At 72.8% G+C, this 57671-nt stretch carries 47 protein-coding genes, 1 tRNA gene and 1 pseudogene (1 of these 49 only partly in view); 20 read left to right on the top strand and 29 right to left on the bottom strand.

Going from position 1 to position 57671, the window contains the following annotated elements; translation table 11 throughout:
* Positions 1-3 precede the first annotated feature (3 nt).
* Together ABD954_RS20680 and ABD954_RS20675 are read right to left on the bottom strand one after the other, a co-directional pair.
* Complete coding sequence (locus ABD954_RS20680; protein ID WP_345487649.1) at positions 4-990, bottom strand: nucleoside triphosphate pyrophosphohydrolase; 987 nt, start codon at positions 988-990, stop codon at positions 4-6.
* Positions 991-1010: 20 nt separating this feature from the next.
* Positions 1011-1652 (bottom strand): SurA N-terminal domain-containing protein, encoded by a 642-nt coding sequence (locus tag ABD954_RS20675; RefSeq protein ID WP_345487648.1) that lies wholly within the window; start codon positions 1650-1652, stop codon positions 1011-1013.
* 617 nt (positions 1653-2269) lie between these two features.
* On the opposite strand from ABD954_RS20675, the pseudogene ABD954_RS20670 reads away from it, so the two are divergent.
* Positions 2270-2691, top strand: a pseudogene (locus ABD954_RS20670) (transposase); the annotation flags it as partial.
* A 17-nt stretch (positions 2692-2708) separates the two neighbouring features.
* Here ABD954_RS20670 and ABD954_RS20665 read toward each other — a convergent pair.
* The 3 genes from ABD954_RS20665 to ABD954_RS20655 all read right to left on the bottom strand — a co-directional run bounded on the left by ABD954_RS20665 (position 2709) and on the right by ABD954_RS20655 (position 4656).
* Positions 2709-3107, bottom strand: a complete 399-nt coding sequence (locus ABD954_RS20665) for a hypothetical protein (RefSeq protein WP_345487646.1) — start codon at positions 3105-3107, stop codon at positions 2709-2711.
* Positions 3108-3229: 122 nt separating this feature from the next.
* Entirely contained in the window at positions 3230-3703 is a 474-nt protein-coding gene (locus tag ABD954_RS20660) for a GtrA family protein (protein WP_345487644.1), read from the bottom strand.
* A complete protein-coding gene (locus tag ABD954_RS20655) occupies positions 3700-4656 on the bottom strand; it encodes a glycosyltransferase family 2 protein (RefSeq protein WP_345487642.1) in 957 nt (318 codons plus the stop codon). Before ABD954_RS20655 ends, ABD954_RS20660 begins: the two co-directional genes overlap by 4 nt.
* A gap of 140 nt (positions 4657-4796) precedes the next feature.
* Here ABD954_RS20655 and ABD954_RS20650 point away from each other — a divergent pair, with 140 nt between their 5' ends.
* A complete protein-coding gene (locus tag ABD954_RS20650) occupies positions 4797-7283 on the top strand; it encodes a YfhO family protein (RefSeq protein WP_345487640.1) in 2487 nt (828 codons plus the stop codon).
* A 192-nt stretch (positions 7284-7475) separates the two neighbouring features.
* Complete coding sequence (locus ABD954_RS20645) at positions 7476-7946, top strand: carboxymuconolactone decarboxylase family protein (RefSeq protein WP_345487638.1); 471 nt, start codon at positions 7476-7478, stop codon at positions 7944-7946.
* Between the two features lie 181 nt (positions 7947-8127).
* On the opposite strand, the gene ABD954_RS20640 is transcribed toward ABD954_RS20645, so the two are convergent.
* The 4 genes from ABD954_RS20640 to ABD954_RS20625 all read right to left on the bottom strand — a co-directional run bounded on the left by ABD954_RS20640 (position 8128) and on the right by ABD954_RS20625 (position 13053).
* On the bottom strand, positions 8128-8535 hold the full coding sequence (locus tag ABD954_RS20640) for an LppU/SCO3897 family protein (protein ID WP_345487636.1): 408 nt from the start codon (positions 8533-8535) through the stop codon (positions 8128-8130).
* A 155-nt stretch (positions 8536-8690) separates the two neighbouring features.
* Positions 8691-10235, bottom strand: coding sequence for a serine/threonine-protein kinase (locus tag ABD954_RS20635; RefSeq protein WP_345487634.1), 1545 nt, complete (start codon positions 10233-10235; stop codon positions 8691-8693).
* Positions 10232-10852, bottom strand: coding sequence for a hypothetical protein (locus ABD954_RS20630; RefSeq protein WP_345487632.1), 621 nt, complete (start codon positions 10850-10852; stop codon positions 10232-10234). Before ABD954_RS20630 ends, ABD954_RS20635 begins: the two co-directional genes overlap by 4 nt.
* Before the next feature lie 83 nt (positions 10853-10935).
* A complete protein-coding gene (locus ABD954_RS20625) occupies positions 10936-13053 on the bottom strand; it encodes an N-6 DNA methylase (protein ID WP_345487630.1) in 2118 nt (705 codons plus the stop codon).
* 261 nt (positions 13054-13314) lie between these two features.
* Here ABD954_RS20625 and ABD954_RS20620 point away from each other — a divergent pair, with 261 nt between their 5' ends.
* Positions 13315-14073: a hypothetical protein gene (locus tag ABD954_RS20620; RefSeq protein ID WP_345487628.1), complete on the top strand. Its 759-nt coding sequence runs from the start codon at positions 13315-13317 to the stop codon at positions 14071-14073.
* A gap of 253 nt (positions 14074-14326) precedes the next feature.
* Here the strand turns inward: ABD954_RS20620 and ABD954_RS20615 are convergent, their stop codons facing one another.
* From ABD954_RS20615 to ABD954_RS20605, 3 genes are all read right to left on the bottom strand, one after another.
* Positions 14327-15076 carry an N-acetyltransferase gene (locus tag ABD954_RS20615; protein WP_345487626.1) on the bottom strand — a complete coding sequence of 250 codons (750 nt, stop codon included), beginning with the start codon at positions 15074-15076 and terminating at the stop codon, positions 14327-14329.
* A gap of 59 nt (positions 15077-15135) precedes the next feature.
* Positions 15136-15807, bottom strand: a complete 672-nt coding sequence (locus ABD954_RS20610; protein WP_345487625.1) for an HNH endonuclease family protein — start codon at positions 15805-15807, stop codon at positions 15136-15138.
* 105 nt (positions 15808-15912) lie between these two features.
* Positions 15913-16815 carry an SCO6745 family protein gene (locus ABD954_RS20605; protein ID WP_345492335.1) on the bottom strand — a complete coding sequence of 301 codons (903 nt, stop codon included), beginning with the start codon at positions 16813-16815 and terminating at the stop codon, positions 15913-15915.
* Between the two features lie 98 nt (positions 16816-16913).
* On the opposite strand from ABD954_RS20605, the gene ABD954_RS20600 reads away from it, so the two are divergent.
* The gene (locus ABD954_RS20600; RefSeq protein ID WP_345487624.1) at positions 16914-17561 is read left to right on the top strand and encodes a TetR/AcrR family transcriptional regulator; all 648 of its coding nucleotides are present in this window, start codon (positions 16914-16916) and stop codon (positions 17559-17561) included.
* Positions 17558-18835 carry an SGNH/GDSL hydrolase family protein gene (locus ABD954_RS20595; RefSeq protein ID WP_345487623.1) on the top strand — a complete coding sequence of 426 codons (1278 nt, stop codon included), beginning with the start codon at positions 17558-17560 and terminating at the stop codon, positions 18833-18835. Before ABD954_RS20600 ends, ABD954_RS20595 begins: the two co-directional genes overlap by 4 nt.
* A gap of 79 nt (positions 18836-18914) precedes the next feature.
* On the opposite strand, the gene mfd is transcribed toward ABD954_RS20595, so the two are convergent.
* The 3 genes from mfd to ABD954_RS20580 all read right to left on the bottom strand — a co-directional run bounded on the left by mfd (position 18915) and on the right by ABD954_RS20580 (position 26069).
* Positions 18915-22445, bottom strand: coding sequence for a transcription-repair coupling factor (gene mfd, locus ABD954_RS20590; protein WP_345487622.1), 3531 nt, complete (start codon positions 22443-22445; stop codon positions 18915-18917).
* A 265-nt stretch (positions 22446-22710) separates the two neighbouring features.
* The gene (locus ABD954_RS20585) at positions 22711-25284 is read right to left on the bottom strand and encodes an ABC transporter permease (protein ID WP_345487621.1); all 2574 of its coding nucleotides are present in this window, start codon (positions 25282-25284) and stop codon (positions 22711-22713) included.
* Positions 25281-26069, bottom strand: coding sequence for an ABC transporter ATP-binding protein (locus ABD954_RS20580; protein WP_345487620.1), 789 nt, complete (start codon positions 26067-26069; stop codon positions 25281-25283). Before ABD954_RS20580 ends, ABD954_RS20585 begins: the two co-directional genes overlap by 4 nt.
* 298 nt (positions 26070-26367) lie before the next feature.
* Between ABD954_RS20580 and ABD954_RS20575 the strand changes: the two genes are divergently transcribed.
* Positions 26368-28206, top strand: coding sequence for an MFS transporter (locus ABD954_RS20575; protein WP_382745530.1), 1839 nt, complete (start codon positions 26368-26370; stop codon positions 28204-28206).
* On the opposite strand, the gene ABD954_RS20570 is transcribed toward ABD954_RS20575, so the two are convergent.
* The 4 genes from ABD954_RS20570 to ABD954_RS20555 all read right to left on the bottom strand — a co-directional run bounded on the left by ABD954_RS20570 (position 28142) and on the right by ABD954_RS20555 (position 34750).
* Complete coding sequence (locus ABD954_RS20570) at positions 28142-29017, bottom strand: MmyB family transcriptional regulator (RefSeq protein ID WP_345487619.1); 876 nt, start codon at positions 29015-29017, stop codon at positions 28142-28144. The two genes, ABD954_RS20575 and ABD954_RS20570, sit on opposite strands and share 65 nt — an antisense overlap.
* A 530-nt stretch (positions 29018-29547) precedes the next feature.
* Positions 29548-30528: a coiled-coil domain-containing protein gene (locus ABD954_RS20565; protein WP_345487618.1), complete on the bottom strand. Its 981-nt coding sequence runs from the start codon at positions 30526-30528 to the stop codon at positions 29548-29550.
* Between the two features lie 141 nt (positions 30529-30669).
* The gene (locus ABD954_RS20560; RefSeq protein ID WP_345487616.1) at positions 30670-33741 is read right to left on the bottom strand and encodes an SUKH-4 family immunity protein; all 3072 of its coding nucleotides are present in this window, start codon (positions 33739-33741) and stop codon (positions 30670-30672) included.
* A gap of 7 nt (positions 33742-33748) precedes the next feature.
* Positions 33749-34750: an SMI1/KNR4 family protein gene (locus tag ABD954_RS20555; protein WP_345487614.1), complete on the bottom strand. Its 1002-nt coding sequence runs from the start codon at positions 34748-34750 to the stop codon at positions 33749-33751.
* A 292-nt stretch (positions 34751-35042) separates the two neighbouring features.
* Between ABD954_RS20555 and ABD954_RS20550 the strand changes: the two genes are divergently transcribed.
* Both ABD954_RS20550 and ABD954_RS20545 read left to right on the top strand, forming a co-directional pair.
* Entirely contained in the window at positions 35043-35564 is a 522-nt protein-coding gene (locus ABD954_RS20550; protein ID WP_345487612.1) for a YwqJ-related putative deaminase, read from the top strand.
* Between the two features lie 11 nt (positions 35565-35575).
* Positions 35576-36076, top strand: a complete 501-nt coding sequence (locus ABD954_RS20545) for an SUKH-3 domain-containing protein (RefSeq protein ID WP_345487610.1) — start codon at positions 35576-35578, stop codon at positions 36074-36076.
* A gap of 43 nt (positions 36077-36119) precedes the next feature.
* Here the strand turns inward: ABD954_RS20545 and ABD954_RS20540 are convergent, their stop codons facing one another.
* Entirely contained in the window at positions 36120-37526 is a 1407-nt protein-coding gene (locus ABD954_RS20540; RefSeq protein ID WP_345487608.1) for a sensor histidine kinase, read from the bottom strand.
* A 130-nt stretch (positions 37527-37656) separates the two neighbouring features.
* On the opposite strand from ABD954_RS20540, the gene ABD954_RS20535 reads away from it, so the two are divergent.
* From ABD954_RS20535 to ABD954_RS20500, 8 genes are all read left to right on the top strand, one after another.
* Positions 37657-38529, top strand: coding sequence for a hypothetical protein (locus tag ABD954_RS20535; RefSeq protein ID WP_345487606.1), 873 nt, complete (start codon positions 37657-37659; stop codon positions 38527-38529).
* 6 nt (positions 38530-38535) lie between these two features.
* A tRNA-Gln gene (locus ABD954_RS20530) sits at positions 38536-38606 on the top strand.
* 115 nt (positions 38607-38721) lie between these two features.
* The gene (gene glmU / locus ABD954_RS20525) at positions 38722-40170 is read left to right on the top strand and encodes a bifunctional UDP-N-acetylglucosamine diphosphorylase/glucosamine-1-phosphate N-acetyltransferase GlmU (protein WP_345487604.1); all 1449 of its coding nucleotides are present in this window, start codon (positions 38722-38724) and stop codon (positions 40168-40170) included.
* 122 nt (positions 40171-40292) lie between these two features.
* Entirely contained in the window at positions 40293-41267 is a 975-nt protein-coding gene (locus ABD954_RS20520) for a ribose-phosphate diphosphokinase (protein WP_345487602.1), read from the top strand.
* A gap of 308 nt (positions 41268-41575) precedes the next feature.
* The gene (locus ABD954_RS20515) at positions 41576-42166 is read left to right on the top strand and encodes a 50S ribosomal protein L25/general stress protein Ctc (protein WP_345487600.1); all 591 of its coding nucleotides are present in this window, start codon (positions 41576-41578) and stop codon (positions 42164-42166) included.
* Between the two features lie 94 nt (positions 42167-42260).
* Positions 42261-42857: an aminoacyl-tRNA hydrolase gene (gene pth, locus ABD954_RS20510; RefSeq protein ID WP_345487598.1), complete on the top strand. Its 597-nt coding sequence runs from the start codon at positions 42261-42263 to the stop codon at positions 42855-42857.
* A 33-nt stretch (positions 42858-42890) separates the two neighbouring features.
* The gene (locus ABD954_RS20505) at positions 42891-43334 is read left to right on the top strand and encodes a hypothetical protein (protein WP_345487597.1); all 444 of its coding nucleotides are present in this window, start codon (positions 42891-42893) and stop codon (positions 43332-43334) included.
* Positions 43335-43512: 178 nt separating this feature from the next.
* Complete coding sequence (locus ABD954_RS20500) at positions 43513-44217, top strand: PT domain-containing protein (protein ID WP_345487595.1); 705 nt, start codon at positions 43513-43515, stop codon at positions 44215-44217.
* 69 nt (positions 44218-44286) lie between these two features.
* On the opposite strand, the gene ppc is transcribed toward ABD954_RS20500, so the two are convergent.
* Positions 44287-47016, bottom strand: coding sequence for a phosphoenolpyruvate carboxylase (ppc, locus tag ABD954_RS20495; RefSeq protein WP_345487593.1), 2730 nt, complete (start codon positions 47014-47016; stop codon positions 44287-44289).
* A 226-nt stretch (positions 47017-47242) separates the two neighbouring features.
* Between ppc and ABD954_RS20490 the strand changes: the two genes are divergently transcribed.
* Positions 47243-48223, top strand: coding sequence for an acyl-CoA desaturase (locus ABD954_RS20490; RefSeq protein ID WP_345487591.1), 981 nt, complete (start codon positions 47243-47245; stop codon positions 48221-48223).
* On the top strand, positions 48220-48903 hold the full coding sequence (locus tag ABD954_RS20485) for a TetR/AcrR family transcriptional regulator (RefSeq protein WP_345487589.1): 684 nt from the start codon (positions 48220-48222) through the stop codon (positions 48901-48903). The genes ABD954_RS20490 and ABD954_RS20485 overlap by 4 nt, the downstream gene beginning before the upstream one ends.
* A gap of 52 nt (positions 48904-48955) precedes the next feature.
* On the opposite strand, the gene ABD954_RS20480 is transcribed toward ABD954_RS20485, so the two are convergent.
* Positions 48956-49789 carry a trans-aconitate 2-methyltransferase gene (locus tag ABD954_RS20480; RefSeq protein WP_345487587.1) on the bottom strand — a complete coding sequence of 278 codons (834 nt, stop codon included), beginning with the start codon at positions 49787-49789 and terminating at the stop codon, positions 48956-48958.
* Positions 49790-49952: 163 nt separating this feature from the next.
* Here ABD954_RS20480 and ABD954_RS20475 point away from each other — a divergent pair, with 163 nt between their 5' ends.
* On the top strand, positions 49953-50450 hold the full coding sequence (locus ABD954_RS20475) for a MarR family winged helix-turn-helix transcriptional regulator (protein ID WP_345487585.1): 498 nt from the start codon (positions 49953-49955) through the stop codon (positions 50448-50450).
* Here the strand turns inward: ABD954_RS20475 and ABD954_RS20470 are convergent.
* The 7 genes from ABD954_RS20470 to ABD954_RS20440 all read right to left on the bottom strand — a co-directional run.
* Positions 50409-51128, bottom strand: a complete 720-nt coding sequence (locus ABD954_RS20470; protein WP_345487583.1) for a response regulator — start codon at positions 51126-51128, stop codon at positions 50409-50411. The two genes, ABD954_RS20475 and ABD954_RS20470, sit on opposite strands and share 42 nt — an antisense overlap.
* A gap of 367 nt (positions 51129-51495) precedes the next feature.
* A complete protein-coding gene (gene galK, locus ABD954_RS20465; RefSeq protein ID WP_345487581.1) occupies positions 51496-52731 on the bottom strand; it encodes a galactokinase in 1236 nt (411 codons plus the stop codon).
* A complete protein-coding gene (galE, locus tag ABD954_RS20460; protein ID WP_345487579.1) occupies positions 52728-53696 on the bottom strand; it encodes a UDP-glucose 4-epimerase GalE in 969 nt (322 codons plus the stop codon). The genes galK and galE overlap by 4 nt, the downstream gene beginning before the upstream one ends.
* Complete coding sequence (gene galT, locus ABD954_RS20455; RefSeq protein WP_345487577.1) at positions 53693-54733, bottom strand: galactose-1-phosphate uridylyltransferase; 1041 nt, start codon at positions 54731-54733, stop codon at positions 53693-53695. The genes galE and galT overlap by 4 nt, the downstream gene beginning before the upstream one ends.
* 115 nt (positions 54734-54848) lie before the next feature.
* Positions 54849-55523, bottom strand: a complete 675-nt coding sequence (locus ABD954_RS20450; protein WP_345487575.1) for a response regulator transcription factor — start codon at positions 55521-55523, stop codon at positions 54849-54851.
* A gap of 151 nt (positions 55524-55674) precedes the next feature.
* Complete coding sequence (locus ABD954_RS20445) at positions 55675-57489, bottom strand: outer membrane protein assembly factor BamB family protein (RefSeq protein ID WP_345487573.1); 1815 nt, start codon at positions 57487-57489, stop codon at positions 55675-55677.
* 49 nt (positions 57490-57538) lie between these two features.
* A protein-coding gene (locus ABD954_RS20440; RefSeq protein WP_345487571.1) for an outer membrane protein assembly factor BamB family protein crosses the window boundary here: on the bottom strand, positions 57539-57671 show its 3' portion. It continues 1691 nt past the right edge of the window; only the last 133 of its 1824 coding nucleotides appear in the window; the start codon falls outside the window, past its right edge; its stop codon occupies positions 57539-57541.

Raw genomic sequence — 57671 nt, 5'->3', positions numbered from 1 at the left:
GCGTCAGTCCCGGTCGGCCGGGTCGACGCCCTCCGCCGCGCGGATGGCGTCCCGGTAGGTCCGGCCGGCCGCCCGCAGGGCCGCCTCCGGGTCGACCCCGGCGGCCTCCGCTCGTACGGCGAGGGCGAGGAGCTCGTCACCGATGCCGTCCCCGGCGGGCGGCGGCACGTCGAGCCCGGCGGTCCGTACGCGGCTCGCCAGCTTGGCCGCGAGCGCGAGGCCGGGCTGGCCGAGGGGGACCCCGTCGGTCACCGACTCCCGCTGCTTCTCGACGGCCTTGGTGCGCAGCCAGTGCGCCTTGACGTCCTCCGGCGTCTCGGCCGTCGCGTCGCCGAAGACGTGCGGGTGCCGGTGGATCAGCTTCTCCACGATGGTGGCGGCCACGTCGTCGACGGAGAACGGCTCCTCGGCGTCCTCCTCGGCGATCCGCGCGTGGAAGACGACCTGGAGCAGGACGTCGCCGAGCTCCTCGCGCAGCGCCTCCCGGTCGCCGTCCTCGATGGCCTCGACGAGCTCGTACGCCTCCTCGATGCCGTACTTGGCGAGCCCCTCGTGGGTCTGCCGCGAGGACCAGGGGCACTCGCGCCGGATCCGGTCCATGACCTGGACGAGATCGAGGAGGCGGGCGCCGGGCAGGTCGTACGAGCCGGGCAGCAGCTCCAGGTCGGGCATGGCGACCCGGCCGGAGCCGGCCAGCCGCGCGAGCCCGTCGGTCAGCGCCCGGTCGCCCTCGCCCGAGGGCAGCACGACGACCGTCCGGCCGCCGGCGCACGCCTCGACGAGCTCCTCGGCGGAGGGCCGCAGCAGCTCGACGGCGACGCCCGCCTCCCGCAGATACGGCAGCTGGGGGTGGTCGCCGTCGGGGCAAAGGACCCGGTCGGCGCCGTGCAGCGCCTGCCAGGCGGGCCAGGACAGCAGCCCGGGCGCGACCCGGTGGCTGGCGGTGAGCAGGACGACGCGGCCGGTCTCGACGGGGGCTTCGGTGTTCACCCCTCGACCTTACGTCGGGCTCAGGCGACGGCCTCGGGGGCCTTGCTGATCTGCCGGACCCACGGCGCCGTGTACGCGGCGAGCTGGATCTTCTCGTCGTCCCAGGTGCCGTACCGCGGGTTCACGTCGATCCGCAGCTCCTTGGAGGCCCGGCTGAAGGCGTCGGTGAGCTTCTTCTGGCCCTCGGGGGTGTCGGTGACGCCCAGCTTCGCCGCGATCTTGTTCATGAGGACGGCCCGGCGGGCGACGTCGTCGATCTGGTCCGGGGCGACGCCCTGCTGCTGGAGCAGCACGGCCTTCATCTGCTCCTCGCCGCCGCTCTGGCGGGCGAAGTCGCCGCGGGTGCGCTGGATCTCGCCGCGGCTCGCGGTGACCCCGTTGTCCTCGGCGACCTTCGCGACCACCCGGTCGAAGATCATCCCGTGCAGCTTCTGCCTGCTGAGGTCCCCGGTCTCCCGGAGCAGCTGCGCGCCCTGCGGCGAGGCCTTCTGGGCGGCCCGGACGTCCTTCACCTCGGCCTGGAGGCTGGACACCTCGATCCGCTGCCCGCCGACGACGGCCGCCGCGCCCGGGTGGGCGTCACTGCCGCAGGCGGTGAGCAGCGGGGCCGCGGCGAGCAGCGTCGCGGCGGCGGAGACGGAGAGCGCAGTGCGGCGGTGCAAAGGAGCCTCCCGGCGTGGGTCGTGCGTCAGTGGGACGACCGTGCGGTGATCGATGTTAGGCAGTCGCCGTGGCCCGGGCCACTACTTGGAAGCGACTGTCTCAGTTGAATCGGTCAACGACTCGCGCATTCGGGTGGTGTCGGGTCCCAGCATGATCGTCCGGAGGCCGTGACCCGACGGCCTCACCCCCCCTCGCTCGACCACACCTCGAACACCGGCCCTCCCTCTGCGAAACCGGCCGGAAAGCAGGGGGCGGCGATCCCGCCCGACAGGAGGCCGAGAACGGCAGCGACCGGCCCCTCCGGGACGACGAGAAAGTCGAGCTGCCCGGCTTCGATCAGCGCGGCAGGCCAGTCGTCCGTGGGGCCGACGGGTACCCAGAAAGCCAATCCGCGTTGTCCGTACTCCCCCACTGCACTAGGTCAGCGAGTGAGACACCGAATTCCCGGGCCAGATGGCGGCCCACCGGAGCAGTCACCCCGGCCAGGATCTCGGACGCCTCTCGCGTGCGCGCCTCGATGTTCGGCCGGATGCCAGGCTCGGAGTTCTCGTAGATCCAGAGGAAGTCGTTGAAACAGCCGGGCCCGTACTTCTCCAGCATCGCCGCGTGCTCACGCGGAATGGATCACCGCAGGAAAGGCACCGGGAACACGTTGGCCGCACTGAAATCGATTCGCGCCGCCCGGCCCGACGGCGCCCCGATCTACGTGATCATGGACAATCTGTCGGCCCACAAGGGCGCCGACATCCGCCGCTGGGCGCGGAAGAACAAGGTCGTGCTGTGCTTCACCCCGACCTACGCCTCCTGGGCGAACCCGATCGAGGCCCACTTCGGACCACTGCGGCAGTTCACCATCGCCAACTCGAACTACCCCAACCACACCGTGCAGACCCGGGCTCTGCACGCCTACTTGCGCTGACGCAACGCCAACGCCCGCCACCGCGATGTCCTGGCTGCCCAGCGCAGGGAACGCGCCCGCATCCGCGCAGCGAGAAGGGCATCCGCTGGGGCGGACGCCCGCTCACGATGGCGGTCTGACCAGCTGTTCCGGCAGCTCAGACGCTCAGCGCCGCGTGTAGCGCACGGAATGCTTCTTGAAGTTCCGACGTGGCGATCGGATCGACCTCCATCTGCAAATGACACACGCTGTCATCACCGTTGGGAGTCAGGCGCACGAAAAAGGCGAACTTGTCCCCGACGGGCTCCGCCTTCAACGTCAGCGGATTGTTCCGACCGGGAGTCACCGCCGCCGAAAAGCGTCCACCCGATGGCGCCCGCAGGTGAGAAAGCATGCGGGCTGCGAAGTCCACGACCTCCGCAGCGCTGAGATCCGCGGTGAAGTCAGCGGTCAGCCACGAGCACCAATCTGCGGTGATCCGCCAGCTGTTGCCATCAGCCCGAGCCAGTTCCAGCCACACGTCATCGCTGGCGAGGCGTACCCGCGGTTCTTCCATCGTCGCCCTCCGACATTCGTGCCTGGGCTCAAGATCTTACGAGGTGGATCTACCTCGTCGGGCTTCATCGCACGCCATCCACCCTCCTCCGAACAACCCGGCGAACCTTCCCGGCCAGAGCACTAGCGCGTGCGCTCGTTGACGGAGGCTTCGACGGCCGTCGGCTCGTGGGGGTGGTCCACCGGCTGTCCCCGCGAGCCGTCGCGCCGCGTGTCCCGGTCGGGTCCCAGCATGATCGTCCGGGAGACCAGGAAGGTGACCGGGATCGCGGCCGCCGCCGCGAGCAGCGGGGCGTAGCGGGTGTCGACGCCCAGGAGGTCCACCAGGACGTAGACGCCGGCCGTCGTGATCACGAAGTTCGCCGCGTTGGTGAGGGGGAAGAGGAGGAACTTCCGCCAGGTGGGGCGAGTGCGGTAGGTGACGTACGAGGTGAGGAAGAAGGAGCCGACCATCGACAGCGCGAAGGCGGCGACGTGCGCGGCGATGTACGGCAGCCAGTGGCCGAGGAGCAGGTAGAGGCCGTAGTAGGTGCCGGTGTTGACGGCGCCGACCAGGCCGAAGCGCACCACCTGCCAGGTCACGGCGGTCCGGGTCATCGGCGGACGAGCTCCTCGTGGCTGGTGGCGGTGACGCGGGCGTTGGTCGCCTTCACCAGGTAGTGCGGGCGGCGCTTCACCTCGTAGTAGATGCGGCCGACGTACTCGCCGACCAGTCCCAGCATCACCATCTGGACGCCGGCGAGTGCCGTGACCGTCACGAGCAGGGTGACGTAGCCGGGCGTCTCGACGCCGTTCACCAGGGCGACGCCGACGATCCAGGCGGCGTACGCGAAAGCGACGGCGACCAGGATCATTCCGAGGTAGACGGCGGCCCGCAGCGGTTTGTTGTTGAAGGAGAGGAGGCCGTCGAGGCCGTAGTTGAGGAGCTTTCCGAAGGTCCACTTGGAACGGCCCTGTTCACGCACCGCATTCTCGTACTCGAACGTCGTCGTCCGGAATCCGACCCAGGCGAAGAGCCCCTTGGAGAAGCGGTTGTATTCGGTCAGTTCGAGGATCGAGTCGACCGTGCGGCGGGAAAGGAGCCGGAAGTCGCCGACGCCGTCGACGAGCTCGACGTCCACCAGCCGGTTGATCGCCCAGTAGTAGGCGCGGGCGGTCAGGGTGCGGGTGACCCGGTCGCCGGTGCGGGTGCGGCGGGCGATGACCTGGTCGTATCCCTCGGCGTGCAGGGCCACCATGCGGTGCACCAGCTCCGGCGGGTGCTGGAGGTCGGCGTCCATGATGACGACGGCGTCGCCGGCCGCGTGCCGCAGGCCCGCCAGCATGGCGGCCTCCTTGCCGAAGTTGCGGCTGAAGGAGACATAGCGCGCCCGGGGGTCGCCGGCGGCGATCCCCTCCAGGAGCGGCAGCGTACGGTCACGGCTTCCGTCGTCCACGTAGACGATCTCGAATTCTCCGTCGAAACGGGAGAGTTCCTTCGTCACATGGTCGTGAAAGCGACCGATGATCTCTTCTTCGTTGAAGCACGGGACCACGATCGAGAGCAGCACGCACGCCACCACAGCCGGTGCGGATGTCGCCGCCGGATTCCGTCGGTGACGGTCAGGCGACCATTGCGTGAACTGCCCGGCGCGGGGGCCGATTTCGGCATTATCGCTGTCATATTCGTTCCACGATGAAGATCCCGAACATGCGTGCCGCAGGCCGCGCGCCGGCCCTTGCCGCGCTGCTGCTCACCGCCGTCGCCGTGTGCGCGGGTGACGCCGTCGCTCGCACCTTCCCGTTCGGCCCGCACCGGCGCAGCGTCAACGACCTGGGCAACCAGTTCCTGCCGTTCCACGCCCGGCTGTGGGACCTGCTGCACGGGCGGGCGGACGGCGGGCTGCTCCTGAACTGGCAGTCCGGCTGGGGCACCAGCTTCCTGCCGGACCTCGGCACGTATCTGACCAGCCCGTTCGCCCCGCTCGTCGCCCTCTTCCCGCGCGCCGACCTGGCGTACGCGCTGTACGGGATCACCGTCCTGAAGACGGCGGCCGCCGCGGCGGCGATGGCCTGGGCGCTGCTGCGGACGCGGCCGGGCGTGTGGTGGGGCGCGGGGCTGCTCGGCGCCGCCTACGGGCTGTGCGGCTGGGCCCTGCTGGAGGCCGTCTACAACCCGATGTGGATGGACGGCCTGATCGCCTTCCCGCTGCTGTGCCTGGTGGGTGTGTGGGTGCGGGAGGGACGGCGGCCGCTGCTCGGGCCGCTGGTCGTCGTCGTGTGCTGGCTGGCCAACTTCTACACCGCGTACATGGCGACGCTGGGCGCCGCGCTGGTCCTCCTGGTGTCGGTGCCGCACCGGCGGATGCTCGTCCCGGTCCTCGTCCGGGGCACGGTGACCGTGCTGCTCGGCGTCGGGCTCGCGGCGCCCGTCCTGGTCCCGGTCTTCCTCGGGACGCGGCACGCCCACCCCGGCGTGGTGCGGGAGTTCGTGGCGGCCGGGGCGCCGGACCTGGCGGCGCGCCTGATGCCCGTCACGTACGGCTTCTCCACCCCGGCGCTGTTCGTGTGGACGGCCGTTCCCGTGCTGGCCGCCTCCCTGCTCTTCCGCCCCGGGATCCGCCGGGAGCAGTGGCGGTGGCCGGCCCTGGCCCTGGCCGTCGCGCTGTCCCTCCAGTGGGGGCCGACGCATCTGGTGTGGCACGTCTTCGCCACGCCCAACGGCAGCCCGTACCGCCAGACCTTCGTCCTGTCCGGCGTCCTCGTCCTGGCCGCGTGGGCGGCGCTCGCCGACGGCCTGCCGGACCGGCGGGCACTGCTCGGCGGGGCGGGCACGGTCGGTGTCCTCGGCCTCGGGGCGCTGGGCAGCGGGCAGGCGACGGTGTGGGGCGGGGCGCTGTTCGCGGCGGGCATCGCGGTCCTCTTCGTGCGGCGGGGGCGGCTCGCCGTGCTGCTCCTGGCGGGGGTCCTGGTGGCCCAGGCGGCGGCGACGACGGCGTACGGCGACCGGGAACGGCTCCGCCGCCTCGACGACTACCCCGCCTGGAGCGCCGCCGACGGCCGCCTGGCCGACGCCCTCGCCCGGGCGGACGGCTGGCCCGCGTACCGCACCGACTCCGGCCGTCCCCACACCACCGCCAACGAGCCGATGGCCCTGGGCGGCCAGGGCGGCGCCTACTACAGCAGCCTCACGCCCGACGTCCTCACCCGCACCATGGCCGCCCTCGGCGCCGGCTGGACCTCGCGGGGGCGCAACCTCCAGAGCCTGGACAACCCCGTCACCGACGCCCTGTTCGCGGTGGGCGCGCGCCGACGGGACGACGCCGTGGTGCGTACGGGTCCGGCGCTGCCCCTGGTGACGGTACGGCCGGCCGGGGCGGGCCCCGTGTACGGCCCGTCGCCGTTCCGCAACCAGGAACTCCTGCTGGGCGCCCGGGTCTACGAGCCGCCGGGCCCGACCGGCGCCTGCCGCGTCGGCACCGAAACGTTCCTCTGGGCCCCCGACGTCACCGGCACCGCCCGCCTGGGTCCCGTGACGGTCCGGCTCCGCGGCGAGCTCCCCAAGTGGCGGGCCGCGCTGGTGTCCCTGGGCGTCCAGCGGGTGCCGGGGCTGCGCCCCGAGCTCCCCGGGGCGGCCACGGGAACCGCGGGGACCGCCGGGGGCGTCGAGGTCGCCTGCCTGGACCACGGGCGCCTGCGGACGGCCGTGGCCGCGCTCCGGGCGACGGCCCCGGGCCCCAGCGCGATCCGGGTGACGTCCACGGGGGTCCGGGCCCGCCTGCGCCCGGGCACCACCGGCACACTCGTCCTGGCCGCGCCCCGGATCGCCGGCTGGACGTGCGACGGCCGCCCGGCGTCCTCGTACGGCGGCCTGGTGGCGGCCCCGGTGCGGCCCGGCGCCCGGGAGGTGAGCTGCGTCTTCCGTCCGCCCGGCCTGCGCGCGGGTCTGGTGACCGGCGGGTCCGCGCTGCTGCTCCTGGCGGTGTGGGCGGGCCTGACGGTCCGGCGCCGCTCCCGGGGCGGGGACGGCGGCGGTGCCGGTGAGGACGCTGCCGGGGAGCACCGTCCGCGGCTGCCCCACGCCTCCGGCCGGACGTCCCGCGACGCCCCCGCCGCCTCCGGACCCGCCGGGTCCGCCGGGTCCGCCGGGTCCGCCGTGGCGGCCGTGGCGGCCGTGGCGGCCGTGCCCGGCATCTGAGGTGGCCGGACGGCCTCGCCGGGGGCGATGCCGTCCACGAGGCGGACGTACGCGGCGTTCGCCTCGTCGTCGAGGGTCACGCGCACGACCCGCCAGAGGCGTGGCGCGCGTCACACCCTGGACGGTCACACTCCCCCGGCGGGCTCCGTCGTAGCTGTGTAGCGAACACCGAGCACGACGAAGGAGCCCCTCATGGAAGCCCGACTCAACCTCTTCGGCAGCCCGACCGGCAACAAGGTCGTCAAGCACTTCGCCGCCGCGGGCAAGGCCGTCGCGGACACGGGACTGCCCTACGCGGTCCAGGAGCTCGTGAAGATCCGCGCGAGCCAGATCAACGGCTGCGGCTTCTGCCTCGACATGCACACCAAGGACGCGGAGGCGGCCGGCGAGACCTCGCTGCGGCTGCACATGGTCGCGGCCTGGCGCGAGACCAGGCTCTTCACCGACGCCGAGCGCGCCGCCCTCGCGCTGGCCGAGCAGGGCACCCGCATCGCCGACGGGACCGGTGTCCCGGAGGAGGTGTGGGAGGAGGCCGCCAAGCACTACGACGAGGAGCAGCTGGTCGGCCTCGTCGCGCTGATCGCCCTGATCAACGCGTACAACCGCGTGAACGTCGTCCTCCAGCAGCCCGCGGGGGACTACCGGGTGGGCATGTTCGGCTGAACCGGCGCCCCGCAGCCGGACGGGACGCGCGGCGTACGCGTGCGGGGCTGGACATGCGGAAGGGGCCAGGGCATGCCGGAGGGGCCGGACATGCGGGAGGGGCCGGACATGCGGGAGGGGCCGGACATGCGGGAGGGGCCGGCCCGCCCGGGCCGGCCCCTCCTCCGCGTACGGCTGTCGCCTACTTCGCCGCGACCTCTTCGAGGCAGAGCACGAACTGGTCGTAGTCCAGCTGCTGCGCGAGCGCCGCGTACTTGTTGCGGTCGCACTTCTGGAGGTCGTAGGTGCCCTCGTGCACCTGGGCGACCTTGAACAGGTCGGCCTTGCCCGAGGAGCAGTCCTGGGTGTCGACCTTCGGCTTGTCGTCGGGGCCGGTCACGGTCACGCACTCGCCGACCTCGGCGTGGACGGGGGCGGTGCCCGTGAGCTCCGGCAGGCCGATGCGCCAGAAGAGGATGACCGCGATGGCCACGACAATGCCACCGACCGCCTTCAGCACGCCGCCCTTCTTCTTCTCCGGGGCGGGAGCCTGCTCGGGGGTGCCCGGGGCGGGAGCGGCGAACGGGTCGGACGGCTGGGGCGTGGTCATGGAGGGATCCTTGGGCGACGTGGACATGATCGAACGCGCACATTACACAGCGCGAAACGACCAATTCGGACCTCTACCGTCCGTTTCCGGATCAGATGCGGAGTCGTGATTCTGCCGGTCCGTCAGCTCCGCCCCGGCTCCCTGGGTCACGGCCCTCAGCCGTGCGCGCCGCCCATCTGCCGTCGGCGGTCGAGCGCCCGGCGCAGATCGGCGGCCAGCGGGTGGTACGGCCCGTGGAAGCGCTCCACGTCGTACAGGAGGGCGCCGAGGCCGGAGAGGGCCGCCGCGTGGTCTCCGATCGCGAGTTGCAGCAGACCGATCCGGTGCCGGATGTCGAAGGCGCGGGACCGCTGCGCGGGATCCGTCTGCGCGCCGTGCTCGTGGTACGGCAGGAGCGCGCGGTACTCGGCGAGCGCGGCCGACGGGTCGCCGAGCTGTTCCAGGCACACGGCCGCGTCGTAACGGAAGCGGAGGGTCTGCGGGTCGGCCGGGCCGGCCTCCGCCGCGTGGTCCTCGGCGAGGCGGCGCAGCTCCGGGAGCGCCCGGCGGTACTGGCCGTCGTCCATGAGCGTCGCCGCGTACTGCTTGCGCAGGATGCGGACGACCGGCGAGTGCTCGCCGTGCTCGGCGGCGGCGGCCGGGAGGATGCCGCCGAGGATGTCCACGGCCTGGGTGAGGGAGCCCTCGCCGAGCAGCCGCTTCACCTCGTCCACGGCCGCCGCCACGTCGGGCTTCGCCGGAGCCGGCGCCACGGCCGGGACCGGGGGCGCAGCGGCCTGCACCGCGTGGTCGGGCCAGGGGGCGTGCGGGCGCCGGAAGGGGCGGGTCGGATCGAGCGGGCCCGACGACCCGGCCGCGCCGCGCGGCGGCAGGAGCGGCAGCAGCTGCTCGTACACCTCCTGCGCGCCGGAGGGGCGGGCCTGCGGGTCCTTGGCGAGCAGGCGCAGCACGAGCGCTTCCAGGGCCTCGGGCACCTCGGGGCGCAGCCGGCGCACCGGGACGGGCGGCTCGTACAGGTGGCGGTGCAGCACGCCGAGCGCGGTGGAGCCGGCGAACGGCACGTTGCCGCTGAGGAGTTCGTGGAGCAGCACCCCGAGCGCGTACAGGTCCGTGTACGGGCCGACGGCGCCGCCCATGGCCTGCTCGGGCGCCATGTAGGCGGGGCTGCCGATGGGCGAGCCGGTGTGGGTGAGGCGGGTGTTGTCGGTGTCGAGGACGGACGCGACCCCGAGGTCGAGCACGATCACCGTGCCGTCGGGGCGGACCATCACGTTCCGCGGCTTGAGGTCCCGGTGAACGATCGGCACCGCGTGCACGGCGGCGAGCACCGCGCACAGCTGGGCCGCGACGGACACCGCCCAGGGCCAGGGGTAGGGGTCGTGCTCGGCGAGGTGGTCGGCGAGGTCGGCGCCTTCCACGTGCTGCATGACCAGGTACAGGTCGTCGCCGTCGCTGCCCGCGTCGTGGACGGTGACGAGGCCGGGGTGGCCGACCTGTGCGGTGACCCGGCACTCCCGCACGAAGCGGCGCCGCAGCTCGTCGGCGGCCGTGGCGGGGCCGCTGATGGCGGCCGGGCTGAGCAGCTTGACCGCGACCCGCCGGTCGAGCCGGCCGTCGTACGCCGTCCAGACCTGGCCCATGCCGCCCTGGCCGATCAGGGCGGACAGCTCGTAACGCCCTCCGACGACCCGGCCGTTCACTTCCCCTCGTCCTTACGGAGCAGCCGGCTCAGCTCGTCGAGCTCGGCCCGGACCTCGTCGATGCGGGGGCCGGGTCCGCCGGCCGCCGGCGGTCCCGGGGGCGGGGCCGCGGCGGGCGTCGCGGGCGGCACGAGGGGCACGGCCGGGGCGGAGTGGGCGGGGGGCACCGGCTGGGCCGGGGCGGGGGTGACGGGCGGGTAGCCGTAGCCGTGCTGCTGCGGCACCGTCGCCGCGTACGGGTGGTACGGCGGAGGGACCTGGCCCGGCGCTGCGGCCGACCGGGCGCGGGCGTGGCGGATGTCCGCCACCAGGAAGTACGCGGTGAACGCCACCGCGTTGAGCAGCACCATTCCCACGACCAGGTCTCCCTGGAGGGAGGTGTCGTTCTCGTCCTCCGGTATGAGCACGAAGGCCGCGATGACGACGGCCACCGACACCGCGAGCAGGACCCAGTCCCTGGCCCTTCGGGTCAGCAGGCCGATGCGCAGCGCCGTCACCCACGTGAGCATGCCGAGGCTGAGGAGCGGCAGCACCGCGAAGAGCACCCGCAGCACGATGACGGAGGCCGGAACACCGCGCTGCGGTGGCACGGGCTGCGGGTAGCCGTGGCCGTACATGGCTGCTCCTGGTCACCTGGAGGGCTCTGCTGTCGGGGACGAGCGTATACACCGGCCCCGACATCGGTCGCGGGGTTCCGCGTTCAGGGCGCGACCGAGCCGTCCGCGAGGCCGTCGTACATGCCCTGCACCAGCTGCTCGCCGAGCCGTCCCGCGAGCCGCAGCGCCTCCTCGAACTCCGCGAGCGCCCGGAACCGCTCCCCGTAGCGCCGCTGCTCGCCGAGCGGCAGGCGGGGCAGCTGGAGGCGGCGGACGTCGAGCCGGGTGGCGGTGGAGGCGTACGAACTGGCCTGGCGGTTGTTGGCGGTGGCGCGCAGGAAGCCGGCCAGGAACCAGGGGTCGAGGGCCGCGGGGTCGGGGCGCAGGAGGTGGACGTTGCGGCCGAGGGCGGCGCCGGCCGTGGCGTCGTCGACGACCCGGGCGACCGAGCCGCCGCCCAGGACGGGGACGACCACGTCGCCGGCGGCGAGCAGCACGGGTTCCTCGGCGGGGCCCCCGGCCGGGGCCTCGGGAAGCGCGCCGGAGGGGGCGTGGCCGGCGAGGACGTCGGTGTCGGTGAGGACGGGGACGGGGACCGCGACGCCGGCCGGGGTGGCGCCGGTGCCGCCGGCGCGCAGCGTGAGGGCGCCCGCGCGGGCGAGTTCGCCGACAGTGGTGGCGGGCCAGCGCAGGGCTCCGGAACCGCTGTCCGCGGCGGGCGGCGGGGTCAGCTCGCGGGTGCGGCGCAGGGTCTCGGTGAGCCGTTCGCGGACGCCGGTGAGCTGTGCCGCTCCTTCGGCGGCGGCGGGCGGCGGGAGGTGGCGGGCGGGGGCCAGGTCGACGTCGTCGTCGAGGAGTTCGATGACCGGGACGGCGCGGCTCCCGCCGGGTGTCGCGGTGAGGGTGCCGGTCCGGTCGAAGGACCGCCAGGCGGCCAGGACGGCGCTCTCGACGGACGTCCAGTCCAGGCGGTCGCGGCCACCGGTGGCCGTGCCCGTCGCCGTGCCGGCGGCGGTCTCGTGCGCGGTGTCGACGAAGAGCAGTTCGGCGGCGGGGCGTTCGCCGGGGACGGGCCTGCGCAGCACCCAGAGGTGGAGCGGGATGCCGTACGGGGGCGCGGCGCCGGCGGGCAGGGCGACGACGGCCCGCAGGGCGCCGCGGCGCAGCAGGTCGGCCCGGATGCGGCGGCCCGAGCGGCGGGAGGCGGCGGCGGGCGGCATGAGGATCACGGCGGTGCCGCCGGGGCGCAGCCGGGCCAAAGCGTGCTGGACCCAGGCCAGCTCGGACTCGGTACGGGCCGGGAAGCCGTACTCCCAGCGGGAGTCGTAGGCCAGTTCGTCGTGTCCCCAGTTGCGCTCGTTGAACGGCGGGTGGCACAGCACGGCGTCGGCGCCGAGGGCCGGGAAGGCGTCCGCCCGCAGGGTGTCGCCGGACAGGACCCGGACGTCGACGGCGGTGTCGGTGGAGAGCGCGAGGCGCAGGGCGGTCAGCGCGGCCAGGTCGGGGTCGGCGTCCTGGCCGTAGAGGGCGGTGGGGGCCGGGGCGGTGCCGCCGGGGGCGGGCGCCGCGGCGGTGGCGGTGAGCAGGGCTCCGGTGCCGCAGGCGGGGTCGAGGACCGTGGCCGCCGGGCCGGCGAGCGCCGCCATGAGGGCGGCGGGGCCGGGCGGGGTGAGCGTGTACTGGCGGGGGTTGGCGTCCAGGTGGCGGCCGAGGAGGAAGTCGAAGACCTCGCGCGGGGTGGCGCCGGCCGCCATGTCGGCCACGCCGCGCAGGAGCGGGACGGACGGGGCGAGGGCGCGGGCCGTGGGGGTGTGGACGCTTCGCTCGGCGCCGAAGCGCTCGGTCAGCGTCTCCTCCAGGGGCACCGGAAGCAGCTCCGCGAGGCGCGCGTCGGGCGCGGCGGCCAGCGTGGGCCAGGCCGCGGCCCGGTCGCGTACGAGGAGGAGGGCGCAGCCCGCGTGGACGAGGGCGGTGACGGCACCCGCGGGGTGTCCGGCGATCTGCTGCCAGACGCGTTCGGCGAGCGGGACCTCGGCCAGTTTGCCCTGGGCGCGCAGCCACGCCTCGACGTCGGCGAGGGCGAAGGACGGACTGGTCTCGGTGCCGCCGACGGGTTTGGGGAAGTCGGCGTGGCGGCGGCGCCAGTTGCTCACGGCGGCCCTGCCGACCCCCGCGAGGCGGGCGATGCCCGCGGCGGTCACCTCAGCTGCGCTCTCCGGCACGTGCCGCTCCCCTCGTCCCGCCTGACATGTGACGCCGATCTTACTGCTGACGCCGTTGACACCACTTCACAGTGTGAGCCGGACCGTTCCCTGTGAACCGTGTTGACTCGGTTCACAGGCTCTGCTGTTATTGATCCGTCGCGCCAGCCGCCGTCATGGGGGCGAAGCTCGGCCGGCCTCAGCCGTTCCCTGCCGTTCCCTGCCGTTCCCTGCCGCTCCCCTGCTTGCCCGTACCACCCTCATCCCCCTCGGAGATCCGTCATGCCTGCCATCGTCCGCCCCCGCCGCACCGCCCTCGCCGCCGCCCTCTGCGCCGTCGTCGCGCTCGGCGCGACCGCCTGCGGCCCCTTCTCCGGCGACGACCCGAAGGCCACCGGGCCCTTCGGCGACCTGACCGGGCCCCGGATCGTCGACAAGGCGGTGGCGGAGACGAAGACCGCCACGTCACTGACCATGGACATCTCCCTCAAGACCACCGAGGGCCCGCTGAAGGCGTACGTGTCGACCGACCTCCAGGGGAAGTGCGCCGGAACCATGACCGTCGACACGACGGGCACGGCCGAACTGCTCCGGCCCGCCGACAAGGCCGTCTACCTCCGCTTCGACGAGGCCTTCCTGAAGGAGCAGGCCAAGGGAGAGCCGGAGGAGGTCCAGCAGGCCCTGCTCAAGGAGCTCAAGGACCGCTGGGTGAAGACCGACGCCGAGGACCCGGACGCCAAGGACATGCTCGAACTCTGCGACCTCAAGGCGCTCCTCGCCGACTTCGAGCAGACCACCGCCGGCACGGTCCGCGGCGAGGAGACCACGGTCGGCGGACGCAAGGCGCTGACGCTGACGCAGACCCTCAAGGACGAGAAGACCACCTTCTACGTGGCCACGGAGGGCAAGCCGCACCTGCTGAAGGTCGTGACGACCGGCGGCGAGGAGCCGGGCACGATCACGTTCTCGGACTACGACAAGCCGGTGGTGGCGCAGACGCCGCAGAAGAAGGACATCGTGGACGAGAAGAGCCTCGGCTGACGGTCCGGCCCTTCGGGACCGCGTGAGACGTGAAAGGCGTGAAGGCCTCCGGAGGGGGGTGGCCTTCACGCCTTTCGCACGTCCGGCCGCCGGCACGGCCGGACGTGCTTCGACAGGTGCAGCGGGTGCGACGGTTCACACCCGCTGTGAAGTGGGTTCGGCGGTTCGCAGCCGCTGTGAAGCGGGTGCGGCCGTTCCCAGCCGCTGCCCGTGGATGCGGTGGTTCACAGCCACTGCGCGTGGATGCGGTGGTTCACAGGCGGTGGCGCACCCAGACGTTCGGTTCGACGTAGACCGCGTAGCCCCGCGACGCCTCGCAGTGCACCGGCACCAGGGCGCCCTCGACGTCGACCGGGCCGTCGGCGTCGAAGGGCAGGCCCGTCCAGCGGCGCCACTGCTCCACGGAGCCGCCGATCGTCATCGACGCCGGGGCGACCTTCTCCACGGTGCCGCCCGCGCGAACGTGGACGCGCAGCCACGGGTCGTGCGGCAGGCCGTCCGACTCCCGCGTGCGGAAGGCGTACTCGTGGATGGCGGACGCTGCCTCCAGGTGCTTGCCGTTGGGCCGCACCGGGGCGACGACGTCGGAGAAGCCGAGCCGGCGGGCGTTGTCGCGCATGGCCGCCAGCATGCGGTGCGAGACGCCCTGCCCGAGCGCGCTCGTGTCCACGGTGATCTCGATCGCGCTGACGGTGTCCGGCGTGCGGCCGTGCCGCAGGTCGGAGAACGCCCAGAGCAGGACCTGGTCCCAGCCGGTGTCGGGCAGTTCGCCGCGCCCCTTCGCCCCCAGCTCGAAGGGGACGCTGAACCCCCGCGCCACGAACGGCCCGTCGACCCCGTCGGTGGCGACGAGGACGTACTCGGGGAAGTCGGTCACGATCCTGCCCATGTGGGACCAGCCGACCGGGTCGTACATCATGAACTCCGGCCAGAGGTGCTTCATGTCCCACAGGGGCCCCTGGAGGTGGGGGCGTTCGGCGAGAGTCGTGATGTGCAGGTCCATGGGCGGGAGGCTAGTCGCGGACCACGAGGCGGGCGAAACGATTTTTCACCGGCGTGCGGCTACGGCAGCCGCTGGCCCGGGCAGCTCCCGAGCACCCGCTTCATCGCGTCCCGCTCGGCCGCGGTCACCCAGACCCCGTACTTCTTCTTCACGGCGACCTGCCGGGCCACGTACGGGCAGCGGTAGGCCCGGTTCGGCGGCAGCCAGGTCGCGGCGTCACCGTCGGACTTGCGGCGGTTGGCCGTCGCGTCCACGGCGAGCAGGTTGAGCGGGTCGTTGGCGAACCGCAGCCGGGTGCCGGCGTCCCACTTCTGCGCGCCCTTCTGCCAGGCGTCGGACAGCGCGACGACGTGGTCGATGTCCACCTTGCTGCGGCCGCGGACGTAGTCGACGGACCCGCCGGTGTACGGGTCGGCGGTCAGGGTGCCGGTGGCCACCTTGCAGTGACCGCCGTCCTTGTAACGGACGCCGGTCAGATCGCGCCGGAGTACGTCGTCCCGGGTGCCGCAGCCGTTGCGGTCGACGTCCGTCCACGCCCGCCCGAACTTCTCCCGGTCGTAACCGGTCTTCGGCGCCCTGCCCTTGACCGTCAGCGTGTCGACGGCGGCGAGGGCGGTTCCGGCGCCGCCCTTGGCGGAGGGTGCGTCGTCACCGGGCGAGCAGGCGGCACCGGCGAGCAGGGCGAGGACGGCGAAGGCCGTGGCGGTGAGGGGCTTCTGATGCGTCGGCACCCCTCGATCCTAGGCCGGTGGCCGCCGGGGCGCTGCTGTCGGGCGGGGCGGGCGGGAACACGGGAACGGGAGGCGGGATACGGGAGGCGGACACCGGATCCGCCGTCAGATCCTGCCGATACCCAGCGTGTTCTCCGACGGCAGGAGTCCGGATCCGACGGCCGCCAGCCACGGCCCGCCCAGCAGCTCCGCCAGCCGCCCGGTCGCCTCCGGCCCCAGCGCGGCCCACGGACCGGCGGCGAGTGCGTCCGTGCGGCGTTCGACCTCGGCGCGCAGGGCGCGTCCGGCGTCGGTGGCGGTGCCGTCGGGGTGGACCAGGCCGCGGGCGGCGAGCCGGTCGCGGGCGGCGCTCCACTGCTCCCCGCTCCAGCCGCGGCCGGCGAAGGTCTCCTCGGCGGCGGCGCCGACCGCGGCGAAGGAGACGAGGGACTCGACGGGGTCGAGCCCGGCCGCCATCAGGGCGGCGAGGTGGCCGTCGCCGCGGTGTTCGCGCAGGAGCGTGGCGGCCTGCCACAGGGCGAGGTGGGGGACGTCGGACCAGGGGAGTTCGGCGTGGGCGGCGGCCAGGGGGCGGCCGGCGGTCCCGGCCGCCTCGGCGGCGCGGCGGGCGAGGACGGCGGCCTCGGCGAGGGCGGGGCCCTCGAGGACGTCGGCGCCGAGGTGCACCCGGTAGGTCCGGTCGACGGCGCGGAGCCGGGCGGCGAGGACGTCGGCGGGGGCGGCGGTCCGCCAGACGGCGGGGACGTGGCGGGCGACCTTGTCCGGGCTGAAGGAGTAGAAGGCCGAGGCCACCCGTTCGGCGCCGACGGGCCCGAGGGCGGCGGCGCGCCAGGCGAAGTAGGAGGGCCAGCGTTCCTCGACGTCGTAGCCCAGGGCGGCGGCCTCCTCGAACGCCTCGGGGGCGTAGTAGTGCAGCGCGTGCAGGGGTTCGAGCAGGTGCCACAGCCGGCGCACCTGGCCCGGCTCGACGCTGTCGGCACCGGAGCCGTACGCGTTCTCCGCGGTCATCACGTCCACGTCCTCCCTCACACCCTCATCTTGTCACTGGCTAGATTGCCTCCGCGGGCTCAACTTGTCAATGACTAGATCCGGCGTAGGCTGCCGCCATGACCAGTCGGCGCACCTATCACCACGGCGACCTGCGGCAGTCCGTCCTCACCGCCGCCCTCGACGTCATCGCCACCGACGGGCCGGGCGCGCTCAGCCTGCGCGACCTCGCGCGCCGCGCGGGCGTCTCGCACGCCGCCCCCGCCCACCACTTCAAGGACCGCACCGGCCTGCTCACCGCGATCGCCGCACAGGGCTACGACCTGCTCGCCGACGCCCTCGCCGACGCCCCTGACCTGCGGGAACGAGGAGTGCGGTACGTACGGTTCGCCCTCGCCCACCCGGCGCACTTCCAGGTGATGTTCCAGCCCGGCCTGTACCGCGCCGACGACCCCGGGCTGCTCGCCGCCAAGGAGCGGGCCTCCGCCGAACTCCGCGCCGGCATCACGAGCCTCACCGACGCCGACGGCCCCGCCACCGCCACCGGCCCCGCCACCGTCACCGGTCCCGCCACCGCCACCGGCCCCGCCCCGGACCCGCGCACCGCCCCGGACCCGCGCACCGCGGGCATCGCCGCCTGGTCCCTCGCCCACGGCTTCGCGACCCTGCTGCTCACCCACAACGTGGCCGGAGCGGTCGGCGACCACGACCCCGGCGACTACTTCCGCTCGCTCGCCGACCTGATGTTCCGGACGGGCCCCGCATGACCGCCCCGGCCCCCGGCCCCGCCTCCGCCGTCGCTCCCGCCGCCCGTCGCGCGCTGCGACGGGCGGCCACCGCCCTCCTCGCCGCCGCCCTGGTCACCGCCTGCGCCTCCTGCACCGGCGGCCCGGCCCCGGCCCGTAGCGACGACGGGCCCTGGCGCGGCGCCTGGGCCGCGTCGCCGCAGCCGCCGTCCGCCGGCAACTGGTCCGTACGGGGCTTCGCCGACCACACCCTGCGCCAGGCCGTCCGGCTCACCGCGGGCGGCACCGGGGTGCGGATCGAGCTGTCCAACCGGTACGGCACCACGCCGCTGCGAATCGCCGGGGCCACGGTGGCCCGCCCCGCGCAGGGCGGCGCCGTGCGGCCGGGCTCGGTCCGTGCCCTCACCTTCCGCAGCCGCCCGGCGGCGACGATCCCGCCCGGCGGCACCCTGCTCAGCGACGGGCTGCCGATGACCGTGCGGCCCTTCGAGTCGCTGACCGTGACGCTCCGCCCGGCCGGTCCGACCGGCCCCGCCACCGTCCACCAGGACGCCGCCGCCACCGGCTACCGGGCGGCGGGCGACCACCGCGACGACGTGTCCGGCGGCGCGTTCACCGAGACCGGCACGTCCTGGTACTACCTGACCGGCGTCGAGGTCACCGGCGGCCCCGACGCCCACCGCCGCGACGGCGTGGTCGCCTTCGGCGACTCCCTCACCGACGGCCACGGCTCCCGCACCGACGCCGACCACCGCTACCCCGACCTGCTCGCCGAACGGCTCGCCGCCCTCGGCCGCCCCCGAGCCGTCCTCAACCACGGCATCAGCGGCAACAAGGTCGTCCGGCCCGGCGGCGCCACGGGCGAGAAGGCCCTGGACCGGTTCCAGCCGGACGTCCTCGCCGAACGCGGCATCGGCACGGTCCTCGTCCTGGAAGGCGTCAACGACATCGGCGGCCGTCTCCACGCCGACGTCGGCGTCGAGGAGCTGATCGCCGGCCATCGCGCACTCGTCCGCCAGGCCCGTGCCCGCGGCCTGAGGACGGTCGGCGCGACGCTCCTCCCGTTCAAGGGGTCCGCCTACGACACCCCGGAGAACGAGGCCCAACGGGACGCCTTCAACACCTGGATGCGCACCTCGGGCACGTACGACGCCGTCGTCGACCTCGACCGGGCCCTCGCGGATCCGGCCGACCCCGACCGCCTGCTGCCCGCCTACGACTCCGGCGACCACCTCCACCCCGGCGACGCCGGCTACCGCGCGATGGCCGAGGCCGTCGACCCCGGCGCGCTCTGACCCGCGCCCCCCTCGCCCGCCCTCGCCCGCTCCTCGCCCGCTCCTCGCCCGGCGGACCGGGCGAGGAGCGGGCGCCGGCTCACGACCCGAGGATCTCCGCCAGGAACTCGCCCGTCCACGCGAGCAGTTCCCGCCCGACCACCGGCTTCCCGCCGATCTTCCCGGTCGTCGGCCGCGGCACCAGGATCTGGTGGACGGCCGGCTTGATGACCGTGCGCGGGTGGAGCCGCTTCAGGCGCAGCTCCTGCGACTCGCGCAACTCCACCGGCGCGAAGCGGATGTTGGGACCCTGAAGGACGATCTCTCCGACGCCGCAGGCCCGCGCCAGCATGCGCAGCCCGGCCACCAGGAGCAGGTTCTCCACGGGCTCCGGCAGCTTGCCGTAGCGGTCGGTGAGCTCCTCCCGTACGGCCTTGATGTCCTCCTCGGTGTTGGCCGAGGCGATGGCCCGGTAGGCCTGGAGGCGCAGCCGCTCGCCCGGCGCGTAGTCGTGCGGGACGTGCGCGTCGACCGGCAGCTCGATCTTGACCTCCAGCGGCGGCTCCTCCTCCACCCCGCCCTCCAGGGAGGCCCGGTAGTCGGCGACGGCCTCGCCGACCATGCGCACGTACAGGTCGAAGCCGACGCCCGCGATGTGACCGGACTGCTCGCCGCCGAGCAGATTGCCCGCGCCGCGGATCTCCAGGTCCTTCATCGCCACGTACATGCCCGCGCCCATCTCGGTGTGCTGGGCGATGGTCGCGAGCCGTTCGTGCGCGGTCTCCGTCAGCGGCTTCTCCGGCGGGTAGAGGAAGTACGCGTAGCCCCGCTCGCGTCCTCGGCCCACCCGGCCGCGCAGCTGGTGGAGCTGCGACAGGCCGAAGTTGTCGCCGCGCTCGACGATGAGGGTGTTGGCGTTGGAGATGTCGATGCCGGACTCGACGATCGTCGTCGACACCAGCACGTCGAACTTCTTCTCCCAGAAGTCGACGACGACCTGCTCCAGGGCCTGTTCCGACATCTGGCCGTGGGCGGTGGCGATCCGCGCCTCGGGCACGATCTCCCGCAGCCGGGCCGCGGCCCGGTCGATGGACTCGACCCGGTTGTGGATGTAGAAGACCTGGCCCTCGCGCAGCAGTTCGCGGCGGATGGCGGCGCCGATCTGCTTCTCCTCGTACGGGCCGACGAAGGTGAGCACCGGGTGCCGCTCCTCCGGCGGGGTGGTGATCGTCGACATCTCGCGGATGCCGGTGACCGCCATCTCCAGGGTGCGCGGGATCGGGGTCGCCGACATCGTCAGGACGTCCACGTTGGCGCGGAGCTTCTTCAGCTGCTCCTTGTGCTCGACGCCGAAGCGCTGCTCCTCGTCGACGATGACCAGGCCCAGGTCCTTGAACCTGGTCTCGGAGGAGAACAGGCGGTGGGTGCCGATGACGACGTCCACGGAGCCGTCCTTCAGGCCCTCCAGCGTCGCCTTCGCCTCGGTGTCGGTCTGGAAGCGGGACAGGGCGCGGACGTTCACCGGGAACTGGCTGTAGCGCTCGGAGAAGGTGCCGAAGTGCTGCTGCACGAGCAGCGTGGTGGGGACGAGGACGGCGACCTGCTTGCCGTCCTGGACGGCCTTGAAGGCGGCCCGCACGGCGATCTCCGTCTTGCCGTAGCCGACGTCGCCGCAGATCAGGCGGTCCATGGGGACGGTCTTCTCCATGTCCTCCTTGACCTCGGCGATGGTGGACAGCTGGTCGGGCGTCTCCGCGTACGGGAAGGCGTCCTCCAGCTCCCGCTGCCAGGGGGTGTCGGGGCCGAAGGCGTGCCCAGGGGCGGCCATCCGCGCCGAGTACAGCTTGATGAGGTCGGCGGCGATCTCCTTGACCGCCTTCTTCGCGCGCGCCTTGGTCTTCGTCCAGTCGGCGCCGCCGAGCCGGTGCAGGGTCGGGGCCTCGCCGCCGACGTACTTGGTGACCTGCTCCAGCTGGTCGGTCGGGATGTAGAGGCGGTCGCCGGGCTGGCCGCGCTTGGCGGGGGCGTACTCGACGAGGAGGTACTCGCGGGTGGCGCCCTGGACGGTCCGCTGGACCATCTCGATGTAGCGGCCGACGCCGTGCTGCTCGTGGACGATGTAGTCGCCGGCCTCCAGGGTCAGCGGGTCGATCGTCTTGCGCCGCTTGGCGGGCATCCGCTGCCCGTCCTTGCCGGCCGCCTTCTGCCCGGACAGGTCGGTCTCGGTGAGGACGGCGAGCCTGAGGGCCGGGTCGACGAAGCCGTGGTCGATGGAGCCGCAGGCCACGTGGACGACGGACGGCGAGATGTCGCTCAGGTCGGCGTCGAGGCGGGCGGCGATGCCCTCGCCGCCGAGGACCTCCACCGTGCGGGAGGCCGGGCCGTGCGCCTCCGTCACGTACACCGTGCGCCAGCCGTCGGCGAGCCAGCCCTTGGTGTCGGCGAGCGCGCGGGCGGTGTCGCCGCGGTACGACTCGGGGGCGTGCATGCCGAGCTTGACGGTGTCGGCGTCGAGGGTCTCGTCGGCCGCGAACGGCGACACCGTCCACCACATCATGCCGAGCTCGCGCGCCCGGTCGCGTACGTCCGCGATCCCCCACAGGGAGGCGGCGCCGACGTCGATGGGGGCCTCGCCGCCGCCGGCGGTGGCGGCCCAGGACGCCTGGAGGAACTCCTGGGAGGTCGCCACCAGGTCGGCGGCCCGGGTGCGGACCCGCTCGGGGTCGCAGACGACGGCCATGGAGCCCTGGGGCAGGACGTCGAGGAGCAGTTCCATCTCGTCGACGAGGACGGGTGCGAGGGACTCCATGCCCTCGACGGCGATGCCCTCGGCGATCTTGTCGAGGAGTTCGCCGAGCTCGGGGTGGCGCTCGGCCAGCGCCCGGGCGCGGGCCCGCACGTCGTCGGTGAGCAGCAGTTCGCGGCAGGGCGGCGCCCACAGGCCGTGCTCGGCGACTTCCAGGGAGCGCTGGTCGGCGACCTTGAAGTAGCGGATCTCCTCGACGTCGTCGCCCCAGAACTCGACGCGGAGCGGGTGTTCCTCGGTGGGCGGGAAGACGTCCAGGATGCCGCCGCGGACGGCGAACTCGCCGCGCTTCTCCACGAGCTCCACGCGGGAGTACGCGGCGGCCGCGAGGCCCGCGACGACCTCCTCCAGGTCCGCCGTCTGGCCGCTCCTGAGCGCGACGGGCTCCAGGTCGCCGAGGCCCTTGACCTGCGGCTGGAGGACGGAGCGGATGGGTGCGACGACCACGGAGACGGGGCCGGCGGCGGGGTCGTCGTCGCGCGGGTGGGCGAGGCGGCGCAGGACGGCGAGGCGGCGGCCGACGGTGTCGGAGCGGGGCGAGAGCCGTTCGTGCGGCAGGGTCTCCCAGGAGGGGTACTCGGCGACCGTGTCCGGGTCGAGGAGGGAGCGCAGGGCGGCGGCCAGGTCCTCGGCCTCGCGGCCGGTGGCGGTGACCGCGAGCACCGGGCGCCCGGCGTCGCGGGCCAGCGCGGCGACGGCGAAGGGGCGGGCGGCGGGCGGGCCGACCAGGTCGACGTGCGTGCGGTTGCCGTCGCGGGCGGCCGCCACCGCTTCGGCGAGGGCCGCGTCTTCGACGACGACGTCAAGCAGACCGTGCAGGCTCATGGGTGTTCCATCCCGGCAGTGGGCAACGCGAACCGCCCGACACGTCTCACGGGCCGGGGTCTCCACCCTACGACGCCCCGCCGACACCCGCCGCCGCACGCGACCGGGGCGCCCCGCTCGTGCGGGGCGCCCCGGGGGGCCACCGGCCCGTCGCCTCGGTCCGCCGGGGCGGTCCGTCGCGCAGGTCCGTCGGGGCGGTCCGTCGGGCGTCAGTCCGTCGCGTCGGTACGTCGCGCGTCAGTCTGTCGTGTCAGTCCGTCGCGCGTCAGTCCGTCGCGATCGCGTTGAGGACGTTCATCCGGCCCGCCCGGAAGGCCGGGATCAGGGCGGCGAAGAGGCCCACGAAGGCCGACCCGACGAAGACACCGATGATCGTCGGCCAGGGGATCTCCAGGACACCCAGGCCCTCCAGGGCCAGGAGCCGCTGGGCGGCGGTGCCCCAGCCCATGCCCAGGCCGAGGCCGAGGAGGGCGCCGAAGAGGGCGATGACCACCGACTCCAGGCGGATCATGCGGCGCAGCTGGCGGCGCGAGAGGCCGATGGCCCGCATGAGGCCGATCTCCCGGGTGCGCTCGACGACCGACAGGGCGAGGGTGTTCACGACCCCGAGCACGGCGACGACGATCGCGAGGGCGAGCAGCCCGTACACGATGTTGAGCAGCTGGCCGACCTGGTCCTTCAGGGTCTCCTTGTAGTCGGCCTGGTCGGCGACCTTGTACTGCGGGTAGGGCTTGAGGGCGTCCTTGAGTGCCTGGTAGGCGGCCGCCTCCTGGCCGTCCTTCGCCGTACCGAAGACGATCATGCTGCGGGGCATGCGGTCGTCGGGCACATGGCGGGCGACCGTCGTGATGTTGGTGTACATCACGCCCTTGTCGATGTTGTTGTCGTCGGAGGTGATCGCGGCGACCCGCAGCACGGCGGGCCTGCCGCCCTGGAAGGCGACGGTGAGCCGGTCGCCGACCTCGACGCCGTGCTCGGCGGCGTAGGCGCTGCCGACGGACATGGCGCCCGGCCCGTAGGCGTCGGCAAGCTTCCCGGCGGTGGTGTCGCGGCGCACGTCCTCGGCGTACGTGGGGTCGGCGGCGACCAGGCCGGTCTTCTTCGCCTTGCCGCGCGGGTCGGTGACGGTGGCCTCGACCCACTTGTACTCGGTGACGTGGTCCAGGCCGGGGGCCTTTTCGAGGGCTGCCTGGGCCTGCGGCACGATCGGCTGGCCGTTGGCGGACTGGACGATGAAGTCGGCGCCGACGGACCGGTCGAGTTCCTCGGTGGCCGAGGCGACCATGGAGGAGCCGACGACCGACAGGCAGGCGACGAGCGCGAGGCCGATCATCAGGGCGGCGCCGGTGGCTCCGGTACGGCGCGGGTTGCGCAGCGCGTTGCGTTCGGCCATGCGGCCGACGGGGCCGAAGACCCGCAGCACGACGGCGCCGAGGACGCGGACGACCCCGCCCGCGAGGAGCGGGCCGATGACGACGAAGCCGAGGAGGGACAGCACGACGCCGAGGCCGAGCCAGAGGGAGCCCGCACCGGCCTCCTCGGCCTGCGTGGCGGTCCACAGCGCGGCGGCGCCGGCGGCGGTCAGGAGCAGGCCGACGGCGGCGCGCACCTTGCCGGCCCGGCCGTCGGCGGGGGTGCCGGCGTCGCGCAGGGCGGCCATCGGGGACACCTTCCCGGCCCGGCGGGCGGGCACGAAGGCGGCGAGGACGGTGACGACGACGCCGAGGGCGAGGCCGACGACGGGGGTGGTCCAGCGGACGGTGAGGTCCTGGGTGGACAGCTCCATGCCCATGGACGTCATGATCTCCATCAGGCCGACGGCGAGGCCGACGCCGGCCGCGACGCCGGCGAGGGAGCCGACGACGCCGAGGAGCAGGGCCTCGACGAGCACGGAACGGTTGACCTGGCTGCGGCTCGATCCGATGGCCCGCATGAGGCCGATCTCGCGGGTGCGCTGGGCGACCAGCATGGAGAAGGTGTTGACGATGAGGAAGATGCCGACGAGGAAGGCGATGCCGGCGAAGCCGAGCATGGCGTACTTCATGACGTCGAGGAAGCCGGCGACGTCCTCGCGGCCGGCGTCGGTGGCCTCGGCGGCGGTCTGGAGCTTGTAGCCGGAGCCGAGCTTCGCGGCGATGTCCGCCTTCAGCTCCTCGTCGCTGACGCCGGGCGCGGCGTCGACGCTGACCTGGGTGAACAGCCCTTCCTTGCCGAGCAGTTCGCGCTGGGCGGTGGCGGTGTCGTACCAGACGACGGTGGCGCCGGGGTTGGTCACCTTGAAGGCGGCGATGCCGGAGATCCGGGCGGTGAAGTCGCCGGTGACGGCGATGGTGCGCAGCTCGTCACCGATCTTCAGGTGGTGCTTGTCGGCGGTGGCCTCGTCGACGAGGACGTCGGTGGGGCCGCGCGGCTCGTGGCCGGAGGCGATCTCCACCGACCGCAGCTCGTTGGGCGACCAGTTCCCGGCGATGGTCGGGGCGCCGGAGGTCGGGCCGATGTTCTCGTCGCGCGAGTCGACGACGGTGACGGACATCGACACGACGCCGCCCTGGACGGCGCGGACGCCCGCGACGCTCCTGACCTGGTCGGCCACGGAGGCGGGCAGGGCGGCCGGGCGGCCGTTCTGCGGTATCTCGTCGTTCGCGGCGGCGTCCTTCGGGCTGACGGTGACGTCGGACGCGGTGGTGGCGAAGAGCTTGTCGAAGGTGGTGTTCATGGTGTCGCTGAACACCAGGGTGCCGCAGACGAAGGCGACGGAGAGCAGGACGGCGACGGCGGACAGCGCCATGCGGCCCTTGTGCGCGAGGAAGCTGCGCAGGGAGGTCTTCAGGACGGTCATGACGTACGCCCCCGGGCGTCGAAGTCCTTCATGCGGTCGAGGACCTGCTCGGCGGTCGGCGCCTGCATCTCGTCGACGATCCGGCCGTCGGCGAGGTAGAGGACGCGGTCGGCGTAGGAGGCGGCGACGGGGTCGTGGGTGACCATGACGATGGTCTGGCCGAGCTCGTCGACGGACTGCCGCAGGAAGCCGAGGACTTCGGCGCCGGCGCGCGAGTCGAGGTTTCCGGTCGGCTCGTCACCGAAGATGATCTCGGGCCGGGCGGCGAGGGCCCGGGCCACGGCGACGCGCTGCTGCTGGCCGCCGGACAGCTGGTTGGGCCGGTGCTTGAGGCGCTCGCCGAGGCCGACGGTGTCGACGACCCGGCGCAGCCACTCCTGGTCGGGCTTGCGGCCGGCGATGTCCATGGGCAGCGTGATGTTCTCCAGGGCGTTCAGGGTGGGCAGCAGGTTGAACGCCTGGAAGATGAAGCCGACGCGGTCGCGACGGAGCCGGGTCAGCTTCTTGTCCTTCAGACCGGTGATCTCGGTGTCACCGAGGAAGATCTGACCGCCGCTGACGGTGTCGAGACCGGCGAGGCAGTGCATGAGGGTGGACTTGCCCGAGCCCGAGGGCCCCATGATGGCCGTGAACCGGCCCCGGGCGATGTCCACGTCGACGTGGTCGAGCGCGACGACCCGGGTCTCCCCGGAGCCGTAGGCCTTGACGACCTGCCGCGCCCGCGCGGCGACGGCCGTCCGCTCTCCCGTATCCCCGTGCTTGGGGACGCTCACAGCCGAAGTCACGGTATGTCTCCTATGTATGCCTAGAGGTGGGCGCGGTCGAGGCCCGCGGTCGAGTCTGGCCGGGGGCGGGGGCCGTGGCACTGGGGCCCGGCGCACTCTTCGCCCTGGGGTTGTCCGTAAGAACAAGCTAAGGACAGCGGGTGTCCCGGCTCGTCCTCCGCCGGGACGAACGACCCCTGGGTCGAAGGGGGGAGGCTCCCCTAGGGGTTCCTCCTCCCCCGGTCCGAGTGAGAGGCTGCCCCGGGCACACTTAGATGTACGAAGCATCCGACGGGGTCGGAGAGAGGGGCGGGGCCGGATGGCCGAGGCGACCACGGGCAGGGCGGCACCGCCGGAGGCGGGCGCCACACGGCGCGGGCCGGTCGTCGCCGCGCTGATGCTGGGGATGGCGCTCGCCGCGCTCGACGGCACGATCGTCGCCACGGCCGTCCCGCAGATCGTCGGCGATCTCGGTGGCCTGTCGGTCTTCTCCTGGCTGTTCTCCGGCTATCTGCTCGCCGTGACGGTGACGCTGCCGGTGTACGGGAAGCTCAGCGACACCTTCGGCCGCAAACCGGTCCTGATCGCCGGCATCGTGCTCTTCCTGGCCGGCTCGCTGCTGTGCGCGTGCGCCTGGAACATGGGCTCGCTGATCGCCTTCCGCGTGGTCCAGGGTCTGGGCGGCGGCGCCCTCCAGGGCACGGTCCAGACCCTCGCCGCCGACCTCTACCCGCTGAAGGAACGCCCCCGCATCCAGGCCCGGCTCTCCTCCGTCTGGGCCACCTCCGCCGTGGCGGGCCCGGCGGCGGGCGGCCTGCTCGCCGGGTACGCGGACTGGCGCTGGATCTTCCTGATCAACCTGCCGGTGGGCGCGGCGGCGCTGTGGCTGATCGCCCGCCACCTGGTGGAGCCGGGCCGCCGCCCGTCGGAGGGGGCGGGGGACGAGGCGGGAGCCGTACGGGGCGGGGCGGGTGCCGTACGGGACGGGGCGGGTGCCGTACAGGAGGGGGCCGCCGGACCCCTACGGGACGGGATGACCGGAGCCGTACGGGACGGGGCGCACCCCGGAGACGGCGGAGCGGGTGCCGTACGGGACGAGGTGACCGGAGTCGTACGGGAGCAGGGCGCGGCCCGGCCCGGCGGGCGGTCCGGGCGGTGGCCCAGGCGGACACCGCGGTCCGGAGCCCGGCCGCGGGTCTCCGTCGACTGGGCCGGCGCCCTCGCCATCTTCGCGACCGGCACCCTCCTGCTGACCGCCCTCGTCCAGGGCGGAGTCGCCTGGCCCTGGCTGTCGGCGCCCTCGCTCGGCCTGTTCGGCGGCGCGGCCGCCCTGGCCGCGCTGACCGTCCTCATCGAACGCCGGGCGGCGGAACCGATCATCCCCGGCTGGGTCTGGCGCCGCCGCACCATCGCCGCCGTCAACCTGGCCCTGGGCGCGCTGGGCCTGCTCATGGTCGCGCCGACCGTCTTCCTGCCCACGTACGCGCAGGCCGTGCTCGGCCTCGGCCCGGTCGCCGCCGGTTTCGTGCTCTCCGCGATGACCCTGAGCTGGCCGGTCACGGCCGCCCTCTCCAACCGGGTCTACACCCGCATCGGCTTCCGCCAGACCGCCCTGCTCGGCATGGGCCTCGCGCTCCTGGTCCTGCTCGCCTTCCCGCTGCTGCCCTTCCCCGGCGAGCCGTGGCAGCCGGCGCTCCTGATGCTGCTGCTCGGCGGCGCGCTCGGCTTCTTCCAGCTGCCGCTGATCGTCGGGGTCCAGTCGACCGTCCCCTACGAGGAACGGGGCACCACCACCGCCTCCGTCCTGTTCGTCCGCCAGGTCGGCCAGAGCGTCGGCGCGGCCCTGTTCGGTGCCGTCGCCAACGGTGTGCTGGCCGCGCGGCTCGGCGACGGCGGAGGCGACGGAAGCGGCGGGGGAAGCGGCAGGGAAAGCGGCGGCGGTGCGGACCTGGACGGACTGGTCCGCGCGCTCGAGACCCCGGGCGCGCTCTCCGGCCCGGCCGCCGATCATCTGCGCCGGGCCGTCGACGCGGCCGTCGACTACGTCCACCTGGGCGCCGCGGCGGCCGCCGCCCTCGCCATCCTGGCCCTGCTCACCCTCGCGCCCCGTCGCTTTCCGGTCCTGGAGGACGGCGAGACGGGCACTCGGGAGAAGTGACGGCGTCGGGGAGGAAGAGGCTGAGGTTGATCCGGGCGCCGGGCGCGGCCACCGGCTCGGCGAGGCAGGTGGCGAGCCGGCCCGGGCCGTACAGGGCGTGCCGTACCGGCAGTTCGGACCCGTCGGCGTGGGGCAGCGGGGCCGAGGCGCACGCCCGGTAGAGGGGCCCGGCCACGGGGTCGGCCAGCACCTCGCGTTCGAGGCGGGCGAGCGCGGGGTTGCCCCTGCGCATCCGCACCGCGTGCCTGAGGTGCGGCATGACCGCCGGCGCCCACCGGGTCTCCCAGTCGACGAGGGCCCGACCGCGCACCTCCGGATCCAGGAACAGGCCGCGCATGATGTTCGCGGGGGCCTTTCCCCGGGGGAAGAACAGCCGGAACTCCTCGTTGTACGCGATGACGTTGAACTCGACGTCGTTGACGTACGCCAGTGCCCCGCCGACCCGGTCCAGCAGCCGCTGCCAGATCCCGGGGACGTCCATCCCCGAGCTGCTGTGCAGGGTGCAGGACGGGTTCTCCCTGCGGGTCAGCTGCCACAGGAAGGCCCATTCCTGCTCGCTGAGCTCCAGGATCTCCGCGACCGCGACGAGGAAGTCCCCCGCGGGGTGCGCGAGCCGGCCGTTCTCGAAGCGGTTGTACGTGCCCCTGGCCCGCATCAGCAGCTCGTCCATCTGCTCCTGACCGAGGCCGGTGACCCGCCGGCCCGGACCGGGCCGCCGCGGGGGAAACCCCTTGGCCACCGGATCGATCGCGGCCCTGCGCTCCTTCAGGAGCCTTTTCAGGGCGTCTCGTTCACCTGCTGACAGTCTCATCGGTCGTCCCCCGTCGTCGGCGCCGCTCGCGGCGGCAGAAGTAGGCGCGGTCGGTCGGTCTCATTGTCTGCACTTTCCTTCCGTGGAAAGCCGGCCCCCGAGCCGCGAGACTCCTGCTGTCGCACCCGCCCGCGCGGTGCCCGCCCCGACCGGCCCGACCAGGGCGTCCCCGGACGTCCACGCGCCGGCCGGTGACGATCACGCTCGCCGGCGGATCCGGGGTCACCGCGGCACGGTGTGGACGGGGGTACGCACCGTGGGCCCGCCCCTCGGCGGCCCGGAGCCCAGTGAGCCGGAGCTCCGGACCGCCGGGCGGCGGGGCTCAGGGCGGCCGACCCTCAGGGCGGCCGGCCCTCAGGGCGGCCGGCCCTCAGGGCGGCCGGCCCTCAGGGCGCCAGGCGTGGGCGTCCGGCGTCCGCATCCGGCATCCGGCATCAGACGTCGGGCATCAGGCATGAGGCATCAAGGCGAGCGCACGCCGGTCGGTCCCGTCAGGCGTCGGGCCGTCACCCGGCCCCCCTCGTGCCCTGCTAGTCGTCCGCGTCCCGGCCCTCGGCTCCGGGCTCGGGCTCCTCGGCCCCGGGCTTCTCGACCCCGGGCTTCTCGACCCCGGGCTGCTCGGCCACGGGCTGCTCCGTCGTGGTGGGCGAGGGGCCCGCCACACGGCCCGTCAGGGCGGCCAGCGAGGAACGGATGTGCTCCATGTGGGAGTGGATCTCGTCGCGGGCCTCCTCGTGCTCCCGCAGCACCCGCTCGGTCTCGCGCTCGATCCGCTCCTGCTTCAGACGTGCCTCCGCGAGCAGCTCGGCCGCCTTCGCCTCGGCGTCCTCCTGGCCGTGCCGGGCGGCCTCCTCGGTCCTGGCCAGGGCGCGCCGGGCCTCCGCGAGGCGGCCCTCCGCCCCGGCGATCAGCTCGTCGTTGCGGGCGTCCAGCTCGGCCGCGGCCGCCTGCGCGGCCCGCTCCGCCTCCTCCCGTACGGCGCGCTGCTCCTCGCGCTGCCGGGCGAGCAGCTCCTCGGCCCGCCGCCCGGTCTCCTCGGCGTACGCGCGCGCCGCGGCCCTGGCCCCCTCCGCGTCCCGGGCGGCGACGGTACGCAGCTCACCGGCGCGCTCCTCGGCCCGCTCCAGGGTCGCGCGGGCCGCCTCATCGGCCTCCGCACGCACCCCTTCCGCGTAGGCGCGGGCCGCCTCCCGGGCCTCGCGGGCGGCCGCGTCGGCGGCCTCGGCGAGCTCCTGCGCCTCGCCCTCCGCGGCCCGGACGAGCCGCTCGTCCTCCTGCTCCGCGAGCTCAAGGATCCTCTGCGCGGCCTCGCCGAGGGACTCGTACCGCTGCGGCTTCAGCCCCGCGACCACCTCACGCAGCCGCTCCAGTTCCTGCGCCATCTCCTCGGCGAGCACCGTCAGCCGCGCGGCCCGCTCCACCGCGCCGTCGCGCTCCTCGGACAGCGCGGCGAGGTAGGGGTCGACCTGCTCCGGGCGGTAGCCCCGGCCCCGTCCGAACGCGAATCCCATTCCTGCCGCCCCTTCCCTACGAGCTCACTCACGCGCCGCACTCCGCGCCGCCCCCTCCAGGATGCGCCATCAGAACGGACAAAAGGCGCCCGCTGTGAGCACACACCGAGCGCCTTTGGTCACATCCCGTCTACGGGGCGACTACAGCAGACCGTCCCACATCTGCTCCAGGAGCACCGACCACCAGTTCTCCGGCGACGACAGCGCCGCCGGATCCAGCATCGCCAACTGCGCCTGGAAATCGACCGTCCAGCGGCCCGCCTGCTCCGGGTTCAGGCCGAACCGCAGCCGCCACATCCGGCCCAGCAGGGCCAGACAGCGCACGAACTCCGGCAGCCCGGTGTTCACGAACTGCGGCGGCACCGGCTGCCCGCCCGGACCCGCCTCCACCGGCACGGCCACGATGTGCGCCGTCCCGTACTGGACGCAGATCGCCCGGCCGAAGTCCGAACCCAGCACCAGATAGGAGCTCGCGTCCGACGCCGGCTGCACCTGACGCTGCGCCGCGAGCTCCGCCAGCGTCGGCACCACCGGCATCGCCGGCTGCGCCCAGAAGAACGGCCCGAAGTCGGCCGGCAGACCCGCCCACACGAGCGTCACCGCCACCAGTTCCGGCACGCCCTGCCGCGACACCGCGCGCTGGTCGAAGCGCAGGATGCCGGGACCGAACGCCCCGGCCAGCTCCTGCGCCACCGCGTCCGGCGGCAGCGGCGGCGCCGGCTGCACCTGCGGCAGCGGCGCCCGCACCGGCGCGGGGCGCGCCGGGCCGTCCGCGACCTGGTGCAACTCGCCCTGGTGCGTCAGCAGTTGCCGCATGCCCTGCTGGCGGCCCGCGTGATCCCGCCCGTACGGCGCGATGTTGGTGATCCGCGCCTGCGGCCAGGTCTCCCGGATCATCCGGGCGCAGTAACCACCCGGCAGCTCACAGGACTCCAGCTCCGTGTGCAGTTCGAGCACCTGCTGCGGCGGCACGTTCATCGCGCGCAGCTCGTGCAGGATCTGCCACTCGGGGTGCGGGGTGCCCGGCGCGGAGCGGCGGATGATCTGCTGCTCCGAACCGTCGGGCGCGCGGTAGCGCAGCACGGCCTGGTAGCCCGGACCCACCGTCGGCAGACCCGTCGGCTGCGGCTGCGGATACCCGTAGGCGGGCGCCGCGGGCGCTCCCAGCGGCGCGGGCGCGGGTCCCGGCGGCGGGGGCGGCCCGGCCGGACCGCCCTGGCCCGGATGCGCCAGCATCGTCGCCGCGTGCGCCACACCGCCCGGCGGCGTACCACCACCCGCACCCGGCACGCCCGGAGGCGGAGGCGGAGGCGGCGGAGCCCCCGGACCGCTCTGACCCGCCTGGCTCGGATGCGCCAGCATCGTCGCCGCGTGCGCCACACCGCCCGGCGGCGTACCACCACCCGCACCCGGCACGCCCGGCGGCGGAGGCGGAGGCGGCGGAGCCCCCGGACCGCTCTGACCCGCCTGGCTCGGATGCGCCAGCATCGTCGCCGCGTGGTGCACGGCGGGCGGCGGCGTGGCACCGGGAGGAGCCGGCGGCGCCGGAGGACCGGGGGGAGCCGGCGGGCCGGGAGGCAGCGGGCCGTCGGGCCCGAGCTGCGACACCAGCTGCGTGCGCACATAGCCACCCGGCGGCGGCGTCTGCGCCTTGCTGGTCGCCGCGTCGGCGATGTCGGCGGCTCCCGGAGCGGACGGCGCGGAAGGAGCGGGCGGAGCGGGCGGCGACACCGGAGGGGCCGCCGGAGTCACGGGGGGAGTCGCGGAAGCGGCGGGCGCGGACGACGGCGCGGGCGGAACCTGCGGGCCGCCCTGGCCGAACATGCCGTCCGTGTCCAGCCGCGGCGCGATCGCGGTCGGCGGCAGCGCGCTGCCGCCCTTCATCAGCGCCGTCGGCGCGTCCGGACCCACCGACGGCGGCGGCGCGTCCTCGTCGTCGGCACCCGACAGCGGCGGCGCGAACACCGTCGCCGGCAGCGGCACCGCCCCGTCGGCGCCGCCGACGCTGGCGTTCGCGTCCGCCCAGGGGCTCTGGGCGGGCACACCGTCCGAAGCGGTCGGCTCGTGGTCGCCCCCGGCGGCACCGTCCGCCGGCGAGGCGGCGTCCGAAGCCGCCGCCCAGGGCGCATCCGACACCTCGGGCACGGCCCCGGCGGCACCGTCCGCGACGGGCGCCCCGGAAGCGGCCTCCGTCTCCACGCCCCGCCCCGGCCCGTCGGCCGAGCCCGGCACATCGGCCGAGTCCGACGCGGCAGCGGATCCCGACGCGGCAGGGGATCCCGGCGCGTCAGCGGAGGCACCGGCCCCCGCACCGGCACCGGCACCGGCTCCAGCTCCAGCTCCAGCTCCAGCTCCGGCGGAGCCGTCCACGGACGCGGCACCGTCCGGCGACGCGACCTCCCACGGCGCGGCCGACACCTCGGACACGGAGTCCCCGGCGGAGCCCGGGCCCACGGACCCGGTCCCGGCGGACGGGCCCTCCGCGGACGCGGCCTCGCCGGACAGGCCCCCGGCGGACGAACCACCGGCGGACGCACCGCCGAGGGACGCACCACCGGCGGACGAACCACCGGCGGACGCACCGCCGAGGGACGGCGCCCCGGAAACGGCGCCCGAAGCCACCGCCCCGGCACCCGCCTGCGCCACACCCGGCTCCGCCACACCGGTCGGCGCATCCCCGGCCGCATCGCCCGACACCACCGGCACGGCCTCGGGCAGCGCCCCCGCGGGGGCCGCACCCTCGTCGCCCCCGCCCGGCATCGGCAGCGGCGGCGTGTGCGACGCCGACTCCGGCGACGCGGCCGCGGCCGCCTGCGAAGCGTTCGACCCCACCGGCGGAAGACCGATCTTGTCCGCCGCCTCCTGAAGCCACTCCGGCGGGCTCAACAGGAACGACGTCTGGTTCAGATCCACCCGCGCCGCCTGAGCCGGAACCGGCGCCGCCGCCTCCGCCGCGGCCCCGTACTCCTCCTCGTACCGGCGGATCACCTCACCCACCGGCAACCCCGGCCACAACGTCGCCTCGCCGCTGTCCCGCGCGATGACCAGACGCTGCCGTCCCCCGTCCGGAGTCGGCGCCTCCGCACGGTCCTCCGCCCACACCACGAACCCGAGACCGAACTCCCGCACCCGCACCTCACGGTGCAGATACGCCGGCACATCGCCGTTGATCCACTCCTCGGCACGCTCCTGCGCCTGCGCGAACGTCACCACAGCCAGCTCACTCCCCCACCGGGACCACGGGCACGGCACGCGCGAAGCCACCGTCCACCATCAGATTCGCCACCGTCTCCAGCTCCGGCGGACTGCCCGCCAACCGCTGCAAGAACGCGTCGAAATCCACACCACAGGGCAGCAGCAGACGCTCCACCCGCTCGTTCACCGTCCAGCCGGCCGCCACCTCGCCACCGTCCCGCGCGTCGTCATACGCGCAGAACCACACCGAGCCGACCGCCTCGCCCTTCACCTTCACCGCGAGCAGACCGCCCTGCACGAAGGCCACACCCAGGAAGTCCTTCGTCAGATGATCACGAAGACACTTGTTGACGTACACCAGGTCATTGACCCCCGCCTCCTCACGCACCGTGAAGAACGGCTGGTCCACCAGCAGCCCCAGCTCCGCGTCCAACGCCGTACCCACCGGCGCACAACCACCCGCCGCCTTCAGGAACGCGCGATACGCCCCCGGCAGCCGGTAGCCCAGATCCTCCTCGACCCCCTGCACCTGCTGCTCCGACACCGCCACACCGCGCTTCGGCAACCGGAAATGCACCGGCCGGGTCTCCTGCAGCGGCCGCGTACCCCGCTTCGACTGGTCCACCGAACCCGCCGTCGCCACCCCGCCGTGATGCCGCAGCAACGCCTTCACCTCGACCGGAACCAGCTCCAGACGCCGCGAATGCGCCACGTGATGCCACGTCCAGCCGTGCGGCGTCGCCACCGCCGGAATCGTGTCCCACAACTCGTGACCCGTCGCCGCCAACGCCGCGTTCGCCGACACGTAATCCGTCAGGCGCAGTTCATCGACCCCGAACCCCTCCGGAGGATCGGCGATCTCCGCCGCCGCCCGCGCGTACGGAGAGAAATCCGGGTAGCCGCGCTCGTCCACCCGCACCCCTCGCGGATGACGGGAAGCCCGGACCGGATCCGGGAAGTGCACGACCTGCCCGGCGTACGCCGCGTTCGGCGGCACGGTGTCCTGGCCGAGCCGACCTGTCGTCATGGCGGTTGCCCCCTGAGTGGCTGCTGTGGCGTCTGCCGCGTGGCTTCTACTGGTAACTCGTACCGGCTGGTCCGCACAGCCTAAGCGGTGCCCCCACCCCACCACCCGGCCAGATGCCGGCCGACCACCCCCACCCCCTCCACGGTGACCAACTGTCACGACGGCATGACAGCACCGCCATGATTCCGACACACCGAAACCCCGTTTCCCCGCCCCAGCTTCCCCATCGGCCACCCCGTTTGGCAGGCTGTTCCCGCAACTCGGGGGATTGCAGGAGGGGAAGACCAGCACCATGCAGACAAGCACCACACCGGCACCACCGCCCACGCAGGGTGACCCACGCCTCAACTGGGGCAGCGACACCGACACCCACCGCGCCCCCTTACTGCGCCACCGCCGAGACGGAATCCTGCCCACCGTCGGCGCGGCCCTCTCCGTCCGCGGCGAAACACTCACCTGCACCGCCGCCCGCGGCGACCAGCCGCCCGCCCTGCACCCCCTCGTCCAGGACTTCCTCGACACCCTCACCAGCGGCCAGCGCGAACGCTTCACCGGACGCTGCCCCGAAGCGATCCTGCTCTCCCGGCACCTCACCGCCGCCGAGAACACCCGCTCCAAACGAGCCCAGCGCAAACCACTCACCCACAGCGAGGCACGCCGCTCCCTCAAGCACGCCAAACTCACCGCCCGCCGCATCCGCGAGGACGGCGACCCGCTCCACGGCACCTACGCCCCGCCCTGCCGCTCCTGTACGGCCATGCTCGCCCACTTCGGAGTCCGCACCGTCGACCCCACGACCGCCCAGAACGGCTGAACCCGCCCCTCATGCCCGACCTCAACAGCACCCGCTTCCCCGTCAACGTCGACGCCGCCCTCCGCGAAGCCGGCTGGCAACCCGGCCGCTGGGACATCAAACTCGCCGAACAATGGGCCGACACCCTCCGCGGCCACGTCTCCCCCGCCGGGCACCGCCACACCGTCTTCCCCGCCGTCGTCGAAGCCTGGGCCGAATTCGGCGGCCTCCACATCACCGCCCCCGGCCACGGCCGCCAGATAGCACCCGCGACCGTACGCATCGACCCCCTCGCCGGACTCCACCTCGCCCGCACCCTCGGCGACCTCGGCCGCGCCCTCCACACCGAGCTCGCCCCCCTCGGCGAAGAAACCGACCGCGACGAACAGCGCGCCGTCCTCGCCATGGACATCGAAGGACGCGTCTACAGCGTCGACCACACCGGCGACTGGTACCTCGGCCGGGACATCGACACCGCCCTGAGCACCCTCGTCACCGGCACCCAGCCCACCCGCCTCGTCCAAGCCCCCTAGGACGCGCCGCGCCGCCCGGCACCCCGCACCGGGCCCCGCCCCCTCACACCGTCCGGTCCACCGGCAGCACCGCACTCACCCGGAAACCACCCGCCTCCGTCGGACCCGACACGAACACCCCACCCAGCCGGGACACCCGCTCCCGCATCCCCACCAGGCCGTTCCCCCCACTCGGCAGCCCCGCACCCGCCACCGCACCGTCCGACGGACCGTTCTCCACCTGCATCGCGACCTCCCCCTCCCGATGCGCCAACCGCACGACGACCTCGGCACCCACCGCATGCTTGTGGACGTTCGTCAACGCCTCCTGAACCACCCGGTACGCCGTCCGCTCCACCTCGACCCCGTACCGCCGCCGCTCCCCCATCACCACCAGCTCCACCACCACACCCGCCTGCCGCGACTGCTCGACCAACCCCTCCAGCGCGTCCAGACACGGCCCCTCACCCTCCGCAGCCGCCTCCGCGGCAGCCGCCGCCGCGCGCCCCACCGCAGCCAACGGCACCCCGGCCGACGAACCCCCAGCGACCCCGTCGGACGACGCGGACGACGCGGACGAAACGGACGAGGCAGGTGAGGCGGACGAGGCGGACGCAACCGGAGTCCCCTCCCGCAACACCCCCAGCATCTCCCGCAACTCCGTCAACGCCTGCCGGCCCATGTCCCCCACCAGCGCCGCGTTCCGCACCGCCTTCTGCGGATCCTTCAACGCCACCGCCTGCAACGCCGCCGCGTGCACCACCATCAACGACACCCGATGCGCCACCACGTCGTGCATCTCCCGCGCGATCCGCGTCCGCTCCTCCTGACGCGCCCACTGCGCCCGCTCCTCCGCCCGGTCCGCGAGCAGCGACAGCTCCTGCTCCAGACTGTCCGCCCGCTCCCGCAACGACTCCATCAGCCGACGCCGCGCCCCTATGTACAGCCCGAACAACACCGGCGGAGCGTTCAGCCCCAACGTCATGAACATCGACACGACCGGCACGTACCAGCCACTCGGATCGAAATCCGCCTGCCCCGCGTCCGCCTCCGCGACGTCCTGGCGCATCCGCACCACCGTCACCACGTACACGGCCACCGTCGACATCCCCGCAAGACCGGCCGTATACCGCCGAGGCACCTCCGACGCGGCCAGCGAATAGAGACCGACGATCCCCATCAGAAAGCCCATCTCCGCCGGCGTCACCGCGATCGAGACGAGCACCACCGTGATCGGCCACCGCCGCCGCACGAGCAGCACCGACCCCACCACCAGCCCGAACAACACCCCCACCGGCACCGGCACCGACGCCTCACGCGCGAACCCGACCCCCTCGAGCCCGCACTCCAGCGCCGACGCGACGGCCAGCGTCACGTCCAGCACCACACTGCGCCGTCTCCCCCACCACCACCAGCTCCGGCGGGCCACCTCCGTGCCCGCCGCGTCCCGGTCTGCCCCCGTTGCGGTCATGCCTCCCACCCTACGGGCGAGGGCCACCGATTTTCCCGGCGTGTCAACGCACCCACACACCCGTCCCTCGAACTGGTGAACCGGCCACACATTCGACCCGGACGTCCGCATTCCGGACGAACCTCGTCCCATGACACCCGAAACGAACCGCTACGCGGACTTCGAGACCCTGCGCGAACGAGCGATCGCCTTACGCCGCGAAGGACTCAGCCTCCGCCAGATCCGCGACCGCCTGCAGGTCCACAACAACGACCTCCTCAACCGCCTCGTCAAAGGCGAACCCCCACCCGACTGGACCCGCCGCCCCAACGCCAAGGACGACCTCCGCGCCCGCGCCCGCGAGCTCCGCCTCCAGGGCATGACCTACGACCAGATCCAGGTCGAGCTGGGCTGCTCGAAGAGCTCGATCTCGCTGTGGGTGAGGGACCTGCCGAAGCCGGAGCAAAAGCGCACCCGCGAGGAGGCATCGGCGATCGCCCGCAAGGGCTGGGAGGCGACGATGCGCATCCGCGACGAGGAGCGGCGTCGCGCCAAGGAGGCCGCCGCGCGGGAGGTGGGCGCACTCTCCGAGCGCGAACTCTTCCTGGTGGGGGTGGCCCTCTATTGGGCCGAGGGCACCAAGGACAAGTCGTACGCCCGCCGGGAACGCGTCACGTTCGTGAACAGCGACCCCGGCATGATCCAGACCTTCATCGCCTGGCTCGACCTCCTAGGCGTGGACCGAGAGCGGCACGTGTATCACGTCATGATCCACGAGAGCGCGGACGTCGCGGCGGCCGAGCGCTACTGGGCCGGCATCACCAGCGCCGCCCCTGACCGCTTCGGGAAGACGGCCCTCAAGCGCCACAACCCCAGGACCAGCCGAAAGAACGTCGCGGACGACTACCGAGGTTGCCTGGCCATCCGGGTTCGCGGCAGCGCCGACCTCTACCGTCGCATCGAGGGGGCCTGGTGCGGCATAGTAGGGGCTGCTTCCGCGACCGTCCGAGGAAATCGGACATAGCGGCCATCCCGGGTCGTCTAAGGGCAAGACGTCAGATTTTGGTTCTGATCATGGGGGTTCGAGTCCTCCCCCGGGAGCCCGCATGCCTGGTTCGGGTCCCGACCTCCCCGGTCGGGACCCTTACTCATGTCCGCCCCGGTACCCCCCGGTATCCTTCGGAAGTCCACCACCCGAAAGCCGAAGGGCATTCCCGTGAGCGCCAACCGCCCGGCCGCCGTCGTCGTCCTCGCAGCGGGTGAGGGCACCCGCATGAAGTCGAAGACCCCCAAGGTCCTGCACGAGATCGCCGGGCGGTCGCTCGTCGGGCATGTCGTGTCCGCCGCTCGTGAGCTGGAGCCCGAGGACCTGGTCGTGGTCGTGGGGCATGCGCGGGAGCAGGTGAAGGGGCATCTGGACGCGTTCTACGCGGGGACCCGGACGGCCGTGCAGGAGGAGCAGAACGGCACGGGGCACGCGGTGCGGACGGCTCTGGCGGAGCTGGGACGGGCGCCCGAGGGGACCGTGGTGGTGGTGTGCGGTGACACGCCGCTGCTGTCGGGCGAGACGCTGCGGGCGCTGGCCGCGACGCATGCCGCCGACGGCAATGCGGTGACCGTGCTGACCGCCGAGGTGCCGGATGCGACGGGTTACGGCCGGATCGTGCGGGACGTGGTGTCCGGTGCGGTGACGGAGATCGTGGAGCACAAGGACGCCACGGAGGAGCAGCGGGCGATCCGGGAGATCAATTCCGGGGTGTTCGCGTTCGACGGGGTGCTGCTGGCGGATGCGCTGGGGAAGGTGCGGACGGACAACAGTCAGGGTGAGGAGTACCTGACGGACGTGTTGTCGATCCTGCGGGAGGCCGGGCACCGGGTGGGTGCGTCGGTGGCGGTGGATCACCGGGAGATTCTGGGGATCAACAACCGGGTGCAGCTGGCGGAGGCGCGTGCGCTGTTGAATGCACGGTTGCTGGAGCGGGCGATGCTGGCGGGTGTGACGGTGGTGGATCCGGCGTCGACGTTCGTGGATGTGACGGTGACGTTCGAGCCGGACGCGACGGTGTTGCCGAACACGCTGCTGCTGGGTTCGACGCATGTGGCCGAGGACGCGGTGGTGGGTCCGAACTCGCGGTTGAAGGACACGCGGGTCGGGCGGGGTGCCCGGGTGGACAACACGGTGGCGGATGGGGCCGTGGTGGGTGAGGGCGCCTCTGTGGGGCCGTATGCGTATCTGCGTCCGGGGACGGATCTCGGTGCCCGTTCAAAGGCCGGTACGTATGTGGAGATGAAGAACGCGGTGATCGGTGAGGGGACGAAGGTCCCTCATCTGTCGTACGTGGGTGATGCGACGATCGGTGAGTTCACGAACATCGGTGCGGCGAGCGTCTTCGTGAATTACGACGGTGAGGCGAAGCACCACACGACGATCGGCTCGCACTGTCGTACCGGTTCGGACAACATGTTTGTGGCACCCATCACGATCGGGGACGGCGTCTACACCGCTGCCGGGTCCGTCATCACGAAGGACGTGCCGCCCGGTTCGCTGGCCGTGGCCCGTGGCCAGCAGCGGAATATCGAGGGTTGGGTGGCTCGGAAGAGGCCGGGGAGCGCTGCGGCGCAGGCCGCTCTGGCTGCCAGTGAGAAGTCCGCCGGCGAAAGCTGACCGGAAACGAGTGCGTCGAAGTCGGCGTACCGTGATACGTGCACACAAATTCGGCTGGCTCGCACGCGCGCACGGGAGCGCGGGGTTTTTGCGGCCAGAGAACCCGTCGAGGAGACAGTGCTGTGACCGGGATCAAGACGACCGGCGAGAAGAAGCTGATGCTCTTCTCCGGCCGCGCCCACCCCGAGCTGGCCGAGGAGGTCGCACACCAGCTGGGTGTCGGCATCGTGCCGACCAAGGCTTTCGACTTCGCCAACGGTGAGATCTATGTCCGCTTCCAGGAGTCCGCGCGCGGTGCGGACTGCTTCTTGATCCAGAGCCACACGGCTCCGATCAACAAGTGGATCATGGAGCAGTTGATCATGATCGATGCTCTGAAGCGGGCTTCGGCCCGGAGCATCACGGTGATCATTCCGTCGTACGGCTATGCGCGTCAGGACAAGAAGCACCGTGGTCGTGAGCCGATCTCGGCGCGTCTGGTGGCGGATCTGCTGAAGACGGCGGGTGCGCACCGGATCCTGACCGTGGATCTGCACACGGACCAGATCCAGGGCTTCTTCGACGGTCCGGTGGATCATCTGTCGGCGCTGCCGGTGCTCGCGGACTACGTGGGTGCGAAGGTGGACCGGACGAAGCTGACGATCGTGTCTCCGGACGCGGGTCGTGTGCGGGTGGCGGACCGGTGGTGTGACCGTCTGGACGCGCCGCTGGCGATCGTGCACAAGCGTCGTGACAAGGACGTGGCGAACCAGGTGACGGTCCACGAGGTCGTGGGTGACGTCGAGGGTCGTGTGTGTGTCCTGGTGGACGACATGGTGGACACGGCGGGCACGATCTGTGCGGCGGCCGATGCGCTGTTCGCGCATGGTGCGGAGGATGTGATCGTGACGGCGACGCACGGCATCCTGTCGGGTCCGGCGGCTGATCGGCTGAAGAATTCGAAGGTGAGCGAGTTCGTGTTCACGGACACGCTGCCGGATCCGAGTTCGCTGGAGCTGGACAAGATCACGGTGCTGTCGATCGCGCCGACGATCGCGCGTGCGGTGCGTGAGGTGTTCGAGGACGGTTCGGTGACGAGCCTGTTCGAGGAGCAGTGAGCTCGGCCGGGCCGGGCCGGGCTGGGCTGATCTGAGCCTGGTCGGGGCCGGCTCGGTGGGCTGAGCTGGTGGTAAGGGTCGCTTCCTCTGGGACGCGGCCCTTACGTGTTTCCCGGGTGGCCCTGTCCTGGTGATCCATTTGGGCGGTCGGGGGGTGGCCGCTAGACTGTCGTGGTTGCTCGGCGAGGGAGGCCGTACCCGTTCTCGGGTTCGGCGGTCCGTTATCGACGCGCTCTTCGTAGCAGGCCATCGGCAAGTCGTGGCCGGGTGACAGTCGTCTCCGTCACCACCTGATACGAGGAGTGCACATGTCCGAGGTCAAGCTCGCCGCTTCCCTCCGCACCGAGTTCGGCAAGGGTGCCGCCCGCAAGATCCGTCGTGACGCCAAGGTTCCCGGCGTTCTCTACGGTCACGGTTCGGACCCGATCCACCTGACCCTTCCGGGCCACGAGCTGACGCTGGCGCTGCGTACGCCGAACGTTCTGCTGTCCCTGGACATCGAGGGCCGTGGCACCGAGCTGGCGATCCCGAAGGCCGCTCAGCGTGACCCGCTGAAGGGTTTCCTGGAGCACGTCGACCTGCTGCTGGTCCAGCGGGGCGAGAAGGTCACCGTCGAGATCGTCGTCGAGACCGAGGGTGACCTGGCTCCGGGTGCCTTCCTGGTCGAGAACGTGCTGAACACGATCTCCGTCGAGGCCGAGGCCACCCACCTGCCCGAGTCCGTGACGGTGTCGATCGCGGGCCTGCAGGCCGGTGACTCGATCCTCGCCAAGGACGTGGCGCTGCCGAAGGGCGCGACCCTGGTGACGGACCCCGAGGCCGTCGTCATCCAGATCCTGGCCGCGCAGGCCGAGGAGCCGGCTGCCGAGGGCGAGGGCTCCGAGGGCGCCGAGGCCTGAGCCGTAGGCTCTGCCTGACGTGACGGGGTGACGGACCGGGAACGGTCCGGCACCCCGTTTCTTTCTGTTGCGAGGACGAGGAGACGAGACGCAGATGACGGACGACGCGAACGCCCCCTGGCTGATCGTCGGCCTCGGCAATCCGGGCCCGGAGTACGCGGGGAACCGGCACAACGTGGGTTTCATGGTGGTGGACCTGCTGGCCGAGCGGATGGGCGGGAAGTTCAAGCGGGCGCAGAAGGCGCAGGCGCAGGTGGTGGAGGGCCGGATGGGTCCGCCGGGGCCGGCGAACCGGCGGGTGGTGCTGGCCAAGCCGATGTCGTACATGAATCTGTCGGGCGGGCCGGTGACGGCGTTGCGGGACTTCTACAAGGTGCCGACGGCGCGTGTGGTGGCGGTGCACGACGAGCTGGACATCGATTACGGGGTGCTGCGGCTGAAGCTCGGTGGTGGTGACAACGGGCACAACGGTCTGAAGTCGATGACGAAGGCGATGGGCGCGGAGTACCACCGGCTGCGGTTCGGTATCGGCCGGCCGCCGGGGCGGATGCAGGTGGCGGATTTCGTGCTGAAGGACTTCTCGTCGGCGGAGCGCAAGGAGCTGGACTATTTCGTGGACCGGGCGGCGGATGCGGTGGAGTGCCTGGTGACGGAGGGCCTGGAGCGGGCGCAGTCGGCGTACAACTCCTGACCTGGTTCGGGTACGACTGTACGATCGCGGGTCATGACGCTTGCCCGTAACGCCGCCATGGCCCTTGTCGTCCTGCTCCTCGTGGTGGCGGGTGTGTGGTCGTCCTGGAACTCGGCCCAGCACGTGCTGTTGCCCAAGGGGCGGGAGCACGGGACGTTGACGGTGACGGGTTGTACCGAGGAGATGTGCAGCGGGCGTTACGTGTCGGATGATCCGGCGTCGCGGCATCACACGTTGCGGATCGCGCATTCGGTGGCGGCGCAGAAGGGCGAGACGCTGCCGGTGGTGGTGAAGCCGGGTACGGACGAGGCGGTGCGTGCGGGCTGGGGTGGCGGTCTGCACGCGTGGTTGCCGCTGGGCGGGGCGTTGGTGCTGGCGGCGCCGTTGATCGGGGGCGGGATGCGGCTGGTGCGGACGGCGTGGTCGGTGGCGGGGGTGGGGGCGGCGGTGCTGGTGGGGGCGTTCTTCGCGCTCTGATGGTTTTCGGACACGGTGGCTTGATTGCTGGGAATCGTTATCGTCCCTTGGGTTAAGGGCGACTTGAGCCGGCGGATAGGCTGCCCCCGCCACCTCCCACGGCATCCCTCTCATCTCTCAGATGGACAGCAGCCCTATGCGACGTACCCTCATTTCCGCCGCCACGGTGGTCAGCACCGTGACCGCGGCTTCTCTGCTGCTCGCCCCGGTCGCCTCCGCCACCGGTAAGCCCAAGGGCGACAACGGCACCGTGAAGATCCACGACTCCAAGACCGGTGAGGAGCTCAAGCACAACGAGCCCAAGGTCTGCTCCTTCTACCTCGACGCGTTCGGCTTCGACGCCGAGCAGAAGGTCCAGTGGCACATCGAGGCCTGGGCCAAGAACGAGCAGGAGAAGGGCACCACGGTCAAGGAGGGCACCATCGTCCTCGACGGTGACGGCCACGAGCGCACCGAGGACATGACGCTCCCGAACGGCCAGTACAAGCTGTTCTGGAACTTCGAGGGCGAGAACGGCCGCGCCAAGCACAAGGTCTTCAAGACCGACTGCCCGACGGACAAGCCGACCGACAAGCCCACGGACAAGCCGACGGACAAGCCGACCGACAAGCCCACGGACAAGCCCACGGACAAGCCGACCGACAAGCCCGGCACCGAGACGCCCGGCACCTCCGAGTCGCCGTCCGCTTCCCCGTCCACGCCCGGCGCCACCAACGCCCCCGGCAGCAACGGCGGCAACGGCGGCAACGGCGGTGACTCGGACGGCAACCTGGCCGAGACCGGTTCCAGCGCCCCCGTCGGCATCATCGCCGCCGCCGCCGTCGCCCTCGCGGGTGCCGGTGCGTTCCTGGTGAGCCGTCGCCGCAAGGCGCAGCAGCACTGACGTCGTCCGTCATGACGGTGCCCCCGCGGGAGAACCCGCGGGGGCACTGTCGTGTGCGGTGGAGAGCCGTCAGCCGGTGTTGCGCAGGCCGGCGGCGACGCCGTTCACGGTGAGGAGGAGGGCGCGGGCGAGCAGGGGGTCGGGGTCCTCGCCGCGTTCGGCGGCGGAGCGCTGGCGGGCGAGGAGGGCGACCTGGAGGTAGGAGATGGGGTCGAGGTAGGCGTCGCGGATGGCGAAGGTCTGCTGGAGGACCGGGTTGGAGTCGAGGAGCTGCCGGCCGCCGGTGACCTTGAGGACTTCGGCGACGGTGAGGGCGTGTTCGGCCTCGATGGTGGCGAAGACGTGCTTGAGGTCGTCGGGGACGAGGGTGTCGACGTAGTGGCGGGCGATCCGCAGGTCCGTCTTGGCCAGCGTCATCTCGACGTTGGAGAGGAAGTTGCGGAAGAAGTGCCAGTTCTCGTACATCTCGCCGAGTACGGCGTCGAGGCCGGCCTCGCGCAGGGCCTTGAGGCCGGAGCCGACGCCGAACCAGCCGGGGACGATCTGGCGGGACTGGGTCCAGCCGAAGACCCACGGGATGGCGCGCAGTCCGTCGAGGCCGGCGCCGGAGTCGGGCCGGCGCGAGGGCCTCGATCCCAGGTGGAGGTCGGCGAGCTGGTCGACGGGGGTGGAGGCGAAGAAGTAGGCGGGCAGGTCGGGGTCTTCGACGAGGCGCCGGTAGGCGGAGTGGGCGGCGTCGGAGACGGTGTCCATGGCCGCGTCCCAGCGGGCGAGGGCCTCGTCGGACTGGCGGGGCGCGGTGTGCAGGGCGGACGCCTGCAGGGTGGCGGCGACGGTCAGTTCGAGGTTCTCGCGGGCCAGCGACGGGATGAGGTACTTGTCGGAGATGACCTCGCCCTGCTCGGTGACCTTGATCTCGCCCTCCAGGGTGCCCCAGGGCTGGGCGAGGATGGCGTCGTGGGAGGGGCCGCCGCCGCGGCCGACGGTGCCGCCGCGGCCGTGGAAGAGGCGCAGGCGGACGCCGTAGCGGTGGGCGACGTCGCGCAGGCGGCGCTGGGCGCGGTGGATCTCCCACTGGGAGGTGGTGATGCCGCCGAACTTGGAGGAGTCGGAGTAGCCGAGCATGACTTCCTGGACGTCGCCGCGGAGGGAGACCAGGCGCCGGTAGGAGGGGTCGGCGAGCATGTCGTTGAGGATGACGTCGGCGGCCTTGAGCTCGTCGGTGGTCTCCAGGAGCGGCACGATGCCGATCTTGGCCCAGCCGGCGTGGAGGTCGATGAGGCCGGCCTCGCGGGCGAGGACGGTGGCGGCGAAGACGTCGTCGGCGCCCTGGCACATGGAGATGATGTAGGACTCGATGACCTCGGGGCCGAAGCGTTCGAAGGCTTCCTTGATGGTGCCGAAGACGCCGAGCGTCTTGGCGCCGGCGGCGTCGAGCGGCGCGGGGGTGGGGGCGAGGGGGCGGCGGGAGCGGAGTTCCTTGGCGAGGAGCTTCTGCCGGTAGTCGCGCGGCATGTCGGCGTAGCGCCAGGATTCCTCGCCGAGGCGGTCGAAGAGCTGGCCGAGGGCGTGGTGGTGGGCTTCGGCGTGCTCGCGGACGTCCATGGTGGCGAGCTGGAGGCCGAAGGCGGACAGGGTGCGGATGACCCGGTCCATGCGGCCGTCGGCGAAGAGGCCGCCGCGGTGTTCGCGCAGGGAGGTCTGGATGAGGGTGAGGTCGCGGATGAGTTCGGCGGTGCCGAGGTAGTCGCGGCCTTCCTGGTGGGGGGTGCCCTTGGCGAGGCGCTCGCGGGTGTTGAGGAGCTTCTGGCGGACGCAGGTGACCTTGAGCCGGTAGGGCTCCTCGGCGTTGAGGCGCTTGTAGCGGGGGCTGATCTCGGGCAGGAGGTCGAGGTCCCGCTGGAGGGAGTCCAGGAGTTCCTGGGTGGCTCCGGCGTAGCGGATGGAGTTGGAGAGCAGGCCGCGGAGGAAGTCGATGAGCTCCAGGGCGTCGGTGATGCCGTGCTCGTGCTGGAGGATCAGGACGTCCCAGGTGACCTGGGGGGTGACGTTGGGGTTGCCGTCGCGGTCGCCGCCGATCCAGGTGCCGAAGGTGAGGGGGCGGGTGCCGGCGGGCAGTTCGAAGCCGACGCGTTCGAGTTCGGCGGCGAGGTCCTCCAGGACGTCGCCGACGGCGCCGGCGTGGAGCTCGTCGAGGTAGTAGATGGCGTTGCGGGCCTCGTCGGCGGGCTCGGGCCGGACGACGCGCAGTTCGTCGGTCTGCCAGATGAGGTCGATGTTCTCGGCGAGCCGGAGGTCGGTGCGGCGCCGGTCGGCCTGGATGACGGGGGTCTCCAGGAGGGCGGCGATGCGCCGGAGCTTGTTGAGGACGGAGCGGCGGGCGGCCTCGGTGGGGTGGGCCGTGAAGACGGGCCGCACGTTGAGGTTCTTGATCGTCTGGCGTACGTGGGCGGGGTCGCCGTCCTTGAGCATGTCGGCGGTGCGGGCGAGGAGGCCGCCCTCGGCGGCGCGCTTCTCGCGCATCTCGCGGCCGCGGTGGACCTGCTCGGTGACGTTGGCGAGGTGGAAGTAGGTGGAGAAGGCCCGTACGAGCTTGGCGGCGGTCTCCAGTTCGACGCCGCGCAGCAGCTCGGCGGCGGCTTCGCCGTCCTCGCGGGTGAGGCGGCGGACCTTCTCGACGAGGTCGAGGAGCTCGTGGCCTTCCTGGCGGACGAGGGTCTCACCGAGGAGGTCGCCCAGTCGGCGGATGTCGGAGCGCAGTTCGGCGCTGGCGTTGGAGGTCTGGTCGGCACTGCTCACAGGTGCGGCTCCTTGCAGTGTTTGAGCACGTCTGGAGGGGTACTGGAGGCTTGCGGACCGCGCTGTCCGACGCACACAGGATAGGTGTCCGCGTCCGCGGCGCGGAGCACGCCCCGCCTTTGGCGCTCTTGCCGCGTGCCGAGGCACTGCCATACTTACGTGGCCGTAGGTTACGGAACCGTAGCCTCAAGAGTCCTTTCCCTACCCTCACCCCCAGAGGACACGTATGACCACAAGCCCCGAGGTGAGCTCTCCCGAGGCGCTCGCGTCCGCCGAGGCCCTGCCCTCCGCCACGCTCGGCGGGGACAACAAGCGTTCGATCGAGCAGATCACGTTGCTGCTGTTCATCACGGTGCCGTTCCTGGCCCTGGTCGCGGCGGTGCCGCTGGCCTGGGGGTGGGGGGTGAGCTGGCTCGATCTGGGGCTGATGACGGCGATGTACTTCATCGGCTGCCACGGCATCACGATCGGCTTCCACCGGTACTTCACGCACGGCTCGTTCAAGGCGAAACGTCCCCTCCGGATCGCGTTGGCGGTCATGGGGTCGCTGGCCGTGGAGGGGCCGCTGGTGCGCTGGGTGGCGGATCACCGCAAGCACCACAGGTTCTCGGACGCCGAGGGTGATCCGCATTCGCCGTGGCGGTTCGGGGAGACGGTCCCGGCGCTGATGAAGGGGCTGTGGTGGGCGCACATCGGGTGGATGTTCGACGAGGAGCAGACGCCGCAGCACAAGTACGCGCCCGATCTGATCAAGGATCCGGCGATCCGGGCCGTGTCGCGTCAGTTCGTGCTGTGGACGGTCGTCTCGCTCGCGATCCCGCCGGTGATCGGCGGTCTGGTGACGATGTCGTGGTGGGGGGCCTTCACGGCGTTCTTCTGGGGTTCCCTGGTGCGGGTGGCGCTGCTGCACCACGTCACCTGGTCGATCAACTCGATCTGTCACGCGGTGGGCAAGCGGCCGTTCAGGTCGCGTGACCGTTCGGGCAACGTGTGGTGGCTGGCGGTGCTGTCCTGCGGGGAGTCCTGGCACAACCTGCACCACGCCGATCCGACCTCGGCGCGGCACGGTGTGCTGCGCGGGCAGATCGACTCCAGTGCCCGGCTGATCCGCTGGTTCGAGCGGCTGGGCTGGGCGTACGACGTGCGCTGGCCGGCCAGGGAGCGGATCGACGCCCGGCGGCAGCGCGTGCCCGCTGACGCGGCATGATGGAGGACGTGGCGATCGACGGCAGTTCCAGCAGCGCGAGCGAGCAGCAGAAGCCCCGGCGTGGCCGCCGGGTGAGGATGACGGGCGCCGAGCGCCGGGAGCAGCTCCTCGACATCGGTCGCACGCTCTTCGCGGAGAAGGGCTTCGAGGGCACGTCGGTGGAGGAGATCGCGGCGAAGGCCGGGGTCTCCAAGCCGGTGGTGTACGAGCACTTCGGCGGCAAGGAGGGTCTCTACGCGGTCGTGGTGGACCGGGAGATGCGCCAGCTGCTGGACATGGTCACGGGTGCGCTGACCGCGGGGCATCCGCGTGAGCTGCTCGAACAGGCCGCGTTCGCGCTGCTCGACTACATCGAGCGCTATACGGACGGCTTCCGCATCCTGGTCCGCGATTCGCCGGTGGCGCAGTCGACGGGCACGTTCGCCTCGCTCATCAGTGACATCGCCACGCAGGTGGAGGACATCCTGGGTCTCGAGTTCAAGGCGCGGGGTTTTGATCCGAAGCTGGCCCCGCTGTACGCGCAGGCGCTGGTGGGCAGTGTGGCGCTGACGGGGCAGTGGTGGCTGGACGTGCGCAAGCCGAAGAAGGCGGAGGTCGCGGCGCATCTGGTGAATCTGGCCTGGCACGGTCTGGACGGTCTGGAGCAGAAGCCCCGGCTGATAGGGCATCGCAAGAGCTGACCGCTTGTGACGGGGGCGCCGCACCGTGGGTGGGGCGCCCCCGTCCGTAACATCAGGCGGCCTTCCGTGCGACGGCGAAGATTCGCCGGAACGGGAACGGGGTGCCGTGGGGGCCGGGCGGGTATGCCTCACGGAGCCGGTCGCGGTACTGGGCGAGGAAGGACTCGGTGGCGGCGCGGTCGTCCCTGAGGGCGGTGAGGACGGGTCTGAGGGCGGTGCCCTTGACCCAGTCGAGCACGGGGTCCTCACCGGGGAGCATCTGGTGGTAGGTGGTCTCCCAGACGTCCGTCTCACAGCCGAGGTCGGTGAGCCGCTGCAGGTAGTCGGCCGCGTCCAGGATGTGGACGAAGCGCCGGCCGAGGTCGCCCACGCGGTCGCGCCACTCGGGGGTCTCGCACAGTTCGCCGAGCAGGGCGTGGCTCGGCGAGGTGAAGTTGCCGGGCACCTGGAAGGCGAGGGTTCCGCCGGGCCTGAGTCCGTCGATCCAGCAGGCGAAGGACTCGGGGTGGTTGGGCACCCATTGCAGGGCCGCGTTGGAGACGATCAGGTCGTAGGGTTCGTCGGGGGTCCAGTGCGCGGCGTCGGCGGGCCGGAAGTCGAGCCATCCGCCCCCCGCGGTGGTGCCCGCCCAGTCCTTTTCGGCCCGTTCCAGCATCTCGGGCGAGAGGTCGAATCCGGTGATGTGCGCGTCGGGCCAGCGGTCGGCGAGCAGGGCGGTGACGTTGCCGGGGCCGCAGCCGAGGTCGGCGATGCGGGCGGGCCGGTCGCCCGGGGGAAGCTGCGGTATTCGGGCGAGCAGGTCGAGGAAGGGCCGCGTGCGGTGGCCGGAGTGACGGAGGTACTGCTGTGGGTCCCACGTGGGTGCGGCGGAGTCCACGGAATGCATGTTCGAAGCCCCCTTGCTGGAATGAGATGCCGAAGCGGAACGGCGTTCCGGCCCGGTCTCTTCCCCATAGTCCAGCAGACTATATCTCGACATCAAGAATCTTGACATCGACAATAACGACACCAAGAGACTTTATGTCAACAGACCCTCTACACTGATCGTCATGGAGGACGAGGTCGACCGACTGGTCGCTGCATGGCGCCGCGAGCGCCCCGACCTCGACGTGGAACCGCTCGAGGTGCTCAGCCGCGTGTCCCGGCTGGCCCGCCACCTGGACCGCGCCCGTCGGCTCGCGTTCTCCGAGCACCAGCTGGAGCCCTGGGAATTCGACGTCCTGACGTCGCTGCGCAGGGCCGGCGCGCCCTACCAGCTCTCCCCCGGCCAGCTGCTCACCCAGACCCTGGTCACCTCGGGCACCATGACCAACCGCATCGACCGGCTCGCCAAGAAGGGCCTGGTCGAACGGCTCCCCGACCCCAGCGACCGGCGCGGCGTGCTGGTCCGCCTCACCCCCGAGGGCCGCGACCGCGCCGACCAGGCCCTCGCCGGGCTGCTCGCCCAGGAGCGCGCCATCCTGGCCCGCCTCTCGCGCACCCAGCGCGGCGAACTGGCCGGTCTGCTACGCCAGTTGACCGCCCCGTTCGACAACATCCCCGGCTGAGGGCCCGTCCTGCACCGGCCCGACCCCGGCCCGCCGCGCCAGCGCCACCGCCGCCAGCGTCGAGTGCACCCCCAGCTTCCCCAGCACGTTCTGCATGTGCGTCCGCACCGTATGGGGGCTGAGGAAGAGCCGCTCCGCGACGGCCTTCCGCCCGAGCCCGGCCACCATGCAGCCCAGCACCTCGCGCTCCCTCGGCGTCAGCGACTCCACCAGGCGCTCGCTCTCCGTGCGGTGCCGGCGCGCCTCCGTGAGCTCCCGCAGCACGCCCGTGAGCAACGCCGGCGGCAGATGCGTCTCGTCGCGCAGCACCCCCCGCACCACGGCGAGCAGCCGTTGCAGCGAGCAGTCCTTGGCCACCCAGCCCCAGGCCCCGGCCTGCAGGGCGAGCGCCGCGCGCCGGGCGTCATCCTTCTCGGCGAGCACCACCACCCGCACGCCGGGGCGCGACTCCCGCAGCTCACCGGCCCAGGCCACGCCGTCGGCATCGCCCAGATCGGCGTCGACCAGCAGGACGTCGAAGCGCCGGCCCTCGGCCGCGCCGCGGTCCAGACAGCGCAGGGCGGCGGGCCCACTGCCCGCCGCGGCCACGTCGATGTCGGGCTCCGCCGCGAGCGCGGCGGCCAGCGACTCGGCGAAGACCCGGTGGTCGTCCACCACCAGAACCCGGATACGGGCCACGGACACCCCCAATCGTGCGAGGAACGGCCCGGCGCGGGCACGGCGCCGGAGCGAGGCCGCCGGTGACACGGCCGCCGCCGTACCCGCCGGTCCCCGCCCCGGGCGCCGTACCCGGCGGGTCTCGATACCCCTGATCAGCACCGGCCCCCACCGATGCTGCGCACAGACTACGGGCGCGCCGCACCGCCCGAGGGGAAAACCCCGATGTCCGACCCGAACGGGCACCCTCGGGCGCGAAGGGTGACGCGCGGGGCACCGCCCCGGCCCGGCCCCCGCCCGCTGCGGCTCCCCGAAGCGGCCCCGCCCCCGCCGGCGGCTCCCCAAGGCGCCGGGTCCCGCCGCTGCGGCTCCCCCAAGCGGCCCGGCGTCAGGCCAGCCGCCGCGCCCCCGCGGCCGGCACGGCCGGGAAGACGCGGGGCGGCGCGTACCCGGCCTCGCGGAAGGCGCTGGCCACCGCCCGGGCCACCGCGTCGGCCGCGGCGTCTTCCACCAGCACCACGGCCGAGCCCCCGAAGCCGCCGCCGGTCATCCGGGCCCCCAGGGCGCCGGCCGCGTTCGCCGCCTCGACCGCGAGGTCCAGCTCGGCGCACGACACCCGCAGGTCGTCCCGCAGGGACGCGTGCCCCTCGGTCAGCACCGCACCGGCGCCCCGCACGTCCCCCGCGTCGAGCAGGGCGATGACGCGCTCCACCCGCCCGTTGTCGGAGACGACGTGCCGGACGTAGCGGCGAACCGTTTCGTCGCTCACCCTCCCGAGGGCGTCCGGCAGGTGCGCGGCGCTCACGTCACGCAGCGCCCGCACGCCGAGCGCCCGCGCACCGGCCTCACACCCGGCGCGCCGCTCCGCGTACGCGCCGTCCCCGAGCGCGTGCTTCACGCGGGTGTCGACGACCAGGAGCCGCAGCCCCACCGCCGCGAGGTCGAAGGGCACCTGCCGGTACGACAGGTCGCGGGTGTCCAGGTGCAGCGCGTGCCCCTCGGTGGCGCAGGCGGAGGCCATCTGGTCCATCACCCCGCACGGCACGCCCACGAAGCCGTTCTCGGCCCGCTGCGCGAGCACGGCGAGACCGGGCCGCGAGAGCCCGAGGCCGAACAGCTCGTCGAGGGCGAGGGCGGTCACGACCTCCAAGGCGGCGGAGGAGGAGAGCCCGGCCCCGGTCGGCACCGTGGAGGCGAGGTGCACATCGGCGCCGCCGACCGTGTGGCCGGCCTCCCGGAGCGCCCACACCACACCGGCCGGGTAGGCGGCCCACCCCTCGACGGAGCCGGGGGCGAGCGTCTCGGTCTCCACCCGGACGACACCGCCGTCGACGTCGGCGGAGTGCAGCCGCAGCACGCCGTCGTCCCGGCGGCGGACCGCGGCGACGGCGGTGTGCGGCAGGGCGAGCGGCAGCACGAAGCCCTCGTTGAAGTCGGTGTACTCCCCGATCAGGTTGACCCGTCCGGGAGCGGCCCAGACCCCCTCGGGGTCCGCCCCGTACAGGGCGGCGAACTCCGCCGCGACCCGTGCCGCGGCCCGCGCGTCCGGGCCCGCGGCCGCATCCGCGGCCGTCACGCCCCCCGCAGCGGCCCCCGTACCGACGCCCGCCCCCACACCGCTCATGCCCGGTCCTGCTCCTTCTTCTTCGCGAACGCCCAGGCGTCCTCGACGATGGCCGCCAGATCCGGGCGGGACGGGGTCCAGCCGAGGCGCTCGCGCGCGGTCTCGGCGGAGGCGACGAGCACGGCCGGGTCCCCGGCGCGGCGCTCGGCCATGACCTCGGGCACGGGGTGGCCGGTGACCTTGCGGACGGTCTCGACGACCTCCCGCACGGAGAAGCCGTTGCCGTTGCCGAGGTTGCAGATGAGGTGCTCGCCGGGGGTCATCGCGTCCAGGGCCAGCAGATGGGCCTCGGCGAGGTCGGCGACGTGGATGTAGTCGCGCACGCAGGTGCCGTCGGGCGTCGGGTAGTCGTCGCCGTAGACGTTGATCGCCTCGCGCTTGCCCAGGGCCACCTGGAGCACGAGGGGGATCAGGTGGGACTCGGGGTCGTGGCGCTCGCCGCACTCGCCGTAGGCGCCGGCGACGTTGAAGTAGCGCAGCGAGACGGCGGCGAGGCCGTGGGCGGCGCACTCGCCGGTGATCATGTGGTCGACGGCGAGCTTGGTGGCGCCGTAGGGGTTGGTCGGCGCGGTGGGCGCGGACTCGGTGATCGGCACGGTCTCCGGCTCGCCGTAGGTGGCGGCGGTGGAGGAGAAGACGAGCCTCGGCACGCCGGCCTCGCGCATGGCGGCGAGGAGCGCCATGGTGCCGCCGACGTTGTTGTCCCAGTACTTCTCGGGCCTGGCGACGGACTCGCCGACCTGCGAGAAGGCGGCGAAGTGGAGCACGCCGTCGTAGGAGGGGTCCAGGTGCCGGGCGGCGTCCTGGATGCGGCCCTCGATGAAGGCCGCCCCGGCGGGCACGCCCTCGCGGAAGCCCGTGGAGAGGTCGTCGAGGACCGTGACCTCGTGTCCCGCCTCCAGGAGGTGGGCCGCGACCGTGCTGCCCACATAGCCGGCTCCACCGGTCACCAGGTACTTGCTCAACTGCTTGCCACCTCTCGGAGTCTGTCGGCCGCGGACTCGGGCGACACGTCGTTCATGAACGCGCCCATGCCGGATTCGGTGCCCGCGAGGTACTTCAGCTTGCCAGAGGCCCGCCGGACGGTGAAAAGCTCCAGGTGCAGCGCGAACTCCTCCCGCTCGGGGTGGACGGCCGGCGCCTGGTGCCAGGCGGCGATGTAGGGCGTCGGCGGCTCGTCCGTACCGAAGAGGCGGTCGAAGCGGCGCAGCAGCTCCAGGTAGATCCGCGGGAACTCCTCGCGCGCGGCCCGGCCCAGGTGGGTCAGGTCGGTGACCCGGCGGGTGGGGTAGAGGTGCACCTCGTACGGCCAGCGGGCGGCGTAGGGGACGAAGGCGACCCAGTGCCCGCCCGCCAGGACCACCCGCTCGCCGGCCCGTTCCCGCTCCAGGACGTCGTCGAAGAGGTTGCGCCCGGTGCGGGCGCGGTGTGCCGCGGCGTTGCGCAGCATGGTCGTGGTGCGGGGGGTGGGGAAGGGGAAGGCGTAGATCTGCCCGTGCGGGTGGGCGAGGGTGACGCCGATCTCGGCGCCGCGGTTCTCGAAGCAGTAGACCTGTGCGACGCCGTCACGGGCGGAGAGCTCCGCGGTGCGGTCGGTCCAGGCGGCCAGGACGAGGGCGGCCCGTTCCTCGTCGAGGTCGGCGAAGGACGCCCGGTGGTCGGAGGTGAAGCAGACGACCTCGCAGCGTCCGCCGGCGCCCGACAGCGAGGGGAAGCGGTTCTCGAAGACGACGACCTCGTAGGAGCCGTCCGGGATCTCGCTCTGCCACTCCTCGGTCGTGGGGCACAGGGGGCAGGTGTCGGCGGGCGGGTGGTGGACGCGGCCCTGCCGGTGCGAGGCGATGGCGACGTTCTCGTCGAGGAGGGGGTCGTGGCGGATCTCGGAGGCGGAGGTGACGGGGTCGAGGGGCCTGCGGTCGACGGCGTCGCGGACGGTGTCGTCGTGCGCGTCGAAGTAGATGAGCTCACGCCCGTCGGCGAGGCGGGTGACGGTCTTCTTCACGGCGGGCGGCCTCTCGTAGCCTGCGTCAAACAGAACCACCCACAAAAAACCACAATCGAACATCGGAGGTCAACACTCCCCCATGAACGACCACCGGTCGTTTCACACGGAAGAATTACGAGCGCTGCACCGGCACCCGGTCGAGCAGCCCCGTGCGCGCCGCGAGCGCCGCCGCCTCCAGACGCGAGCCCACGCCCAGCTTCATCAGCACCCGCTGGACGTGCGTGCGCGCCGTGCTCGGCGCGATCTCCATCCGGGCCGCGATCACCCGGGTGTCCTCGCCCTCCGCCACCCGGACCAGGACCTCCGCCTCGCGCGGGGTGAGCAGCCGCAGCAGCCGCTGCCCCTCGTCGTCCGGCTGCACCGCCGGGTCGAGCAGCTCCGCGAAGGCCGCCTGGACCAGCTGCGGCGCCACCGCCGCCTCGCCCGCCCGCGCCTTCAGCAGGGCCCGCTCGACGCCCTCGATCCGCTCGTCGTGCCGGACGTATCCCGAGGCCCCCGCGGCGAAGGCGGCGGCGATCCCGCGCGGCGAGGGCACCGGGCCGAGCACCACCACCGCCACCTGCGGCCGCTCCCGCTTGATCCTTACGACGGGGTCGAAGGTCCCCGGTTCGGCCGGTGCCGACGTCCCGAGCAGGCAGACCTCCGGCGCACGGCTCACTACCAGCTCCGCCGCGCCCGCCACCGGCGCCGCCGCGGCGAGCACCCGGTGCCCGCGCAGCTTCAGCGCCGAGGCCAGCGCCTCCGCGTGCAGTCGGTGGTCGTCGACCACCACGAGCCGAACGCCCATCGGTCCTCCCCCGTCTCCGGGCCGGCCTGACCCCGGCCACCCTGCCCGGCAAGCTACACACTCCCCCGCCCCGCTTTGCCCCAATCGCAACGTGGGGCCCCTCCATGACGGAGGGGCCCCACGGGGAGGTGGTGCGACGACCGGGTCCGGGTCAGCCCGCGGCCGAGAAGGCGACGGCCAGGTACTTCTTGAACGTCGAGGAGCTGTCGGTCCTGCTCTTGCTCAGCAGCATCTCCGAGATGATCAGCCGCCCGTCGGCGTACCGGTACTCGGCACCGTTCAGGCTGAAGCTGGTCTCCATGTCCCGGGTCGGCCGGTCCGACGGGTTCTCCATCAGCAGCGTCGACTTCATCGTGCCGCCGTCGATGGACACGACCTGCCCGCCCTTGTCGTAGGGCGGCCACTTGTAGGCGATGAGGTTGCCGCCGTCCATGCGCAGCGGGACCAGCTTCCAGCGGTCGCCGGCGTCGGCCTTCTCCGGCACCGGGTTGCCGTTGGCCAGGTCGAAGGCGACGATCTCGTTGGTCTCGTCGCCGTACTCGCCGGTGCTGCCGTCGTGCTCCTCGGTCGGCAGGTACAGCCGGCCGTTGCCGACGAGGGCGCCCGTGCACGCGTCGACCTTGGTGGCGCGGCAGCGGACCGCGTAACGGTCCGCGTCCGCCGTGATCTTGGCCTTGAGCTTGCCGGTCTTCTCGTCGATCGAGAAGAAGTCGGAGACGTTGCTGCCGTCACCGGCGGTGTCGCCGACGTCGGCCGCGACGACCAGCGGCTTGGTGGAGACGACCGAGGCGAAGTCGACGCCCGGGGGCATCTTGTACTGCGAGACCGGCGCGCCCGTCGTCGGGTTGAGGTTCTGGATCGTGACCGTCGGGTTGTCGTACGAGCCGCACTTGCGGACCGCGACGAGCCCGCCCTCACCGCCGCCGTAGCCGAGGTCCTCGCAGTTGTTCGCGTTGGCCTGCGGCTTCCAGCGCGGGTTGCCGTTGGCCAGGTCGAAGGCGGCGCCGCCGTCCAGGCCGCCGGCCGCCACGGTCTGGCCGTGCACGGTGACCTCGGCGAAGGACACCTTCTTGTCGCCGGCCGTGCCGCCCTTGAGGGAGGTCGACCACACCAGCTTGCCCGTGGTGAGGTCGAGCAGGCCGATCTCGGTGCACGGCTGGTAGTAGCGCGGCGGAAGGCGCTTCGTCGCCTCGAAGAGGATCGGCACCTTGTGGTCGGCCGTCGTGTGGCGCGAGGCGCCGCAGACCTGACCGGTCAGCGGCAGGGTCCACAGGGCCGTGCCCTTGGCCAGGTCGTAGGCGACGACGGAGTTGATGCCCGGCTTGACGAAGGCCTTGTCGGTGATCCAGGAGCCGGTGACGTCGGTGACGTCGGGGACGACCGGCGTCGGCAGCTGGAAGGCCAGCTTGGACTTGGTGTTCGCCGGCACCTTCTCCTTGCCGCCCCCGCCGAGGCCGTTCGCCCCGCCGTCCTTGCCGCCGGTGGCGGCTCCGGAGCTGCCCTTGGCCTCGGTGCCCTCGTCACCGCTGCCGGAGTTCGCGTACCACACGCCGCCGCCGATCAGCAGCACGACGGCCACGGCCGCCGCGATGATGATCTGCAGCTGCGCCGACAGCTTCCTGCCGCCGCCGGGGGCCGGCGGGGGCGTCGGCTGGTACTGCGGCGCGTACGGCCCGGGCTGGGCAGGGGGCTGCCCCGGGTAGCCGTACTGCTGCTGCATCGGCTGCGTGGGCGGCTGCTGCGGGTGGCCGTACGGCGGCTGCTGTACGGGCGGCTGCGCGGGCGGCGGGACCGGCTGCTGCTGCGGGTAGCCGTACGGCGGCTGGGCCGGCGGGGGCGTCGGCGCGCCGAACCCGCCCTGGGGGTCGCCCCAGGGCGAAGAGCCCGGAGGAGGGTCCTGCGGCGCGCCGAAGCCGCCGGGGGGAGGCCCCGGGGGCTGGTTCGGCGGTGGCGGCGGCTGGGTCATGGCGTGGGTACCTCGAAGGAGTCGGTGAGCGGACGGGACGGGCGGGGCGTCACTTGCCGTAGGCCATCATCGTCTTGGTCTCCATCTCCGCCTTGTCGTTGGAGGCGGAGACCCGGCCGGCCGCGATCACGAACGTGCCGTTCGAGTAGGCGTAGCCGGCGTCGTAGAAGGAGCTCTCGACC

Origin of the sequence: Streptomyces roseoviridis (assembly GCF_039535235.1) — a bacterium.
Classification (GTDB): domain Bacteria; phylum Actinomycetota; class Actinomycetes; order Streptomycetales; family Streptomycetaceae; genus Streptomyces; species Streptomyces roseoviridis.
Note: the sequence above shows the minus strand (reverse complement) of the source record. Positions and strands in the feature narration are given on the sequence as shown.

Bases quoted from the DNA above. Each gene is read 5' to 3' on its own strand.
- ABD954_RS20640 (WP_345487636.1), bottom strand. From the start codon at position 8,535: ATGACCACGCCCCAGCCGTCCGACCCGTTCGCCGCTCCCGCCCCGGGC.
- ABD954_RS20485 (WP_345487589.1), top strand. From the start codon at position 48,220: ATGATGGAGGACGTGGCGATCGACGGCAGTTCCAGCAGCGCGAGCGAG.
- galK (WP_345487581.1), bottom strand. From the start codon at position 52,731: ATGAGCGGTGTGGGGGCGGGCGTCGGTACGGGGGCCGCTGCGGGGGGC.
- ABD954_RS20595 (WP_345487623.1), top strand. From the start codon at position 17,558: ATGACCGCCCCGGCCCCCGGCCCCGCCTCCGCCGTCGCTCCCGCCGCC.
- ABD954_RS20645 (WP_345487638.1), top strand. From the start codon at position 7,476: ATGGAAGCCCGACTCAACCTCTTCGGCAGCCCGACCGGCAACAAGGTC.
- ABD954_RS20600 (WP_345487624.1), top strand. From the start codon at position 16,914: ATGACCAGTCGGCGCACCTATCACCACGGCGACCTGCGGCAGTCCGTC.
- ABD954_RS20475 (WP_345487585.1), top strand. From the start codon at position 49,953: ATGGAGGACGAGGTCGACCGACTGGTCGCTGCATGGCGCCGCGAGCGC.
- ABD954_RS20535 (WP_345487606.1), top strand. From the start codon at position 37,657: ATGACACCCGAAACGAACCGCTACGCGGACTTCGAGACCCTGCGCGAA.
- ABD954_RS20605 (WP_345492335.1), bottom strand. From the start codon at position 16,815: ATGACCGCGGAGAACGCGTACGGCTCCGGTGCCGACAGCGTCGAGCCG.
- ABD954_RS20630 (WP_345487632.1), bottom strand. From the start codon at position 10,852: ATGTACGGCCACGGCTACCCGCAGCCCGTGCCACCGCAGCGCGGTGTT.
- ABD954_RS20570 (WP_345487619.1), bottom strand. From the start codon at position 29,017: ATGAGACTGTCAGCAGGTGAACGAGACGCCCTGAAAAGGCTCCTGAAG.
- ABD954_RS20585 (WP_345487621.1), bottom strand. From the start codon at position 25,284: ATGACCGTCCTGAAGACCTCCCTGCGCAGCTTCCTCGCGCACAAGGGC.
- ABD954_RS20660 (WP_345487644.1), bottom strand. From the start codon at position 3,703: ATGACCCGGACCGCCGTGACCTGGCAGGTGGTGCGCTTCGGCCTGGTC.
- ABD954_RS20540 (WP_345487608.1), bottom strand. From the start codon at position 37,526: ATGACCGCAACGGGGGCAGACCGGGACGCGGCGGGCACGGAGGTGGCC.
- ABD954_RS20515 (WP_345487600.1), top strand. From the start codon at position 41,576: ATGTCCGAGGTCAAGCTCGCCGCTTCCCTCCGCACCGAGTTCGGCAAG.
- ABD954_RS20450 (WP_345487575.1), bottom strand. From the start codon at position 55,523: ATGGGCGTTCGGCTCGTGGTGGTCGACGACCACCGACTGCACGCGGAG.
- ABD954_RS20445 (WP_345487573.1), bottom strand. From the start codon at position 57,489: ATGACCCAGCCGCCGCCACCGCCGAACCAGCCCCCGGGGCCTCCCCCC.
- ABD954_RS20650 (WP_345487640.1), top strand. From the start codon at position 4,797: ATGCGTGCCGCAGGCCGCGCGCCGGCCCTTGCCGCGCTGCTGCTCACC.
- mfd (WP_345487622.1), bottom strand. From the start codon at position 22,445: ATGAGCCTGCACGGTCTGCTTGACGTCGTCGTCGAAGACGCGGCCCTC.
- ABD954_RS20555 (WP_345487614.1), bottom strand. From the start codon at position 34,750: ATGACGACAGGTCGGCTCGGCCAGGACACCGTGCCGCCGAACGCGGCG.
- ABD954_RS20480 (WP_345487587.1), bottom strand. From the start codon at position 49,789: ATGCATTCCGTGGACTCCGCCGCACCCACGTGGGACCCACAGCAGTAC.
- ABD954_RS20545 (WP_345487610.1), top strand. From the start codon at position 35,576: ATGCCCGACCTCAACAGCACCCGCTTCCCCGTCAACGTCGACGCCGCC.
- ABD954_RS20575 (WP_382745530.1), top strand. From the start codon at position 26,368: ATGGCCGAGGCGACCACGGGCAGGGCGGCACCGCCGGAGGCGGGCGCC.
- ABD954_RS20565 (WP_345487618.1), bottom strand. From the start codon at position 30,528: ATGGGATTCGCGTTCGGACGGGGCCGGGGCTACCGCCCGGAGCAGGTC.
- ABD954_RS20505 (WP_345487597.1), top strand. From the start codon at position 42,891: ATGACGCTTGCCCGTAACGCCGCCATGGCCCTTGTCGTCCTGCTCCTC.
- ABD954_RS20550 (WP_345487612.1), top strand. From the start codon at position 35,043: ATGCAGACAAGCACCACACCGGCACCACCGCCCACGCAGGGTGACCCA.
- ABD954_RS20615 (WP_345487626.1), bottom strand. From the start codon at position 15,076: ATGGACCTGCACATCACGACTCTCGCCGAACGCCCCCACCTCCAGGGG.
- pth (WP_345487598.1), top strand. From the start codon at position 42,261: ATGACGGACGACGCGAACGCCCCCTGGCTGATCGTCGGCCTCGGCAAT.
- ABD954_RS20620 (WP_345487628.1), top strand. From the start codon at position 13,315: ATGCCTGCCATCGTCCGCCCCCGCCGCACCGCCCTCGCCGCCGCCCTC.
- ABD954_RS20665 (WP_345487646.1), bottom strand. From the start codon at position 3,107: ATGGAAGAACCGCGGGTACGCCTCGCCAGCGATGACGTGTGGCTGGAA.
- ABD954_RS20490 (WP_345487591.1), top strand. From the start codon at position 47,243: ATGACCACAAGCCCCGAGGTGAGCTCTCCCGAGGCGCTCGCGTCCGCC.